This is a genomic window from Streptomyces sp. NPDC041205 (assembly GCF_055591765.1).
Map to the genome: position 1 here is coordinate 284,533 of NZ_JBVIZH010000006.1, position 57,066 is coordinate 341,598.

A 57,066-nucleotide genomic window follows, 5' to 3' on the forward strand; every position below is an offset into this window, starting at 1 on the left:
GAAGTGCCTCACATGCGTTCGAAGGAGCGGCGGAGCTCCCAGTCGGTCACCGCGGCGTCGAAGGCGTCCAGCTCGACCCGGGCCATGTTGCGGTAGTGCGCGACGACCTCGTCACCGAAGGCGGCCTTGGCGATGGGGCTGTTCTCCCACAGCTCGGCGGCCTCGCGCAGCGTCGTCGGGACGTGTTCGTAGTCGGCGGTGTAGGCGTTGCCGGTGCAGGCCTCGGGCAGTTCGAGCTTCTGCTCGATGCCGTACAGGCCCGCGGCGACCAGGCCCGCGACGGCCAGGTAGGGGTTGACGTCGCCGCCGGGCAGCCGGTTCTCGAAGCGCAGGGACCGGCCGTGGCCGACGACGCGCAGCGCGCAGGTGCGGTTGTCGTAGCCCCAGGCGGCGGCCGTCGGCGCGAAGGAGCCGGGCTGGAAGCGCTTGAAGGAGTTGATGTTGGGCGCGTACAGCAGGGAGAAGTCGCGCAGGGCGAGGAGCTGTCCGGCGAGGAAGTGCCGCATCACGTCGGACATCCCCCCTGGTCCGTCACCGGCCATGGCGTTGTTGCCGTCGGCGTCCTGGAGCGAGAGGTGGATGTGACAGGAGTTGCCTTCGCGCTCGTTGTACTTCGCCATGAAGGTGAGCGAGACGCCCTCCTGCGCGGCGATCTCCTTGGCGCCCGTCTTGTAGATGGAGTGCTGGTCGCAGGTGACGAGGGCCTCGTCGTAGCGGAACACGATCTCGTGCTGGCCGGGGTTGCACTCGCCCTTGGCGGACTCCACGGTCAGGCCCGCGGCGGCCATGTCGTTGCGGATGCGGCGGAGCAGCGGCTCGATGCGTCCGGTGCCGAGGACGGAGTAGTCGATGTTGTACTGATTGGCCGGGGTGAGGCCCTTGTAGCCCGCGTCCCAGGCCTGTTCGTAGGTGTCCTTGAAGACGATGAACTCCAGCTCCGTGCCGACGTGGGCGCTGTAGCCGAGCTCGGCGAGGCGGTCCAGCTGGCGGCGCAGTATCTGGCGCGGGGCGGCCACGACGGGCTCGCCGTCGGTCCATGCGAGGTCGGCCATCAGGAGGGCCGTGCCCTCGTTCCAGGGGACGCGGCGCAGGGTGGAGACGTCGGCGTGCATGGCGAAGTCGCCGTAGCCGCGGTCCCAGGAGGACATCGCGTATCCGTCGACCGTGTTCATCTCCGTGTCGACGGCGAGAAGGTAGTTGCAGCCCTCCGTGCCGTGCTCGAGGACTTCGTCGAGGAAGAACCGGGCGGCGAACCGCTTGCCCTGGAGCCGCCCTTGCATATCGGGGAAGGCCAGGACGACAGTGTCGATCTCGCCGCTCGCCACGAGAGCACGCAGCTCCTCGATGCCGAGCGGGGGTGTGCGGTCTGCCACGGGAAAAGCCTCCTTGGGTCAGCCGAGTGGCCATAAGGTATTGCCGAGAACCATTGCTTGGGAAGGGGGTACGGGCAGATGTCGCACGCGGAGACGGACGACTCGCACCTGCGGGGTGACGACCGGCTGACGCAGGTCCTGCGTCCGGTCCGGGCGGGCAACGGCTTCGAGGAGGCCCTGGAGCAGATCCTCCAGGTGGTCCGCCTCGGCCTGGTGCCGGGCGGCGAACGCCTGCCGGCCGAGCGGGAGCTGGCCGACCGGCTCGGGATCAGCCGGGTCACGCTGCGCGAGGTCCTGAAGGTGCTCCAGGACCAGGGGCTCGTGGAGTCGCGCCGGGGGCGCTACGGCGGCACGTTCGTGCGCCCGCGCCCGGAGGCGGCGGGCGAGGACGAGCTGCGCCGGCGCATCGCGGATGTGGACGTGGAGGACGCGCTGCGCTTCCGGGAGGTCCTGGAGGTGGGCGCGGCGGGCCTGTGCGCCGCGCACGGGCTCGACGACGGCCAGGCCGGGCGGCTGCGGGAGGCGCTCGCCCGCACCCATGACGCGCCGCTCGCCGAATACCGCCGCCAGGACACCCTGCTGCACCTCACCCTGGCCGAGCTGTCCGGCTCCCCGTCGCTCACCGCCCAGTACGCCGCGGTCCGCGCCACGGTCAACGACCTCCTGGACTGCATCCCCCTTTTGGTACGGAACCTGGAGCACTCCCAGCGCCAGCACACCGCGCTCGTGGAGGCGGTGCTCGACGGCGACGCGGACGGCGCGCGGGAGATGATGCGCGAGCACTGCGCGGGGACGGCGGCGCTGCTGCGGGGGTTCCTGACCTGAGGAGTGATTAACCGCGGCGTAACGCAAGGGTCTTGCTTTCTCACCCCCACCACCGCAAAGGTATGGCTCCATTCCATTGGATGCCGCCGCAGGGAGCCGTGCCATGAGCCTGGAGTCCACCGAGCCATCGAAGGTCCGCGCCGCCGGAGAACCGGACGACTATCTGGAACGGCGGGCCCTGCGCCGCGGCAACGCGGGCTGGGTCCTGCTCACCGGCCTCGGCGTCGCCTACGTCGTCTCCGGCGACTTCTCCGGCTGGAACTCGGGCCTCAAGGAGGGCGGCTTCGGCGGCCTCGGCATCGCCATGGCGCTCATGGGCGTCATGTACGCGTGCATGGTCTTCTCGCTCGCCGAGCTGTCGTCCGTACTGCCCACGGCGGGCGGCGGCTACGGCTTCGCGCGCCGGGCGCTCGGCCCCTGGGGCGGCTTCCTCACCGGCACGGCGATCCTCATCGAGTACATCCTCGCGCCCGCCGCCATCGCCATCTTCATCGGCGACTACGTCGAGTCGCTGAACCTCTTCGGCCTGGAGTCCGGCTGGCCGGTCTACCTGGCCTGCTTCGTCATCTTCATCGGCATCCACCTGTGGGGCGTGGGCGAGGCGCTGCGCTTCAGCTTCGTCGTCACCGGCATCGCGGTGGCCGCGCTGCTCGTCTTCGCCGTCGGCGCCTTCATGGACTTCGACTCCTCCCACCTGAACGACATCGCCGTCGACCACGACGCGTTCGGCTCCAACTCCTGGCTGCCGCTCGGGCTCCTCGGCATCTGGGCGGCGTTCCCGTTCGGCATGTGGTTCTTCCTGGGCGTGGAGGGCGTGCCGCTGGCCGCCGAGGAGACCAAGGATCCCGCGCGCACCCTGCCGCGTGCCATCCGCTGGTCCCTGTGCATCCTGGTCGCCCTCGCCCTGCTCACCTTCTTCGCCTCCGCCGGGGCCCGCGGCTCGGCGGCGATCCAGGACACCGGCAACCCGCTCGTGGACGCGCTCCAGCCGGACGGCGAGGCGACGGCCCTCAGCCGGGTCATCAACTACGCGGGCCTCGCGGGCCTGGTCGCGTCGTTCTTCTCGCTGATCTACGCGGGCTCGCGCCAGTTGTTCGCCCTGTCCCGCGCGGGCTACCTGCCCCGCTTCCTGTCCCTGACCAGCAGCCGCAAGGCGCCCTACCTGGGCCTCATCGTCCCCGGCGCGATCGGCTTCGGCCTGGCGGCGGCCACCGGCGACGGCGCCCGCATGCTGAACGTGGCGGTGTTCGGCGCCACCATCTCGTACGCCCTGATGTCCCTCTCCCACATCGTCCTGCGCCGCCGCGAACCGAACCTCCCCCGCCCCTACCGCACCCCCGGCGGCATCCTCACCTCCTCGATCGCCCTCACCCTCGCCTGCGCGGCCCTGGTCGCCACGTTCCTCGTGGACGTCACGGCCGCGTTCATCGCCCTCGGCGTGTACGTCGTGGCGATCGCCTACTTCGGCCTCTACAGCCGCAAGCATCTGGTGGCACGGGCCCCGGAGGAGGAGTTCGCGGCGCTCGCGGAGGCGGAGGCGGAGCTGGAACGGAAGTAGCGTCGACCGTTTCCAGGACGACGGCAGGACGGCGCGTCGGCGCACCGACGCGACATCACAACGGCACATCGGCACATCGGCACGACGGCACACCGTACGGCGACACGGAGAACATGTTGAGCACGTTGCACAGCACGGATGCGGCTCGCAGGCCGCTGATCGGCATCAGCACCTACCTGGAGACGAAGGCGAGCTGGGGCGTCTGGGAGCTCCCGGCCGCCCTTTTGCCGGCCGGATACCCGCGCATGGTCCAGGCCGCGGGCGGCCTCGCGTCGATGGTGCCGCCCGACGAGCCGCGGTACGCCGCCGACGTCGTCGCCCGCCTCGACGGCGTCGTCATCGCGGGCGGCCCCGACGTGGACCCGTCCCACTACGGCGCGCCGCGCGAGGACCGCACGGGCCCGCCCGCGCGCGAACGGGACGCCTGGGAACTCGCCCTCATCCGGGCGGCGCTGGACTCCGGCACACCCCTGCTCGGCATCTGCCGGGGCATGCAGCTCCTCAACGTCGCCCTGGGCGGCACTCTGGTCCAGCACCTGGACGGCCATGTCGCGGCGCCCGGCGTCTTCAGCGCCCACACGGTGAAGCACGTCCCCGGCACGCGGTACGCCGAGCTCGTGCCCGACCCCACGACCGACGTCCCCACCTACCACCACCAGGCCGTGGACCGCCTGGGCACCGGCCTGATCCCCTCCGCCCACGCGGACGACGGCACCATCGAGGCCATCGAGCTGCCCTCGCCGGGCTGGGTGTTGGGGGTGCAGTGGCATCCAGAGGCGGGGGTGGATGTACGGGTGATGAGGGGGTTGGTGGAGGCGGCGACGCCCACGACCTGACGCAGTTCCCCACCCCCCGCCCCACTCCTGCTCCCCCTCGCGCCTGCAGCCCCCGCAGTTGCTCCCTCTCCTTTCCCGCACCCGCACCCGGCCTGCTTCCCACCCACCCCGCCCACCCAGGCCGCAGGCCGAGGGCGCGACGCGGCCGACAGGGGGCGCGGGCGGGCGTGGGGCGAAGCGCCCGCCCTGCGTCCAAGGGTGAACGGGTGGGCGGGTGGGAGAAAACCTGGGCGCAGGCCCAGGGGAAGACGCGGTCGGCCGGGGGCGCGGGCACGGCGAAGGCGAGACGCCGGCCCACGCAGAGGGCCTAGCCGACCGCCCGGGTCAAGCTCAAGAGCTCCCGCACCGGCCCAGCCGGAACATGCCCCACCGGCCACACGGCCCGAAGCTCCCGCCGCAACCGCGCCCCGTCCACGGGAATCCCGACGAGCCGCCGAGCGGCCAACTCCTCCCCCACGGCCAGCTCACTGAGCACCGCGGGCCCGGCCCCGCTGACGGCGGCGGACTTCACGGCGGTGGTCGAGGACAGTTCGAGCAGGGGCCGCGCGAGCCCACCGAGCGCGGCCTCCAGGACGGCCCGCGTGCCGGACCCCTCCTCCCGCAGGATCAACGGCGCGGCCGCAAGCTCCGCCGCCCCGATCGGCGCCCGCCGCCGCGCCCAGGCGTGCCCCGGCGCGACGACCACGACGAGCCGGTCGTGCGCGACGACGACCCCGTCGAGCCCGGCCGGCACCCCGATCCCCTCGACGAACCCGACGTCGGCCTCCCCGGCGAGCAGCCGCCCGGCGACCACGGCCGAGTTCCCGGCGAGCAGCGACACCGCCGTGTCCGGCCGCCGCGCGCGCAGCGCGATGAGCCAGCCGGGCAGCAGATACTCGGCGATGGTCATGCTCGCGGCGACCCGAAGGCGCGAGTCCCGCCGGTCCCGCAGCGCCTGCGCCCCCGCGTCGAAGGCCTCGGCCGCCTCGACGATCCGCCGCGCCCAGTCCGTGACGAGCGCGCCCGCCTCGGTGAGCCGGGACCCGCGGGGTGAGCGGTCCACGAGGGCGACGCCGAGCAGCCGTTCCATGGACCGGATCCGCCCGCTGGCGGCGGGCTGGGTGATGCCGAGTTCCCGAGCGGCCCTGCCGAGACTGCCGAGGCGCGCCACCGCCAGGAGCAGTTCGAGGGCGGCCAGGTCGGGCACTCGATGGGCCAGGGGCGCCGCACCCGTCGTACAAGAAGCACCGCCCGACGCGTCGGCGGCACCCGGCACACCGCCCGCACCGGCACCGGACCTCGTCGGCTTCCCGTCACCCTGCCCCTCGCCCGCACCCGAACCACTCATAAGTCCAGGTTATGCCCTCATAGCCAGGACATCTCTGGTGGGCCGGGCCGGACGGGCGCACCGTGGAGGCATGGTCACAGTCGCGCCCCTTCCCGCCTCGGCATCGCCCACCCCGGCCCACCCGGCCGCGGAGCCCCGTTCCGGCGCCGTCCGCCACCTCGGACCGAACTGGTACGCCTCCGTGATGGGCACCGCCATCATCGCCAACGCCGGGGCCACCCTGCCCGTGGACGTCCCGGGCCTGCGCTCGGCCGTGACCGCGATATGGGCCCTCTCGCTCGTGATGCTGGTGACGCTGCTCGGCGCGCGCGCCGTCCACCACGTGCGCCACCGCGACCAGGCCCGCGCCCACCTCGCCGACCCGGGCATGGCCCCGTTCTACGGCTGCCTGGCCATGGCGCTGCTCGCCGTGGGCGCGGGCGCGATGCTCGTCGGCTCCGACTGGATCGGCACCACGGCGGCGGTCGCCCTCGACACGGTCCTGTTCACCGCCGGTACGGCCATCGGCCTCGCCGCGGCCGTCACCATCCCGTACCTGATGGTGGTCCGCCACCGCGTGCAGCCCGACAGCGCGTCGCCCGTGTGGCTGCTGCCCGTCGTGGCGCCCATGGTGTCGGCGGCCGTCGGCCCGCTGCTCGTCCCGCACCTGCCCGCGGGGCAGGCCCAGCAGACCCTGCTCTACGGCTGTTTCGCGATGTTCGGCCTGAGCCTGCTCGCCACCCTGGTGATGCTGCCCCTGATCTTCGCCCGGCTGGTGCACGGCGGCCCGCTGCCGCTGGCGCTCACCCCCACGCTGTTCCTGGTCCTCGGCCCCCTCGGCCAGTCGACCACGGCCGCCAACAAGTTCGCCGACGTCGCCCGCGGCGTCCTGCCCGCCCCCTACGACCAGGGCTTCGCCGTCTTCGCCGTGCTGTTCGGGGTGCCCGTGATGGGCTTCGCGCTGATGTGGCTCGCGCTCGCGACCGCGCTGGTGCTGCGGGCCCGGCGGCGCGGCATGGGCTTCGCCATGACCTGGTGGGCCTTCACCTTCCCGGTCGGTACGTGTGTGACGGGCGCCGAGGGCCTGGGCGCGCACACCGGCCTCGCGGTGTACGACTGGCTCGCCGTGGCGCTGTTCGTGGTGCTCGTGTCGGCGTGGCTGGTGGCGCTGGTGCAGACGCTACGGGGCGTGGCCAGCGGCAAGCTGCTCGCGGCGCCGCGCTGAACTCCGGGCGGGGGCCGCGCCCGCAGCCCCCGCTACGAGAACGTCAGCGGCGGGCCGTCCGCAGCGCCTCCCCAAGCACGGCCGGGGCTTCGACCAGCGACGGCCCGTACCAAGTGAGATGGCGCCCGCTGAGCAGCGCGGCGGGCGTCCCCGGGAACGCCTCGGGACCGTCGTCCGGCGTGAAGCGGTACGGCTCGTCAGGCAGGACCACCAAGTCCAGCTCCGCGTCCCGCAGTTCGTCGAGGGGGACGCGTGGATAGCGCTCGGCGTGCCCCGCGTACGCGTTGTCGACGCCGAGGCGGGCCAGCAGGTCCCCGGCGAAGGTGTCCCGGCCGAGGACCATCCAGGGCCTGCGCCAGATCGGCACGGCGGCCCGCGGCCGCCCACCCTCCCGGGCCACTCCGTCGCGACTCGCCCCGGCCGACAGGCCCACACCCCGCCACGCGGCCTCCGCGTCCACCAGCCACCCCGGCCGCCGCCCGGCGCCGCACGCGGCAAGCACCCGCTCCAGCTCACGGAACGCCTGGTCGAGCCCCCGCACCTCGGTGACGAGGACCTCGACGCCCGCCGCCCGCAGCGCCGCGATGTCCGGCGCGCGGTTCTCCTCCTCGTTGGCGATCACGAGGTCGGGGGCGAGCGCCACGATCGCCGGGACGTCGGGGTTCTTGGTGCCGCCGATCCGGACGGCGTCGAGGTCCGCCGGGTGCGTGCACCAGTCGGTCGCGCCGACCAGGGCGCCCGGCGCGGTCACCGCGACCGCCTCGGTCAGCGACGGCACCAGGGACACCACCCGCACGGAGCGCATCGGTCAGCGCCGCTCGCCGTCCACGGCCTCGATGTGGTCGCCGACCGCGACGACGAGGACGCGGGCGTCGGCGGCCGTGGCCCGCCAGCGGTGCCGCACGCCGCCCGTCAGGTACAGGCTGTCGCCGGGGCCGAGGCGGTAGGCCCGCCCCTCGGCCTCGACCTCGACGGCGCCGCCGATGACGTACATCAGCTCGTCGTTGCGGTGCTGGAACTCGCGGCCCTCGTCGTGGTCGCCGACGTACTCGAAGACGTGCAGCTGGTGGTGGCCGCGGACCAGGTCCCGCACATGTGTCTCCGGGGTGCCGCCCGCGAGGCTCACGTCGTCGTCGGCGCGCACCACGTCGACCGTGCAGGCAGGGTCGGCGGCGGCGAGCAGTTCCACGGCGGTCGTGCCGAGGGCGTCGGCGACCCGCTCCAGGGAGCGCATGCTGGGCCGGGCCCGCTCGTTCTCGACCTGGCTGAGGAAGGGCACCGAAAGGCCGCTGCGTCCGGCGACGACGGCGAGAGTCAGCTCGAGGCGGCGCCGACGACGCCGTACGGCCGCGCCCACCCGGAGGGTCTCCTTGTGCTCGTCCATGGCCCCGGCTCCCTTCTGCCGCTCCCGGCCCCGCTGGCGCGCGCACCGGCCGTCCTGCCCTTGTCGTCACCCCGGCGGGGCGACGCTGTCACCCTGAAGGGTTTTCTGCACCCTACGCATGTTCGCCAAACGGTTTTACCCAGTTGGGCGCTTCGGGCGCCGGTTACGGCCGCCGCGGGCCCCCGCGCGCCCCGTACGGACCGTGTACGTCCGGTGACAGCGCACTCCAGTAGATCACCTGTCCGGATTCCCGCGGCACGGGACCCGCGCCCGGCGCCCGGCGCCCGGCCGCGGTCGTGCGCCGGCGCGTCCGCCGGAACGCCCCGAGGGGTGGGTCCCACCGTCCGGCGGGACCCACCCCTCGGTGGACGGTGCAGGCTGCGGCCTACTGCACGGCCGTCATCTTCTCCTCGAAGCCCGGGTTCTTCTTCAACCAGGCGTCGACGGCCTTGGGCTCGTTGTTCTTGCCCGCCTTGTTGATCTCGTTCTCCAGTCCTGCCAGCTGCTCCTCGCTCATCTTGAAGTTCTTGAGCCACTTCGTGAGCTGCGGGTACTGGTCGGGGAAGTCCTTGCTGGAGAGCGTGCGGATCGTGTTGCCCTTGCCGAAGCCGCCCTTGGGGTCCTTCAGCTTGGTGAGGCCGTACTCGCTGTAGGCCCAGTGCGGCGACCAGAGCAGAACCGCGATCGGCTCCTTCTTGGCGTACGCGGACTTCAGCTCGGAGAGCATCGCTGGGGTCGAGCCCGCGGCGATCTCGTACTCGTCCTCCAGGCCGTACCCGGGCAGGACCTTGTCCTTGAGCGCCTGCATCACGCCGGTGCCCGGCTCGATGCCGATGATCTTGCCGTTGAACTTGTCGCCCTTGCCCTTGAGGTCCTCCAGGGACTTCACGTCCTTGACGTAGGACGGGACGGCGACCTCCAGGGACGTCGGGCTGTACCAGGAGCCGAGGTCCTTGAGGCCCGCCTTGTTCTTGTCCCAGTACTGCTTCTGGGCCGTCGGCAGCCAGGCGTCGAGGTTGAGGTCGAGGTCGCCCTGCGCGAGACCCGTGTAGGCGGGGCCGACGTCGGCCGGGGTCAGCTCCATCTTGTAGCCGCGCTTCTCCAGAACGCGCTTCCACAGCTGGGTGACGGCGATGTTCTCGTCCCAGGCGAAGTACGCGGCCTTCAGCGGACGCTTGTTCTCGTCGCCCCCCGAGTTCTTCGGCAGCGGCGCGATCTTGTCGAGCACGCCCGGGTTCTTCTTCAGCCAGGTGCGCACGGCTTCCTGCTGCTTGCCCTTGCCCGCCTTGTTGATCTCGGCCTCAAGGCTGGTGAGCTGCTTCTCGCTCATCTTGAAGTTCTTGAGCCACTTGCCGACCTGGGGGTTCTCCTTCGAGAAGCCCTTGCGCGCCAGCGTGTGCACACCGTCGCCCTTGCCCCAGGCGCCCTTCGGGTCCTTGAGCTTCTTCAGCTTGAAGTCGCTGTACGCCCAGTGCGGCGACCACAGCGTGGTGACGATCGGCTCCTTCTTGGCGTACGCGGCCTTCAGCTCGGCGAGCATCGCGGGCGTCGAGCCGTCGACGACCTTGTACTCCTTCTTGAGGCCGTACGCGTCGAGGACCTTGTCCTTGAGCAGACCCATCATTCCGGCACTCGTCTCGATGCCGGTGATCTTCCCGTCGAAGGTGCCGGCCTTGCCCTTGAGGTCCTCGAGGGAGTTGATGTCCTTCATGTACGCGGGGACGGTCAGCTCCAGGGACGTGGGGCCGAACCAGGCGCCCAGGTCCTCCAGGTCCTTGCCGTACTTCTTCCAGTACGAGGCGTGCGTCGTCGGCAGCCAGGAGTCGGTCTGGAAGTCGATGTCGCCCTGCGCCAGGGAGGTGTACAGCGGGCCGGCCTCCAGCTGGCTGGTGGTCACCTTGAAGCCGCGCTGCTCCAGGGCCTCCTTCCAGAGGAAGGTGGAGGCGACGCCCTCGTCCCAGGGGATGTAGCCGATCTTGACTTCCTTGCCCTGGCCCACGTTCTTGGAGTCGGCCACGGTCTCGTCGTCGTTGTCGCCGAAGATGCCCATGCCGCCCGCGACGAGCGCGAGTGCGACCACGCCCGCCATCGCGACGACGGGCCGGGGGCGGTAGTTCCACACGTTGAGGCCCTGCGCGGCCCGCAGCTTGGCGAGCGCGCGGCGGCCGAGCGGGGAGACCTGGCCGCCCAGGCCGCTGGTGACGCGGTCCAGGTAGATGGCGAGGACCACGATGGAGATGCCCGCCTCCGCGCCGAGGCCGACGTCGAGCTGGCCGATGGCGGCGTTGACGTCGGCGCCGAGCCCCGGGGTGCCGACCATGCCGGTCAGGGCCGCCATGGAGAGGCCGAGCATGATGACCTGGTTGACACCGGCCATGATCGTCGGCAGCGCGAGCGGGAGCTGGACCCGGAAGAGGGTGTTGCGGGGCGTGGTACCGAACGCGTCGGCCGCCTCGACCAGGTCCTTGTCGACCTGGCGGATGCCGAGCTCCGTCATGCGCACGCCGGGGGCGAGCGCGAAGACGATCGTGGCGACGATGCCCGCGGGGGCGCCCATGCGGAAGAACAGCAGCGCCGGGATGAGGTAGATCATCGCGGGCAGCGTCTGCATCAGGTCTAGGACCGGCCTGACGATGCCGCTGACCGTCTTGGAGCGGGCCGCCCAGATGCCCACGGGCACGGCTATGACCAGCGCCACGAAGGTTGAGACGAGCACCAGGGACAGCGTCATCATCGCGTTGTCCCACAGCTCCAGGGACACGATGAACGCGAAGCCCGCGAAGGCGAGCACACCGCCGAGCAGGCCGCGCAGCCAGAACGCGATGACGGCGAGGATGCCCGCCATCAAGAGCGGCTCGGGCCCGGAGAGGACGTCGTAGACGCCGTCCCACATGTTCTGGAAGAGCGTCTTGATGAAGTCGAACAGCCAGTCCATATGGGTTCTGGACCATTCGACCGCGTCATTGACCCAGTCGCCGAAGGGAATCCTAGGCACCGCTGCTCACCTTGCCCACGCTCTTGCCGCCGTTGTCCTTGGCCTGCTCCACGGGAACGACCGCGTCCCGCGGCTCCGACGGGGCGGGTTCGCCGAGCACGGCGAGCAGCCGCGCCCGCGGTACGACGCCGACGAGCTTGTCCTCAGCGTCGACCACGGCGACCGCCACACCGCTGCTTGAGCAGGGCGTGAACAGCTCGATGATGGGCGTGTCCTCGGTGACCGTCGCGGGGGCGTCGGCCCGCACGAAGTCCTTGTCGGGGTCAGCCATGATCGCGCCCGCGGTGAGCACCCGGGAGCGGTCGACGTCCTGCGTGAACGAGGCCACGTAGTCGTTGGCCGGGGTGACGAGGATGTCCTCGGACGTGCCGATCTGGACGATGCGGCCGTCGCGCATGACGGCGATCTGGTCGCCCAGGCGCATGGCCTCGTTCAGGTCGTGGGTGATGAAGACGATGGTCTTCTTCAGCCGCTTCTGCAGCTCCAGGAGCTGGTCCTGCATGTCGCGGCGGATCAGCGGGTCGAGCGCGCTGAACGACTCGTCCATCAGGAGCAGGTCGGCGTCCGTGGCGAGCGCGCGGGCCAGGCCCACGCGCTGCTGCATACCGCCGGACAGCTCGTCGGGCCAGGACTTCTCCCAGCCCTTGAGCCCGGCGAGCTCAAGCGCCTCCAGGGCCCGCTTCTCGCGCTCGGCGCGCGGAAGACCCTGCACCTCAAGGCCGTACGCGGCGTTCTCGAGGACGCTGCGGTGCGGGAACAGGGCGAAGTGCTGGAAGACCATGCTGATCTTCTTCGAGCGCACCTCGCGCAGTTCGCGCGCGCTCAGCTTGGTCAGGTCCTGCCCGTCGAAGAGCACCTGCCCGGCCGTCGGCTCCGAAAGCCCGTTGAGCATGCGCAGCAACGTGGACTTGCCGGAACCGGAGAGACCCATGACAACGAAGATCTGGCCCGGTTCGACGGTGAAGGACGCGTCGATCACCGCGGCGGTGGTTCCCTCGGCGCGCAGTTCTTCACGGTCGGCTCCGTGGCGGAGTTTCTCCACCGCGCCATCGGGTCGTCTGCCGAACACCTTGTACAGGTGCTCGGCTTGCAGCCTGGACACATACACCTCTCGGGTTGAACCAAGACGGCCCGCCTCCCCCGCCGGCGGGCCGTGGAGCGACGCGGGTCTGCCCGCTTGCCCGTCAAGAAGTTGAAAACTCGACCGGGTTCGCTCCGCGTGCGCGCCTGCCCACGCTTACACGAGCCAAACCCAAGAGTGCCCCAGGTCACATTCCCCACTGTCCTTCGACTGCCCTTGTCAGTGCCGTGCGGCATGATGCGAGCGTGACTCAAGCAACGCGGCGGCTGATGCTGCTCGACACGGCGTCCTTGTACTTCCGGGCCTACTTCGGGGTCCCCGAGTCCGTGCGGGCGCCGGACGGCACTCCGGTGAACGCGGTGCGCGGCCTGCTCGAATTCATCACCCGCCTCGTCCAGGACCACCACCCCGACGACCTGGTCGCCTGCATGGACGCCGACTGGCGCCCGCACTGGCGCGTCGAGCTCATCCCCTCGTACAAGGCGCACCGCGTGGCCGAGGAGGCCCCCGCGGGCTCCCCGGACCCGGACGCCGAGGAGATCCCCGACACCCTCTCCCCCCAGGTCCCCGTCATCGAGGACGTCCTGGACGCCCTCGGCATCGCCCGCGTGGGCGTGGCGGCGTACGAGGCCGACGACGTGATCGGCACGTACGCGGCGCGGGCCACGGGCCCGGTCGACATCATCACGGGCGACCGCGACCTGTACCAGCTCGTGGACGACGCCCGCGGCATCCGCGTCCTCTACCCCTTGAAGGGAGTGGGCACCCTTCAGGTGACCGACGAGGCGTGGCTGCGCGAGAAGTACGGCGTGGACGGCCCCGGCTATGTGGATCTCGCCCTGCTGCGCGGCGACCCGAGCGACGGCCTGCCCGGGGTGCCCGGCATCGGCGAGAAGACCGCGGCCAAGCTGCTCGACGCCTTCGGCGACCTGGCCGGGATCATGGCGGCGGTCGACGACCCGCGGTCCAAGCTCACGCCGTCGCAGCGCAAGCGCCTGGACGAGTCCCGCGCCTATGTGGCCGTGGCCCCGAAGGTGGTCCGGGTCGCCGGTGACGTGCCGCTGCCGGAGGTAGACGTCGCGCTGCCGCGCGAGCCGCGCGATCCGGCCGCCCTGGAGGAGCTGGCGACCCGGTGGGGGCTCGGCGGGGCCGTGCACCGGCTTCTGTCGGTGCTGGCCCGGTGAGCGCTCCGCACTGCCCCGCCGGGTGCTCCCTGCTGCCCCGGCGGGTTCCCCATGCCTCCCCTGCGCCCTTTCCGTGCTTCCCCGACGAAATGCTAGGTTAGGTTTACCTAACCAATAGCGTTTCAGGGGAAGGCCCACCGCCATGGCAGAGCGACCCGCACGCAGGACTCCCAAGCCCCACATCGCGCAGGTCGTGCGCACCGAACAGCTGACACCACACATGCGGCGCGTGGTCGTCGGCGGTGAGGGCCTGGCGGAGTTCACGGCCGGGGACTGCACGGACCACTACGTGAAGCTGCTCTTCGCGCCCGCCGGCGTGACCTATCCGGAGCCTTTCGACATCCAGCGGATCCGCGAGGAACTTCCGCGCGAGCAGTGGCCGGTGACGCGTACGTACACGGTGCGCTGGTGGGACCCCAAGACCCGCGAGCTCGCCCTCGACTTCGTCATCCACGGCGACGAGGGCCTCGCCGGGCCGTGGGCACGCAGCGTCCAGCCGGGCGAGACGGTCCGCATGCTCGGCCCCGGCGGCGCGTACGCCCCCGACCCCACCGCCGACTGGCACCTGATCGCCGGTGACGAGAGCGCGCTGCCCGCCATCGCCGCCGCCCTGGAGGCCCTGCCCGAAGGCGCCGACGTGCGCGCGTTCGTGGAGGTCGCGGGCCCCGAGGAGGAGCAGCAGATCGACACGCACGCCCAGGTCGTCTGGCTGCACCGGGGCGGACGCCCCGTCGGCCAGGCCCTGGTCGAGGCGGTCCGCGCACTCGACTTCCCCGCCGGTGACGTGCAGGCCTTCGTGCACGGCGAGGCGGGCTTCGTGAAGGAGCTGCGCCGCCTCCTGCGCGTCGACCACCAGGTCCCGCGCGAGCGCCTCTCCGTCTCCGGCTACTGGCGCCTCGGCCACAACGAGGACGGCTGGCAGGCGTCGAAGCCGGAGTGGAACGCGCAGGTGGAGGCGGAGCAGGAGCAGACGGCGGCGTAGGGATTGCGCGGGCACGCGGCGCACGTTCGACCGGCACGCGGCGCACGTTCCCGGTACGTGATGCCGGTGCACGGTGCCAGTAGACGGAGCCGTTGCGCGACGCGCTGGTGAGGGCGGCCACTCCCGAAGCGGGGTGGCCGCCCTCAGGCATACCCCGCTGCGGGGTGGCGGCCTTCACGCATACCCCGCTGCGGGGTGGCCGCCCTCACACACCCCGCTTCGGGGTGCCCGCCCTCACACGCGCGGCACCACGCGCACGAGCCCCCGACCCGCCCTAAGCGCCGCCGTCACCCAGCCGCCGCCCCGCCCCGTCCCCCCTGATCCGCGCGTGCAGATGCATGTCGTGCCAGCCGTCCTCATGCAGCACCGCGCTCCGCTTGGTGCCCTCCAGGGCGAAGCCGGTCTTCAGGGCCACGCGACACGACGCCTCGTTGGCTGTGGCGTGGGTGAGTTCCAGGCGGTGCAGGCCGACCACGTTCAGGGCCCAGTCGGCGAGGGCGGTCACCGCGCGGGGCGCGACGCCGCGGCCGCGGGCGCGGGGCAGCGTCCAGTACGCCATCTCCGCCTGGCCGTCGGAGAAGATGATCTCGCGCAGGGCGACCCGGCCCGCCACCTCGTCGGTGTCCGCGTCCACGACCGCCCAGGTCGCGGTCCGCTCCTTCGGCCACGCCGCGCGCCAGCCCTCGATCCACTCGCGGGCCTCGTCCTCGGAGTCGGCCACGCGCGCGTGCCACTGCTGCAGCACCGGGTCCTGGAACGCCTCGTACACGGCGGGCGCGTCCTTGGGCGTCCAGGGGCGCAGCAGCAGGCCCCCGGCGGCGAGAAGGGTCGGTTGCTCCTGGCCCGCGAAGGTGCCGGGCTCCACCACGTTCGGGATCTTGTAAGGCATGCCGTCATCGTGCAGCGCGGCCGCCGCGCAGGACAGCGATTTCCCGGGCCGGGCGCGCGGCCGCCCGGGCGTCACCGCGCCCCGTACGCTTGCGCGGTGTGACCCGCAGACGCCGCACTCCGCCCGCTCCCCTGCCGCAGCGCGACGGCGTCGACCCCGTACGGGTCCGGCTGCCGGACGACATGGCGTGGACGACCGTACGGGACCATCTCGTCGACCGGCTCTCGGCGCCGCCCGGCGTGGTCGACGCGATGCTGCGCGAGGGCCGGGTCGTCGGCGCCGACGGCGGGCCGGTGGCTCCGGACGCGCCCTACGCCCCGGGCGTGTACCTGTGGTTCCACCGGGACCTGCCGGACGAGCCCCGGGTGCCGGACACCATCGACGTCGTGTACCGCGACGAGCACATCGTCGTCGCCGACAAGCCGCACTTCCTCGCCACCATGCCGCGCGGCGGCCACATCGCGGAGACCGCCCTCGCCCGGCTCCGCGCCCAGCTCGGCATCCCGGCGCTCGGCGCCGCCCACCGCCTGGACCGGCTCACCGCCGGGCTGCTCCTGTTCACGGTGCGCCCCGGGGAACGCGGCGCCTACCAGACCCTGTTCAGCGACCGCCGCGTGCACAAGGAGTACGAGGCCGTGGCCGCGTACGACCCCGCGGTGGCCCTGCCCCGCACCGTGCGCAGCCACCTCGTCAAGGAGCGGGGCGTCCTCGCGGCCTACGAGGTCCCCGGCGCCGAGCCGAACAGCGAGAGCCGTGTCGAACTCGTCGAGCACGACGGCCGCCTGGGGCGCTACCGGCTGCTCCCGCACACCGGCCGCACCCACCAGCTCCGCGTCCACATGAACGCCCTCGGCCTGCCCATCCTGGGCGACCCGCTCTACCCCGAGGTGCGCCCGCCGGTGGCGCCGGACGACTTCCGGCGCCCCCTGCAACTCCTCGCCCGCGTCCTGGAGTTCACCGACCCCGTGACGGGCGCCGCACGCCGCTTCGAGAGCGGGCGCTCCCTGGGAGCCTGGTCCGCGTACGACACGTGGGCCGGGCAGGCGCAGGACCGGTGAGCCGCGGGCTCAGTAGCCCCGCCACCACTCCAGGAAGCGGCGCCACGCGCCCTTGCGCCGGACCGGCGTGGCCGCAGGCTCCGCGGCCGGGGCGACAGGAGCGACCGGCTGCGGCGGGGCGGCCGGTGCTTCGGCCGGCCGCGGCGCCGGGGACGTCACCTCCCAGTGCTTGCGCGGCGTCGGCACGTGCGACATCGGCCGGGCCGTGACGTCCTGCGGCGGCCGCTTGCCGAACTGCACCGGCAACGCCACCAGATGCCGCGACAGGATCGACGAGCGCCAGCTCAGCTCCCGCTCGTCCACGGAGAGTTCGACGTCGGGCAGCCGCATGAGCAGCGCGTCCACGCCGGTGTCGGCGATGGCGCGCCCGATGTCCTGGCCGGGGCACTCGTGCGGCCCGCCGCTGAATGCGAGGTGGGAGCGGTTGCCCTGCATGTTCGCGGACAGGTCGGGGCGCACGACGGGGTCGACGTTGCCCGGCTGGATGCCGAGCAGCAGTCCGTCGCCCGCCCGGATCTGCTGGTCGCCGAGCTGGGTGTCCTGCTTGGCGAAGTAGCCGACCATGGCGCTGAACGGCGGCTCGTCCCACAGCGACTGCTCGACCGCCTCGGGCACGGTCATCTGGCCGCCGCTGAGCTGGGCGCGGAAGCGCGGGTCGGTGAGGACCATGCGCAGGACGTTCGCAATGAGGTTCGCCGTGGCCTCGTACGCCGCGATGAGCACCAGGCGCAGATGCGCGGCGACCTCGTCGTCGGTGAGCTGCGCGGGCTGGGCGATGAGGGCGCTGGTGAAGTCCTCCTCCGGCTGGGCGCGGCGGCGCACGACGTGCCGGGTGAGGGCCTCCATCACGTACTCGTTGCTGGCGATGGCTGTTTCGGTGCCCTTGATCATGTCGCGGGCGGCCTGCACCATGCGTTCGCTGTAGTCCTCGGGCATGCCGAGGACGTGCAGCATCACCATCATCGGCAGATGCTCGGCGAACTGGCTGACCAGGTCGGCCTTGCCGATCTCGCAGATGTCGTTGAGGAGTTTGTTGCTGTAGCGGTTGATGTGGCGGCGGATGCCGCGGTGGTCGAGGCCCGCCATGGCGCCGGTGACCGCCCCGCGCAGCCGCTGGTGCTCGGCGCCCTCGACGAAGGAGGCCATCGGCTGCCAGGTGAACACGGGCGCCAGCGGGTGGTCGGGGCCCGCCGTGCCGTCCCGGACCGCGCTCCACACACGGGAGTCACGGGTGTACTGGGACGGCGTGCGGACCATGTGCAGGTTCTCGCTGTGGCCGAGCACCGCCCAGACGCGGACGTCGTTGTGGATCAGCGCCGGGGCCACCGGGCCGTGTTCGGCGCGCAGCTTCTCGTAGACGCCCGCGAGGTCCTGGTCCGCCTCGGGACCGTACAGGCGGCGCAGTCCGTCGCGGCCGATGCCGGAGGACTGGTGGGCGGGGCAGCCGCGGGGCGGGTCGGCGGCGGGGTCGGCGCCGGGGTTCGACGCGGAGTAGGGGGAATGCCGGGAGGGAGTCGTCACGGTGGTGGCTCCGGGGTGGTGAAGGTTCCGGGGTGGTGGGGGTTCCGGGCGGATGACGGGTGGTGGGCTCAGGCCCTGGCCACGGCGAGGGAATGCAGATAGCGCATGAGCGTCATCAGCGTGTCCCTGCTGGAGACCCGGTGCCGGGCGTCGCAGTGCACGATCGGCACGCCCTGCTCCAGGTCGAGCGCCCTGCGCAGGGCGTCCATCGGGTGCCGTGGCGCGTCCGGGAAGTCGTTGACGGCGATGATGAACGGCACGCCCTTCTCCTCCAGGCGTCCGATCACGTCGAAGCTGACCTGCAGGCGACGGGTGTCGATCAGGACGACGGCGCCGAGCGCGCCTTCGAAGAGGCCGTTCCACAGGAACCAGAACCGCTCCTGGCCCGGGGTGCCGAACAGGTAGAGCACCAGCTCTTCGGAGATGCTGATCCGGCCGAAGTCCATCGCGACGGTCGTGGCGGTCTTGGTCTCGGAGCCGTAGTTGTCGTCGACGCCGATGCCGGCCTGCGTCATGGTCTCTTCTGTGGTCAGCGGACGGATCTCGCTGACCGAGCCCACCATCGTCGTCTTGCCGACTCCGAACCCGCCGACGATGACGACCTTCACGGCGGCCGTGGCCGTGGCGGGCAGGACGTCCTGCGCGCGGGGGCCGGTGATCGCGCCGGAGGTGAGCGTGTCAGAGCTTTTGAAGTCCATGCATCACCGCTTCGAGAAGGGAACGGTCGGGGAGCGCCGAGCGCACGATGGGAGCGCGCGCCAGCACTAAGTCCGCCGCGAGCATGTCCGTCAGGACCACGGTCACCACGCTGAACGGCAGGGCCATATAGGCCGACAACTCCGCGACGGACAACGGCGTCCGGCACAGCCGCACCACGGCGGACTGTTCGGGCTGTGCCGTCGGGGAGGGATCGCCCTTGGCGACGATCAGCGTGACCAGGTCGAGCGGTGCCCGTTCGGAGTCCTCGCCGGTGAGGATGTACAGCCGCTCGGGGTTCTCGGGGCTGCGGCGTTCACGTCGGACTGGCACCTCCGCCTGGAAACGGGCATCGGGTTCATCGCCTTGCGGGGGGTGTAGCGGATGAGTCATACGGCCTGCCCATCTCGCCGCGGCGGACTCGTGAGGTGCGCGCCGATCCGGACGACCAGGTCCCGCATGCGGTTGCCGATGAGTCCGGCGTCGACGGTCTCCTCGGCGAGCACGGCGAGGTAGGCCCCGGCGCCCGCGGCCATCATGTAGAAGTAGCCGCCGTTGACCTCGATGATGACCATCCGCATCTTGCCGTCGCTCTCCGGGATCTCGGTGGCCACGGCGGCGGCGAGGCTCTGCAGGCCCGCGCAGGCGGCCGCGAGCCGGTCGGCGGCGTCCGGGTCGCCGCCGTGGCGCGCGATGCGCAGCCCGTCGGCGGAGAGCACCACGATCTGCCGGGTGCCGTGGACGCCGTCGGCGAGTTCCTTGAGCATCCAGTCGAAGTTGGCCCGCTGCTGGATCACTTCCAGCCCCCCTCATCGGCGTTGTCGGTGCTGCCGTGGTCGTTCCGGTCGCGGACCTGTCGCTGGGCCGCCGGGTCGCCGGGGCGGTCGCCCGCGGTCGGGTCCTCGCCGTTGACGCCCTTCATGAAGGCCTCGATCCACAGACCGGGTTCCTTCTCCTCCTTCGGGGCGGGCGGTGGAGGAGGAGGCGGGGCGGCGGCCATGGCCGCCTCGGCGCGGCGCTGGGCCTCGGCCTCCTGCGCGTAGCGCTCACTGAGCGACATCTTGACGCGGCTCCTGCGCTGAGGAAGGCCGTTGGCCGTCCACTCGGTGACTTCTGGGACCTCCTCCTCCATGGACACCGAGAGCGGCATGGAGGGGTGGGGCACCGTGGTGACCTTGCGCGGCTTCTTGCGGCGGATGTCGCGGGCCTCTTCGATGATCGTGCCGTCGGCGTTCACACGCGGCACGGCGGAGGCGCCGATGCCGTGCGCGAGCCCCGGCGCGGCCCCGGTGGTGATCATCTCGCGCGGCACGATGAGGACGGCGCGCACGCCGCCGTACGCGGACTGCCTGAGCGACACCTGGAGGTTGTACATCTGCGAGAGCCGGCCGACGACCGCCATGCCGAGGCGTGGCGTCTCACCGAGGTCGTTCAGGTCCATGCCCTGCTGGGCCTTCTCCAGCATCCGCTCGGCCCGGGAGCGGGCCTCCTCGCTGAGGCTGACGCCGCCGTCCTCGATCTCCACGGCGATGCCCGTCTGCACCTCGACCGCGGTGACGTGCACCCGGGTCTGCGGCGGCGAGTAGCGCGTGGCGTTGTCGAGCAGTTCGGCGCAGGCGTGGATCAGCGGCTCCACCTTGGTGCCGTGGATGGCGACCTTGGCGATGGAGTGCAGGTCGACGCGCTGGTACTCCAGGATCCGGGACATGGCGCCGCGCAACACGCTGAACAGCGGTACGGGCTTGGGCCACTGGCGTCCCGGGCGGGCGCCGCCGAGCACGGTGATCGAGTCGGCGAGGCGGCCGATGAGGGCCGTGCCGTGGTCGATGCGCAGCAGGTCGTCGAAGACCTCGGGGTTGCGCCCGTGGAACTCCTCCATGTCGCGCAGTTCCGCGGCCTGCTGGTGGACGATGGACTGCACGCGGCGCGCGATGTTGACGAAGGCGCGCTGTGAGTTCTCCCGCATGGCCTCCTCGCGGTCGAGGATGTCCAGGATGGAGCGCAGCAGGATGCGCTGGGCCTGCGGCAGCCGGCGGTTGGTCTCGTCGCCGTCGATGACGTGGCGGATGACCTCCGAGGGCGCCTCGCCCTGCCGGACCCGGTAGAGGGTCTCCGGCAGCAGGTCGCGGCCCAGCCGGACGGTGTCCTCGTCGTGGGTCTCGATGCGGCGCTGGAGGTGGGCGGTCTGCTTCGCGTGGCTCCGGTGCAGGTCCCGGATGACGCGGCCGCGGCGCGCGGCCTCGGCGCCGACGGCGACGACCACGAGCGTGGCGACGGCACCGCACAAGCCGACCGCGATCCTGGCCGGTTCGGTCACCGCGGCGACGGCGGCTCCCGTCGCCGCCGCCATGACCATGGCGGGCAGCAACAGCACGCGTGCGTAAGGGACTTCTCGGCCACCGGGAGGCGATTGAACACTCACCATGTATGCCCTCTGAACACTCGTCTTGGGGGAGGAAGTTGGGGATCGGTACGGGGGTGACTCTGGTAACGCGTGTGGTGCATGTGATCGATGTGGGGGTATGGGGGTGTGATGCGTTGCGCGTCTTCCGCTGGGTTCAGCCCCGCGCGAGAAAACGAATTTTCGAATATCTGGGAACAAGCGCGCGAATCCGTCGCAACTCGTTCAACTCGCCGCGCTTCGGGCGAGCTTAGTCCGCTCGCATCACGCTGGAGTCATATTCGACAACCCTCTGCGAGCGCCCGCCGACAGGCATACACTCAGCCCCATTTGCACGCATGGCGACCGCAACGCCGCATGCAGTGACGATCCGGAGGCGCGGCCGTGAACGGCACCGGCGGAGGCACGAAGAAGGCCCCCGCCGGTTTCACCCGGCAGGGGCCGCACCAGAGCTGATGTGCGTCAGCCGGTGTACGTCAGCCGACGGAGCTGTACGCCACCACACCGCGCAGCAACTGCTCCACCGCCTTGCGCGCGTTCTTCCCGACCGTGCTGTCCTCGCGCGGCGCCGCCGCCGAGATCTGCCCGAGCACATCGATGACCTGCTTGCACCAGCGCACGAAGTCACCGGCCGGCATCTCCGCCTCGCGCAGCACCTCGTCGAGGCCCTTGCCGCTCGCCCACATGTACGCCGCCCAGGCGAAGCCGAGGTCGGGCTCGCGCTGCCCCACGCCCTCCGCCTGGCTGATCTTGAACTCCTCCTCCAGGGCGTCGAGCCGGCCCCAGATGCGCACCATCTCGCCGAGCGCGGCCTTGGCCCCGCCGGAGGGCAGCTTGGGCGCCAGCGCGTCGTCGCCGACCCGGGCCTCGTACACCAACGCCGAGACGCACGCGGCCAGTTCGGCGGGGCCGAGGCCCTCCCAGACCCGGGCGCGCAGGCATTCGCTGGCCAGCAGGTCCAGTTCGCCGTACAGCCGGGCGAGGCGCTTGCCGTGTTCGGTGACCTCGTCGCCGCGCAGATAGTCCAGCTCGGTGAGCAGGGCGACGATGCGGTCGAAGGTGCGGGCGATGGTGTTGGTCCGGCCCTCGATGCGCCGCTCCAGCTGCTGGGTGTCGCGCCGCAGGCGGTAGTACCGCTCGGCCCAGCGGGCGTGGTCCTCGCGCTCGTCGCAGCCGTGGCACGGGTGCGCGCGCAGTTCGGCGCGCAGCCGGGAGATCTCGCGGTCGTCGGCGGCGGCCGCGCGGCCCTTGCGATGGCGCTCGGGCACCAGGTGCCCGGCCTTGGTGCGCAGCGCGGAGGCGAGGTCGCGGCGCGACTGCGGGGAGCGCGCGTTGAACGACTTCGGGATGCGCATCCGCTCCACGGCCTCGACGGGCACCGGGAAGTCCATCGACGCGAGCCGCTTGACCTGCCGCTCGGCGGTGAGCACCAGCGGGCGCGGCCCGTCCTGGTGCTCGAAGCCGCGGTGTCCGTTGGCCCGGCCCGCGGGCAGCCCCGGGTCGAGCACGAGCGCGAGGCCCGCGTACTTCCCGGTCGGCACATGGATCACGTCGCCCGGCTTGAGCTTCTCCAGGGCGGCCGCGGCGGCGGCCCTGCGCTGGTTGGCGCCCTGCTTGGCCAGTTCGTTCTCGCGGTCCTTGAGCTCGCGGCGCAGTCGCGCGTACTCCTCGAAGTCCCCGAGGTGGCAGGTCATCGAGGCGTGATAGCCCTCGAGCCCCTCTTCGTTCTTCTGCACCTGCCGGGAGATCCCGACGACCGACTTGTCGGCCTGGAACTGCGCGAAGGACGTCTCGAGGAGCTCACGCGAGCGGTGCCGCCCGAACTGCTCCACCAGGTTCACCGCCATGTTGTACGACGGCTTGAAGCTGGAGCGCAGCGGATAGGTGCGGGTGCCCGCGAGGCCCGCCAGGTGCTCGGGGCTCATGGCGCGCTGCCACAGCACGACCGCGTGGCCCTCGACGTCGATGCCGCGGCGGCCCGCGCGGCCGGTCAGCTGGGTGTACTCGCCCGGGGTGATGTCGGCGTGCTGTTCGCCGTTCCACTTCACGAGCTTTTCCAGGACCACGCTGCGCGCGGGCATGTTGATGCCGAGCGCGAGGGTCTCGGTGGCGAACACGGCCTTCACCAGGCCGCGTACGAACAGCTCCTCCACGACCTCCTTGAAGGTCGGGAGCATGCCCGCGTGGTGGGCGGCGATGCCGCGCTCCAGGCCCTCCAGCCATTCGTAGTAGCCAAGGACGTGCAGGTCCTCGTTCGGGATGGACTCGGTGCGCTCCTCGACGAGTTCACGCACCCGCAGCCGCGCGTCGTCGTCGTTCAGCCGCAGTCCCGCGTACAGACACTGCTGCACGGCGGCCTCGCAGCCCGCGCGGCTGAAGATGAACGTGATGGCGGGAAGCAGGTCTTCGGCGTCCAGGCGCTCGATGACCTCGGGACGGGCCGGTGTCCAGATCCGCGACCGCGATCTGCGCTCCCGCTCGCGGTCGGCCTCGCGGATCATCTTGCCCTTGCGGCGATCACGCGGGTTGTACGACCGGCTGGCCTCCAGGCGGGCCATCCGGGTCAGGTCCGGGTTGACCGCCTTGCGCTGGCCCTCGCCCTCCTCGAAGAGGTCGTACATCCGGCGGCCCGCGAGCACGTGCTGGAACAGCGGCACGGGGCGGTGCTCGGAAACGATCACTTCGGTGTCACCGCGGACCGTGTCGAGCCAGTCCCCGAACTCCTCCGCGTTCGACACCGTGGCCGAGAGCGACACCAGCGTGACCGACTCCGGGAGGTGAATGATCACTTCCTCCCAGACGGCGCCGCGGAAGCGGTCGGAGAGGTAGTGCACCTCGTCCATCACCACATACCCGAGGCCGCGCAGCGACTGGGAGCCCGCGTACAGCATGTTCCGCAGGACCTCGGTGGTCATCACGACCACCGGTGCCTCGGAGTTGACGCTGTTGTCGCCCGTGAGCAGGCCCACCCGGTCGGCGCCGTACCGCTTGGCGAGGTCCGCGTACTTCTGGTTGGAGAGCGCCTTGATCGGCGTGGTGTAGAAACACTTCTTGCCCTGCTGGAGGGCGAGGTGCACGGCGAACTCGCCGACGATCGTCTTGCCCGAGCCCGTGGGGGCGGCCACGAGCACACCCTTGCCGGCCTCGAGCGCCTGGCACGCCTCGATCTGGAAGGGGTCGAGGCCGAATTCGTACATCTCGCGGAAGGACGCGAGTGCGGTGGCCTGCTCGGCGGCACGCTGACGCGCCGCCGCATACCGCTCGGCCGGTGAGAGGTCCTCTGTCATCGTGCTTTCGAGCCTACCGGCCACCACTGACAACGGACGATCAATATCGGGACCGGGGCGAATCCACAGGTGGCGGGCGTAGGGCGGGTGGAGCGCGGGCGCCCGGCCCGGCTCACGGACCGAGGACGCGCACCGCCCCCGGCACACAGGTGGCGGTCAGCGGCAGCTCGCCGAGGCGCTCCCCGTCCGCGTACCCGGTGGTGCCCGCCGCCTCGATCCGCACCCGCGCGGCCCGGTGCACGGTGACCTTCGGATGGTCCAGGTGCGTGCCCTTGTAGACCCGCGGAAAGACCTTCAGGAGCGTGCCGCGGCCGCAGTCGCCGACGATGGTGACGTCGAAGAGCCCGTCGCTCATGTCGGCCCCGGCGCAGATCCGCATGCCACCGCCGTACGACGTGCCGTTGCCGATCGCCACGAGCGTCGCGTCGACCTCGTGCACGTCGCCGTCGTCCAGCGTCACGCGGTACGGAACGGGCTTGAACGCGGCCAGTTCGGCGAGCATCGCGAGGTCGTACTTGAACCGTCCGGTGGGCCAGCGCATGCGGTTGCCGCGGTCGTTGACCCGCGAGTCGAACCCGGAGGCGAGCACCGTCCCGAACCAGGTCGCGCCGACCCGCCCGAGGTCGATGTCCCGGATCCGCTCCTCCTTCAGGGCCGCGGCGACGAGGGCACCCGCGGCGGCGGGTTCCCGCACGGGCAGCCCGAGGGCGCGCGCGAAGTCGTTGCCGGTGCCCACGGCGATCACCCCGAGCGGGGTGCGGGTCCCGGCGACGGCCTGGAGGGCGAGGCTCGCCATGCCGTCGCCGCCGACGGCTATCAGGGCCCCCGTGCCCCCGTCGACGGCGGTCCTGGCCCGGCGCAGCGCGTCCCCGGCGTCCTCACCGATGACGGTCCGTACGGAGAATCCGGCGGCGCGCAGGGCGGCGGCGGCCGGCTGCGCGGCGTGCGCGCCCCGGCCGCGGCCCGCGGTGGGATTGACGAAGAGGGTGATCTCGCTGGTCACGGGCGGACCCTACACAGCGGTCCGCCGCCGCAACCAGTCGTGGGGCTCAGCGCCCCTGGGCCCGTGTGGCTTCGCCCTGCCTGTCAGGTGACGTCGTCGTAGCCGTTGTACCGGGAGGCGCGGCCGTCGGCGCCGCTGCTGTCGGCCTGCTCGGGGAGCGCCTTGGCGGCGGGGACGGGTTCGTTCCCGTTGATCGGTTCGGGGGTGAGATCGAGGTCGGAGGCCTCGTCGTCGTCGAGCTCCGCGTCCGGGTCGGCGCGTCGGCGGCGTTTGTCGTTGAGGACGGAGAAGCCGACGGCGAGGAAGTACAGGACCACGATGGGGCCGGCGAGCGCGAGCATGCCGACGGGGTCGGTCGTGGGGGTCGCCACCGCACCGAAGACGAAGACGCCCATGACGACACCGCGCCACCAGCCGAGCATGCGGCGCCCGGTGACCATGCCGGTCATGTTCAGCATGACGAGCAGCAGCGGCAGCTCGAAGGAAGCGCCGAAGACCAGGACCATCCTGACGCTGAAGTCGAGGATCTTGTCCATCGGCAGGATGTTCTCGGAGCCCTCGGGCGTGATGCCGAGGAGCACCCGGATGCTGACGGGCATGATCACGTACGCGAGCCAGGCGCCGCCGAAGAACAGCGGCACGGCCGCGGACACGAAGGCGTAGGTGTACTTGCGCTCGCTCTTGTGCAGTCCGGGCGCGACGAAGGCCCAGAGCTGATAGAGCCAGATCGGGCTGGCTCCGATGATGCCTGCCATGAGGGACACCTTCACCGTCGTGGTGAAGGGCGAGAGGAGATCCGTGTACGCGACGGTGGCGCACTCACCGCCGGTCGTCGACATGCCCTCCTTGCAGCGGGGCACGGGGTCGGCGAGGAACTCCATGAGTTGCTCGCTGTAGAACGCGGCGACGATCGCGACGATCGTGATCGCCAGCATCCCCTTCGCGAGCCGGTTGCGGAGCTCGCGCAGATGGTCCGCGAGAGGCATCCGCCCCTCGGGGTCCCTCTCCTTCTTGCGGGCAGACTTGAGCAACCCACGTCCTCATCTCGTGCGGCAGGCCGGCGGTGGCAGCCGGCCTTGGATCAGCGCTGCGTCGTGTGGTCGGTCGGCTCGGCGACCGGACGGGAGCTGGTCACGTCGCCCGGGGCCGCCTGGATGGTGCGGGGCTGCTGCTGCGGGGCGCTCTGGTCGGCGGGCGCGGGCGGGTCGGCCGGGGCCTTCTCGTCCTGCTTGCCGTCCGACTTCATGGCCTTGGCCTCGCTCTTGAGGATGCGCGCCGACTTGCCGAGGGACCGGGCCATGTCCGGGAGCTTCTTCGCACCGAAGAGCAGGACCAGGATGACGAGGATCAGGATGATCTCGGTGGGGCCGAGCCTACCCATAGCTGTCTACCTTCTTCACCGAGGCGTCAGATTTCGGGACCGGGTGTCGGACAGTCGTCCGACCACCGGGCTTGGCAGCGATCGTAACCCCCTGGAGTAAACGCAGGGCAATCCCCGTGCATACTCCCAGTTGCGGCCCGCGCCTCACATTTCGGGCCACTTCAGCAGCGTACCTGCCGGGTATGGGGAGTTGACAGGCCGCACCGGGCCACGCTCCGACGACCGGCCGGAGCGAGCGCTCAGGGGAGGTCCCGGCCCGCGTGGGCCACGCCGGTCGCGGCCTTCTCCAGATCCTCGGCGGCGCGGTTGATCCGCCGCGTGGTCTCCGACACCTGGCGGCCGAGCCGCTGCGCCTCGATGAAGACCTTGATCGCGAACACACTCAGGACGGCGAGGCCGCAGAACCCCGTACCCACCGCCAGCATCGCCCAGAACATGTGCCGAGCCTAGACGGTCGAGTGCAGCCGCAGCGTCCGCACCCCGCCCCCGGTGAGCAGCTCGACGATGCGCTCCCCTGCGGGCTTGCGCACGGCGGTGCCGCACTCGGGGCACGTGAAGGAGTAGAAGGTCGTACGGCGGCTGGCGCCGATGGCCAACCGCAGGGCCCCCGCGGACAGTTCGAAGCGGGCGCGGCAGTCCGGGCAGGCGGCCTTGAAGAGAACCGCGGCCACCGACTGGGGCGAAAGGGGCATCAGCGACATATTGCGCAACTCTCCTCGGTTCCGTTCTCCACGCCGGGCACGGTCACGCTCCCGCGACGTCGGCCCCGCCCACGCGCTCGCGCTCTCCCACGAGGCCCTCGGTCCCACCGGTCTCCCCTTCATAGGCCGCGAGCGCCTCCTGGGCCGCGCGGCGGGCGCTGTCCGTCAGGTCCTGCGGCGAGACGATGCGACCGTCCCGGCCGAGGCGCAGGGCGAGGCGGCGCAGCGAGGCGGGGTCGGGGGTGCGCAAGGTGATGCGCAGGCCGCCGTCGGGCAGTTCCTCCGCGCTGTCGTGCGGGTAGTACTCGGCGACCCAGCGGCCGCCGGGGCCGACCTCCACCACGACCTCGGGGTCCTCGGCGGCGGGCTGCACCAGGCCGGCGGAGAGGTCCCGCAGCTCGACCTCGGGCGGCGCGGACGGCTCGTCCAGGACCTTGATCTCGGCGACTCGGTCGAGCCGGAAGGTGCGGCGCGCCTCGGAACGGCGGCACCACGCCTCCACATAGGTGTGGCCGACGCTGACGAGTCGGATCGGGTCGATCTCGCGCTCGCTGAGCCGGTCGCGGGCCGGGGAGTAGTAGCGGATCCAGAGTCTGCGCCGCTCGGAGATGGCGCGGTCCACGTCGGCGAAGACGCCGCCCTCGGACTCGAAGGTGACCGAGAGCCGTGAGCTGGCCCCGGCCGCCTCGCCCGCGGCCTCCTCCAGCTTCGCCGTGGCGCGAAGCAGCGCGAGCCGGTCGCCCTCGCGCAGGCCGGGCAGCGTGGCGACCGCGCGGGCGGCCACGAGCAGCGCCGTGGCCTCGTCGGCGGCGAGCCGCAGCGGCTCTGCCGTGTCCGCGCCGAGGGCGCCCGGGTTGCGCCACCAGATGCGGTCGCCGTCGGTGTCGATGTCGAGCAGGTCCCCGCCGCGGAAGCTGGTCCCGCACAGCGGAAGCACGTCCAGGTCGGAGATCAGCTCGTCGGGGGTGATGCCGAAGGCGCGGGCGACGTCGGCGACGCGGGCGCCGGGGCGCTCGCGCAGATAGGTCACCAGGGACAGCATCCGCCTGGTCTGGTCGATGGCGTTCGTGGCCATTGCTCGCTTTCGTTCCCCTCAGCCCTTGGCCACGGCGCGCAGCCGGTCCACGACGTCCGCCCGCAGCTCGGCGGGTTCGAGGACCACCACGTCGGGTCCGAACTCCACCAGCCAGGCGTCGAGCCCGTGCCCGTACGGAATCTCCAACTCGTCCCAGCCCTCGCCGAGTTCCCGGGCGGCGACGGCCTTGGCGCGCAGCGGGTAGCCGGCGCCCTTGCGCAGCCGGATCAGCGCGGTGCCGTCCGCCCGCTCCCCCGCCCAGCTCGCCACGGTCTCCCGCACGGTCACCACGTCGGGCACCTCGGCGCGGAACTTCCCGGCGCGCGAGCGGACCTTGCCGGTGATGCGGGAGAGCCGGAACACGCGCTCGGCCTCCCGGTCACGGTCCCAGCCCGCCAGGTACCAGTGGCCGCGCCAGCATTCGAGGGCCCAGGGCTCGACCTGGCGCTGCTCGGGGCGCGCGGCGGTGGCCTTGCGGTAGTCGAACACGACGGGGCGCCGGTCGCGGCAGGCCAGCATCAGCGGCTCGAAGGCCGCCTCGTGCACGGGAATGTGCGGCTCCAGGGCGCCGTGCGACTCGTACGGGTCCACGTCCTCGGGCAGGCCCGCGGCGCGCAGCTTCTGCAGTGCGCCGCTCGCCGCGCCCGCGAGCCGGGCCTGCTGCCAGACCTTCGCGGCGAGGCCGAGGGCGGCGGCCTCCTCGGCGTCGAGCGTGATGGGCGGCAGCCGGTTGCTGTCGCGGCGGGCGAGATAGCCGACCTCGCCGTCCAGGTTCTCCACCGTCTCGATGACCAGGCCGAGTTCGCGGAGGTCGTCCTTGTCGCGCTCGAACATGCGGTTGAAGGAGTCCTCGGACCCGGCGGACGGCCCGGAGAGCGCGCTCCGGCCCGGTCCGAAGGCCGCGCCCGGCCCCGGCCCGAAGGCCTCGACGTAGGCCTCGATGGACTCCCGCAGCTCACGCTTGCTGAGCGGACGCCTCGTCCCGAGCAGACACAGCGCCAGATTCATCAGCCGCTCGGCCTTGGCAATGGCCATCGACGCCCTTTCTCTCTCCCGGTCGACGACCGTACCGCCCCGGGGTGTGGTGGCAAAAGCCGAGGGCCCCTGCCGGGGTTGGCAGGGGCCCTCGACGGACACTTCCGGTCGGACGTGGACACGTCCGGGAGCGGCTCAGGGGTGGCTCAGACGGAGACCAGGTCGCAGACGAAGATCAGCGTCTCGCCCGGGGCGATGCGGCCGCCGCCGGCGCCGCGGTCGCCGTACGCCAGGTGCGCCGGGATGGTCAGCTCGCGACGGCCGCCGACCTTCATGCCCTGCACGCCCTGGTCCCAGCCGGCGATGACCTGTCCGGCGCCGAGCTGGAACTCCAGCGGGTTGCCGCGGTTCCAGGAGGCGTCGAACTCCTCACCGGTGGAGAAGGACACGCCCACGTAGTGGACCTTGACGAAGTCGCCCGCCTTGGCCTCGGCGCCGTCGCCCTCCCAGATGTCCTTGATCTGCAGCTCGGCGGGGGGCTCACCGACGGGGAAGTCGACCTCGGGCTTGTCGATGCTCACGAAAAACTCCTGCTCATGTGCGTTATGGGCAACCGGGACAGTCTGCCATCCGTCCCAGGGGTGATCACATCTTGGCGAGGATGTCCACGGAGAAGACCAGCGTGGAGTCCTTCTTGATGGAGCTGCCCTGCGGCGGCTTGTCGCCGTAGCCCTCCTTGGGGGGCACGACCACCAGGACGCGGCTGCCGACCTTCTTGCCCTTCAGGCCCTCACGCCAGCCGGGGATGACCTGCGCGAGCGAGAACTGCGCGAGCTGACCGCTCTTGTACGAGGAGTCGAACTGCTTGCCGTCCGCCCACAGCACGCCCTTGTACTGGCACAGGAGCGTGTCGCTCTCCTTGACCTCGTCGCCGTCGCCCTCGATGACATAGGCCGATGCGACCTTCTTCGGGGCGGCCGTCTTCGGTACGTCGATGGAGGGGGCCTTGCCGTCGGTGTTCGTCCCGACCTTCGGCAGGTCCTTGTTGTCCTGGGCGACTTCCTTGCCCTTGGCGGAGCTCTTCGTGCTGAACGTGTTCACGATGTCGACGACGAACACCAGGGTGTCCGTGCCCTTGATGCCCGCCTGCTTGTTGCCCTGCTTGCCGTACCCCAGCTCCGGGGGGATGGCGAGCTCGACGCGGCTGTCGATCTTCTTGCCGACCAGGGCCTGGTCCCAGCCCGGGATGACCTGGCCGACACCGATCGGGAAGATCGTCGGGGCCTTGCGGTCGTAGGAGTTGTCGAAGACCTTGGCCGTGTCCCAGATCTGGCCCAGGTAGTGAGCCTGGAGGTAGTCGCCCTTGGCGACCGTGGCGCCCTTGCCCGCGATGAGCGTCTTCACCGCGAGGTCGGACGACGGCTTGCCGGAGCCCTTGGCGATGGTGGGCTTCTCGCCGAACTTCGTGCCCTTGCTCACGGCGGGCACGGGGCCGTCGACGATCTTCGCCTTCGGCGGCGTGGAATTCGACGGGGACGGGCTGTCCTTGGACTTGGCCTTGTCGGACTTGTCGTCGTCGCCGCATCCGGCCAGGGTCAGCAGGCCGGCCGGAACGGCCAGGAGAAGTGAGCGTCGGCGCACGGTGGGGGCCTCGTATCAATCGATCTTGTGGGTTGGCGTGCGCGCAACTCTACGCAGTGAGAAGGGCGCCGTACGAGGAACGTACGGCGCCCCGCGTTGCGTTCCCACAACACCCTGGCGTCTCGTGGGCCACAATCCGGCCACCCACCGACCGCGGGCCTGTCACCCGGCGGTCATGCCCGGCTCACATTCCGGCGATCAGCTTCTCCACCCGGTCGTCGACGGAACGGAACGGGTCCTTGCACAACACGGTGCGCTGCGCCTGGTCGTTGAGCTTGAGGTGCACCCAGTCCACCGTGAAGTCCCTGCGCTGCTCCTGGGCACGGCGGATGAAGTCGCCGCGCAGCCGCGCCCGGGTGGTCTGCGGCGGCACCGACTTGCCCTCGAAGATCTTCAAGTCGTTGCAGATCCGGGCGGCTTGGCCCTTCCGCTCCAGGAGGTAGTACAGGCCCCGGCGGCGGTGGATGTCGTGGTAGGCGAGGTCTATCTGCGCGACCCTCGGGTGCGACATCGTCATGTTGTTCTTGGCGCGGTACCGCTCGATGAGCTTGTACTTCATCACCCAGTCGATCTCGGTGGCGATGCGGTCCAGGTCCTCGCTCTCGATCGAGTCGAGCGTGCGGCCCCAGAGCTCGAGGACCTGCTCGACCGTGCCGGTGCGGATGCCGCGGCGCTCGACGAAGTCGACCGCCTTCTCGTAGTACTCGCGCTGCACCTCCAGAGCGGAGGCCTCCCGGCCGCTGGCCAGGCGGACCTTGCGGCGGCCCGTGATGTCGTGGCTGACCTCACGGATGGCCCGGATCGGGTTCTCCAGCGTCAGATCCCGCATCACCGTGCCCGCTTCGATCATCCGGAGCACGAGATCGGTCGCGCCGACCTTCAGGAGCATGGTCGTCTCGGACATGTTCGAGTCGCCGACGATCACATGCAGTCGGCGGTAGCGCTCGGCGTCCGCGTGCGGCTCGTCACGCGTATTGATGATCGGCCGCGAGCGTGTCGTCGCCGACGACACACCCTCCCAGATGTGCTCCGCGCGCTGGCTCACGCAGTACACCGCGCCGCGCGGGGTCTGCAGCACCTTGCCCGCGCCGCACAGCAACTGCCGGGTGACGAGGAACGGAATCAGGATGTCCGCGAGACGCGAGAACTCCCCGTGCCGTGCCACGAGATAGTTCTCATGACAACCATAGGAGTTTCCCGCCGAGTCGGTGTTGTTCTTGAAGAGATAGACGTCGCCCGCGATTCCCTCCTCGTGCAGGCGGCGTTCGGCGTCGACGAGCAGGCCTTCCAGAATGCGCTCGCCTGCCTTGTCGTGGGTGACCAGCTCGGTCACGTTGTCACACTCGGGTGTGGCGTATTCCGGGTGTGAACCCACGTCGAGATACAGGCGGGCGCCGTTCCGCAGAAAGACGTTGCTGCTGCGGCCCCATGACACAACACGGCGGAAGAGGTAGCGCGCCACTTCGTCAGGCGACAGACGGCGCTGTCCCCTGAACGTGCACGTGACGCCGTACTCGTTCTCCAGCCCGAAAATGCGGCGGTCCATGACTGAACATTACGCCCGATGCCCCGCACTGAAACCGGGTTCGGCGGCACCGTTTCGATCATTTTCCGATGAACCCGCAACCACCGGGCCCACACCTGCGGATGCGAACGCCCGCCCTGTGCACACGAGCACCAGCAGTGCCGCCCCACCCGCGAGTCCCGGAACGGCGAACCCCCACCGTGTCCCTGCCCACTCGACCACGGGACCGCCCGCCGCGGTGCCGACCGACGTGCCCACCGTGAACGTCGTCACCAGCCACGAGAACGCCTCCGTGACCGTGCCCCGGGGCGCGTGCCGGTCCACGACGATGAACGCGCACGCGAGCGCCGGCGCGAGGAACACCCCGGCGAGCGCGGTCAGCGCCACCATCCCCGCCGCGCCCGGCACCAGGACCAACGGCACGTAGCAGACCGCGAGCAGCGCCACGAGCAGCACCAGGCGCCGCTCCGGCGCGCCGCTCCACTGCCGCGCCCCGTAGACCGCCCCGCCCGCGAGCGCACCGAGGCCGAGGCCCGCCATCATCCAGCCGTACACCGCGTCCCCGCCATGCCCGTCCGCGTACGACACCCCCGCCACCGTGATCGCGCCGAGCGCCGTGCCGACGAACAGGAACGCGCCGAGGAGCGCGAGCAGTCCCGGGGAGCGCAGCGCGCCGAGCCAGTGCGCCTCACGCGGCGCCGACCGCCACGCGCGCGAAGGGCGCGACACCACCACCGACAGCGCGCCGAGCACACCGATCACGTTCACGACGAGCAGCGCGGCGCTCGCCGACCACAGCGACACGAGCCCGGTCACCAGGAGCGGCCCGACGGTGAACATGACCTCCTGTGCCACGGCGTCCATCGCGTACGCCGTGTGGACCTGCCCCTCCTTGTGCAGCACGTCCGGCCACAGCGCCCGCAGGCCGCCCTCCAGCGGCGGCGTGAACAGTCCGGCGACCACCATCGCGGTGTACGCGGCGACCAGCATGTCGGGGCCGGTGAACGCGAAGGCCGCCATGCCGAGGCCCGAGACGACGGCCGCCGGCAGCATCACGCGCGGCTGGCCGTGGAGGTCCACCAGGCGCCCGAGCAGCGGCTGCCCCACCGCCGTCGCCACTCCGTAGACCGCGGCCAGCGCGCCGGCCAGGCTGTACGAGCCGCCCTCCGCGCGGACGAACAGCACGATGCCGATCGCCGCCGTCGCGTTCGGCAGTCGGCCCACGAGCGTGCCCGCGAGGAGTCGTGTCGCGTACCGCGCGCGCAGGATCTCGCCGTAACCGGAAGCCATCAGTGAGCCTCTCCTCGCCCGCCCGCGCGCCGATGCGCCCTTAGTTGTACGTATAACGTCGCGGGGTCATACGTACCATGTGCGCTGTTCACCAGTCCACTGTCCGTGCGCGCCCGCCGTGCGCAGGGCGCCCCGACCGCCGGCGCGGGACCGCGTCCCGGTGCCGACCGCACCCCCGCACCCGCCCCGCCACCCGGGGCCCCACCGCCCCACCACGCCGGGGCCCACAGCGACCAGGAGACGTCCGTGGCCGGACCCCAGCACGACACCGCGGCCCCCCGCCCCACCAGCCGCGACGTCGCCCGCGCCGCCGGGGTCTCGCAGGCCACCGTCTCCCTCGTCCTGGGCGACAAGTGGCAGGGCCGCGTCGCCGAGCGCACCGCCGAGCGCGTCCGCGCCGCCGCCCGCGAACTCGGCTACCGGCCCAACCTCGCCGCCCGCAACCTCCGCCTCGGCCGCACCCGCACCGCCCTCCTCGTCGTCCCCGCCCTCACCAACGAGTTCTTCGCCCGCGTGCACACCGGAGCCGCCCGCGTCGCCGCCCGGCACGGCTTCGGCGTGGTCCTCTACCCCACCCCGGACCTCACCGCCCCGGCGCGCGACCCCTTCGACTCCGCCCGCGCCTCACTCGACGGCGTGCTCGCCTCCTCCATGGCCTCCGAGGCCCTCGGCGCGATCCGCGGCGACGAACTCCCCCTCGTCATGCTCGACAGCGACCCCGCGGGCAGCCTCGGCGCCAGCACCGTCAACCTCGACATCGCCGACGGCATGCGCCAGGCCACCGAGCATCTGCTCGCCCTCGGCCACCGCGACCTCCTGCACCTGGCCGCCGACATCGACTCCTGGACCTTCCACGTGCGCCGCGACGCCCTCGTCGCCGCCGTCCAGGGCACCGGTGCGACCGTCCGCACCGCCAAGGCGCTGCTCACCGTCGACGACGCCCGCATCGCCGCCGAGACCGCGCTCAGCGGACCAGGACCCCGCCCCACCGCCGTGGTCTGCGACGACGACATCCTCGCCGCGGGTGTCTGCAAGGCCGCCCGCCGCCTCGGCCTGCACGTCCCCGAAGACCTCAGCGTCACCGGGTTCGACGATCTGACCCTCGCCACCGCCGTCGAGCCCGAACTCACCACCGTCGCCCTGCCCGCCGAACGCTTCGGCGAGCAGGGCATGGCCACTCTCATCGCCGTCCTCGACGGCCGCGCCCCCGAGCCCGCGGCCCTGCCCGCCCACCTCGTCGTCCGCGGCTCCACGGCACAAAGCCCCGTGCCCCGACGCTGAACGCCGGGGCACGGGGCCAATTCGCCTGCTTCAGGCCGCGGAACTACTCCTCGGACGCGCCCGAACCGGAATCCGACGCGGCGTCCGACTCCGCGTCGTCCCCCGCGTCCGCCGCCGTGCCGTCCTCGCCGAGCAGCCGCTCCAGTTGCCGGCCGACGATCCGCTTGAACTTCCGCTGCTGCGGCCGCGTACGGTCGAGGACCGCCACCTCGAGGCGCTCCGCGGGGATCTCCCGCTCGCTGCCGTTGGTGTCACGCGACAGCGACTGCACCGCGAGCTTCAGCGCCTCGGCGAGCGTCATCCCGTCCTGGTGGCGCTGATCGAGATACGTACTGATCTGTTCCGCGTTGCCGCCCACCGCGACCGAGCCGTGCTCGTCGACGATCGAGCCGTCGTGCGGCAGCCGATAGATCTGGTCGCCGTCCGGCGTCGTGCCGACCTCGGCCACGACCAGCTCGACCTCGTAAGGCTTCTCCGCGTTGCTGGAGAAAATCGTGCCCAGCGTCTGTGCGTACACATTCGCCAGACCGCGGGCCGTCACATCGTCACGGTCATAGGTGTAACCCCGCAGATCGGCGTAGCGGACGCCGCCGATGCGGAGGTTCTCGTACTCGTTGTACTTACCGGCCGCGGCGAAACCGATCCGGTCATAGATCTCGCTGAACTTGTGCAGCGCACGGGACGGGTTCTCACCGACGAACACAATGCCATCGGCGTACTGCAGCACGACCAGACTGCGACCACGGGCGATGCCCTTGCGGGCGTATTCCGCCCGGTCGGCCATGGCCTGCTGGGGTGAGACATAGAACGGCGTCGACACCGGCTATCCGTCCCTTTCTGTCAAAAATTCACACAACAACAACGGGGCACTCAGAGCAGCGCGGCGCGCGGTCCGTCCGGCTGCTCGAGACGACGAGCCAGAATCGAGCGCGCGATCTCGGAGGTCTCCGCCTCCGCCAGCCTCCGGAAGCCCTCTTCGGAGATCACCGTCACAATCGGATAGATCCGCCGGGCGACATCCGGACCGCCCGTCGCCGAGTCGTCGTCCGCGGCGTCGTACAACGCCTGCACGACGAGTGTCGTCGCCTGCTCCTCCGTCAGGTCGTCGCGGTAGAGCTTCTTCATCGCCCCACGCGCGAAGACCGAGCCCGAGCCCGTCGCCGCGAATCCGTGCTCCTCGCTGCGGCCGCCCGTCACGTCGTACGAGAAGATGCGGCCCTTGGCGCGGTCCACGTCGAACCCCGCGAAGAGCGGGACGACCGCGAGGCCCTGCATCGCCATGCCCAGGTTGGACCGGATCATCGTCGAAAGCCGATTGGCCTTGCCCTCCAGGGAGAGCGTCGCGCCCTCGACCTTCTCGAAGTGCTCCAGCTCCAGCTGGAACAGCTTCACCATCTCCACGGCGAGACCGGCCGTGCCCGCGATGCCGACCGCCGAGTACTCATCGGCCGGGAAGACCTTCTCGATGTCGCGCTGCGCGATGACATTGCCCATCGTGGCGCGACGGTCACCGGCGAGCACCACGCCACCGGGGAACGTCGTCGCCACGATGGTCGTGCCGTGCGGAGCCTCGAGCACCCCTTGCGTCGGCGGCAACTGCCGCTTGCCGGGGAGCATTTCCGGCTGGTGCTCGGAGAGAAAGTCCATGAAGGACGAGGAACCAGGGGTCAGGAAGGCAGCCGGTAGACGCCCGGGCTTTCGAGTGTTGGCTTCCACGGGTTTCCTTCCAGGTAACTGATGGCCCGGCGCAAGGTGCCGGGAGCATCTCCCAACTTGCCGATCGCCGAATTGCAGTTGAAGCACAGTACGCCACGGACCCTACCCGTCTCGGGGCAGTGATCCACATGGGCCGCCGCGCTTTCGCAGCGCACTCGACAGCCCGCACCCGCCCTTGGAAACCAAGGGATAGGTGGCCTACTGGCCACCCTTTTGCACGAAGGAGCGCACGAAGTCCTCCGCGTTCTCCTCAAGGACGTCGTCGATCTCGTCCAGGACGGAGTCCACGTCGTCGCTCAGCTTCTCCTGGCGCTCCTTGAGGTCCTCGGAAGCCTGCGCGTCCTGCGCCTGCTCCTCGACCTCCTCGGTGGAACGCGTCGCCTTCTGCTGTCCGCCGCCGGTGTCCTTGGTCGCCATCTACCTCACCCCGCTCGGTTAGACGTTTCTTGATCAGACCCTACAAGCCGGGTCTGACATCGGCCCCGCACTTCGTACAACGTGCGGGGCCCACCTCTGTGATTCCCCCGCCGCCGGCCTTTCAGCCGCCTTTCAGCCTCCGGAGAGCACCCGGACCAGATCCTCCGCCGTGCGGCACCGGTCGAGGAGCTCCTTGACGTGATTACGCGTTCCGCGAAGCGGCTCCAGGGTGGGCACACGCTGGAGCGAGTCGCGTCCGGGCAGGTCGAAGATGACCGAATCCCATGAGGCCGCGGCGACGTCGTCGGCGTACTGCTCCAGACAGCGGCCCCGGAAGTAGGCGCGGGTGTCCTCGGGCGGCTTGGTGCGGGCCCGCTCGACGTCGCCCTCGTCCAGGAGGCGCTTCATCTTGCCGCGGGCCGCGAGGCGGTTGTACAGGCCCTTCTCGGGGCGTACGTCCGCGTACTGGAGGTCCACCAGGTGCAGGCGCGCGGCGTCCCAGTCGAGGCCGTCACGGCGGCGGTAGCCCTCCATGAGTTCCCGCTTGGCGACCCAGTCGAGCTCTCCGGAGAGGCTCATCGGGTTGTTCTCCAGGCGGTTCAGGACGTCTTCCCAGCGGCTGAGGACGTCCTTGGTCTGGCCGTCCGCATCGGCGCCGTACCGCTCCTCGACGTACTTGCGGGCCAGCTCGAAGTACTCCATCTGGAGCTGCACCGCCGTGAGCGTGCGCCCGCTACGGAGCGTGACCAGGTGCTGGAGAGTCGGGTCGTGGGAGATCTGGTGGAGGGTGCGCACGGGCTGGTCGACGGCGAGGTCCACCGCGATGAAGCCGTCCTCGATCATGGCGAGGACCAGCGAGGTGGTGCCGAGCTTGAGGTAGGTGGAGATCTCCGAGAGGTTCGCGTCGCCGATGATCACATGCAGGCGGCGGTACTTCTCGGCGTCGGCGTGCGGCTCGTCGCGGGTGTTGATGATGGGCCGCTTGAGGGTGGTCTCCAGGCCGACCTCGACCTCGAAGTAGTCCGCGCGCTGGCTGAGCTGGAAGCCGTGCTCGTGGCCGTCCTGGCCGATGCCGACGCGGCCCGCCCCGGCGAAGACCTGCCGGGAGATGAAGAAGGGCGTGAGGTGGCGCACGATGTCCGAGAACGGGGTCTCCCGCTTCATCAGGTAGTTCTCGTGCGTGCCGTAGGAGGCGCCCTTGTTGTCGGTGTTGTTCTTGTAGAGGTGGATCGGCTGGGCGCCGGGGAGCGCGGCGGCCCGCTCGGCGGCCTCGGCCATGATGCGTTCGCCGGCCTTGTCCCAGAGGACGGCGTCGCGGGGGTTGGTGACCTCCGGGGCGCTGTACTCGGGGTGCGCGTGGTCGACGTAGAGGCGGGCCCCGTTGGTGAGGATCACGTTGGCGAGGCCGATGTCCTCGTCGGTGAGCTGGCTGGCGTCGGCGGATTCGCGGGCGAGGTCGAAGCCCCGCGCGTCCCGCAGCGGGTTCTCCTCCTCGAAGTCCCAGCGGGCGCGTCGCGCCCGGTGCATCGCCGCGGCGTAGGCGTTGACGATCTGGGACGAGGTGAGCATGGCATTGGCGTTGGGGTGGCCGGGGACGGAGATGCCGTACTCCGTCTCGATGCCCATTACTCGCCGTACGGTCATGCGGCCCTCCTTGCCCGGCGGCGCCCTCGGTCGGGGGCGCCGCTCAAGTACCGCTGGTTCTCCGGTGCGTGTGCGGTGCCCGTCCCCGCACTGCGCGACTCGGCGGTACGGAAGAGCCTAGAACGCCTCTGCGCTGGTGGGGAGATCATTTCCTGCTTTGCTCTCGCTGGGTTGGTGACGCGGCTGCGAGGCGCCCGCGACCGGCGGAAAACAGTCGGCTGCGGGTACCCGTGGAGGGCACCCGCAGCCGCCCTGTCATCTACAGGTACTGACCGGTGTTGGCCACCGTGTCGATGGAGCGTCCGGTGTCGGCGCCCTGCTTGCCGGTGACGAGCGTGCGGATGTACACGATCCGCTCGCCCTTCTTGCCGGAGATGCGGGCCCAGTCGTCCGGGTTGGTGGTGTTGGGCAGGTCCTCGTTCTCCTTGAACTCGTCGATGCAAGCCTGGAGGAGGTGAGAGACCCTGAGGCCCTTCTGGTTCTGCTCGAGGAAGGCCTTGATGGCCATCTTCTTGGCGCGGCCGACGATGTTCTCGATCATGGCGCCGGAGTTGAAGTCCTTGAAGTAGAGGACTTCCTTGTCGCCGTTCGCGTACGTGACCTCGAGGAAGCGGTTCTCCTCGGACTCGGCGTACATCTGCTCCACGACGGACTGGATCATGCCGTGCACGGTGGCGGCCTTGTCGCTGCTGTGCTCGGCGAGGTCGTCGGAGTGCAGCGGCAGTCGTTCGGTGAGGTACTTGGCGAAGATGTCCTTGGCCGCCTCGGCGTCCGGGCGCTCGATCTTGATCTTCACATCGAGGCGTCCGGGCCGCAGAATGGCCGGGTCGATCATGTCCTCGCGGTTGGAGGCGCCGATGACGATGACGTTCTCCAGGCCTTCCACACCGTCGATCTCGGCGAGCAGCTGGGGGACGATGGTGTTCTCTACGTCCGAGCTGACGCCGCTGCCGCGAGTGCGGAAGAGGGATTCCATCTCGTCGAAGAAGACGATGACGGGGGTGCCCTCGCTCGCCTTCTCGCGTGCGCGCTGGAAGACCAGGCGGATGTGCCGCTCGGTCTCGCCGACGTACTTGTTGAGGAGCTCGGGGCCCTTGATGTTGAGGAAGAAGCTCTTCCCCGCGGGCTGCCCGGTGACCTCGGCGACCTTCTTGGCAAGGGAGTTGGCGACGGCCTTGGCGATCAGTGTCTTGCCGCAGCCGGGCGGGCCGTAGAGCAGGACGCCCTTGGGCGGCCGCAGTTCGTGCTCCTTGAAGAGGTCGGGGTAGAGGTACGGGAGCTCGACGGCGTCACGGATCATCTCGATCTGACCGCCGAGGCCGCCGATCTTCTCGTAGCTGATGTCCGGGACCTCTTCGAGGACCAGTTCCTCTACTTCGCTCTTCGGTACGACCTCGTAGACGTAGCCGGAGCGGGGCTCGAGCAGGAGGGCGTCTCCGGGGCGGATGGTGACGTCCAGGAGCGGCTCGGCGAGCCTCACCACCCGTTCCTCGTCGGTGTGACCGAGCACCAGGGCTCGTTCGCCGTCCTCCAGGATCTCCTTGAGGGTGACGATGTCTCCGACGCTCTCGTACTCCATGGCCTCGACCACGTTGAGCGCTTCGTTGAGCATGACTTCCTGGCCGCGCCTGAGATCGTCGAGTTCGACGCTCGGGCTGACGTTCACGCGGAGCTTGCGGCCGCCGGTGAAGATGTCGGCGGTGCCGTCCTCGTTCGCCGTGAGGAAGACTCCGAAGCCTGCCGGCGGCTGTGCGAGCCGGTCGACTTCTTCCTTAAGGGCCACGATCTGGTCGCGGGCCTCGCGGAGCGTGTTGGCGAGCCGTTCGTTCTGCGCGGACACGCCTGCCAGGTTGGTCTGCAGCTCGACGATCCGCTCTTCGAGAATCCTCGTATGACGCGGAGAGTCGGCGAGCTTGCGTCGCAGGACGGCGATTTCCTGCTCGAGATAGGCAACCTGACCGGCTGGGTCCTCAGACCCTCGCCCCGGCCGGATGCCGCGGTTGATGTCGTCGTCGTGGGCTGCCACGGTCCTCACCTCCTCCAAGGGGAGCTGGACGCTTCCTGACCCTACCTGGGTGGGTGCTGATTGAAACCCCTAGATCACAAAGACGGTGGGGGTGTGTCCGATCTTCACCCTTGCGCTCTCCCTCACGCCAGGGGAATACCCACCCAACAACATCGGAAAGCCGCCGGTTGTAGGGTCGAACTGTTCAACACCCGTCAGGGCTGGCCGGACTTGCAGCAAAGTCGGCCCTGCTCGACGCAGTTTCGGCAGGAGAGATGACCGTGCAGCACGAGGCGGAGACCGTCGGCGAGAGCCATGATCTGCTCGAGGTCTGGATCGATCAGGACCTGTGTACCGGCGACGGCATCTGTGCCCAGTACGCGCCGGAGGTCTTCGAGCTGGACATCGATGGCCTGGCCTATGTGAAGGGCGGCGACGACGAGCTGTTGCAGACGCCGGGGGCGACAACACCCGTGCCCCTGCCGCTGCTGCGGGACGTCACCGACTCCGCGAAGGAGTGCCCGGGTGACTGTATTCATGTACGTCGGGTTTCGGACAAGGTCGAGGTCCACGGCCCCGACGCAGAGTGACTGAATTGTTTCGCTGCGTGAGCGAAATGTGGCCCGTGATTACCGTCCGACGGTAACCACGGGCCCTCCTCGTGTCCGCCGGGTGTCCCCGGAGTCCACACGCCGTCCACAGCGGCGGCGTGTGGGGCGGCGGGTGCGTCACACCCCGCGCGTCGCGCCGGGTGTCGAGCGGGTGAACGCGCCGTTCTTCCACTGCCACTTGGTCTCGTCGCGGAGATCGGGGCGGTAGCGGGGCACGTCGATCGAGGAGTAGCCGAGGAGCGTCGCGGTCACGGCGCCCTGGCGCACCGCGAGCGCGCTGACGGTGCGGCCCTCCTTGGCCTCGAGGAGGGTGGCGACGACGCGCGGCTTGCCCTCCCGGGGCCGGGTGATGACGTACAGGGCGTGCGGCGGGGTGCCGGAGCCGGCTTGGCAGCGCACGGCGGCGACGGTCTCGGGTCGGCCGTCGCCGTCGAGGTCGCCGGTGGCCTTCTTGGCGACGACGGACTTGGCGGGGCAGTCCAGGGGGTAGGCGACGGCGGCCGGGTCGGGTGCGGGCGCCGGGGCGCTCCTCGACTCCGGTTCGCGTTCGGGCGGGGCGGCGGTGGCCGGGTCGGGCTGGAGGAAGCCCGAGGCCGCGACGACGGCGGCGAGCGCGGCGGCGGTGGCCACCCAGTGGATGGGTCGGGTGGCCCACGGCCGGTCCACCGTGTGGGCCAGTTCCGGGACGGCGGGGTGCTGCACGAGGAGTGTCTCCTGTGAGGGCTGTGCCGGTGGGGGTGGGTGGCCAGCATGCTGCCACACCTCACAGCGCCGGGGAACACCGGGGGCCGGTGCGCTGACACACGCCCAACGCGGCGGCGCCGCCGTCGAGTTCCCTGGGTCCGGTGGGAACTCGACGGCGGCGTCGGTGCGTTGTGTGCAGTACGCCGGGCGCGTGGAGTGCGCGTCCGGGCGGGGCGGTCAGCGGGGGCTGCCGCCGTCGGCGTTCGGGCCGGTGTAGTCCTCGCCGTAGGCGCCCTTGGCGGGGCGGCGGCGCCGCATGGGCGGCTCGACGCCGTCCGCGAGGCGGCGGGCGGTGAGGAGGAAGCCGGTGTGGCCGATCATGCGGTGGTCCGGGCGGACGGCCAGGCCCTCGATGTGCCAGTTGCGGATCATCGATTCCCAGGCGGTCGGCTCGTTGAAGCCGCCGATCTCGCGGATCGACTCGACGGTGCGGGCCAGCTGCGTGGTGGTGGCGACGTACGCGCACAGGATGCCGCCGGGCACCAGGGCCTTGGAGACGGCCTCCAGGCACTCCCAGGGGGCCAGCATGTCGAGGATGACGCGGTCGACCTCGGTGTCGGACAGGTTGTCCTGGAGGTCGCCGACGGTGAGCTGCCAGGCGGGGTGGGGGCCGCCGAAGTAGCGCTCCACGTTCTGCTGGGCGATCTCGGCGAAGTCCTCGCGGCGCTCGTAGGAGTGCAGCATGCCGTGGTCGCCGATGGCGCGCAGCAGGAAGGCGCTGAGCGAGCCGGAGCCCACGCCCGCCTCCACGACGCGCGCGCCGGGGAAGATGTCGGCGAAGGCCAGGATCTGCCCCGCGTCCTTGGGGTAGACCACGGCGGCGCCGCGGGGCATGGACAGGACGTAGTCGGGGAGCAGGGGACGCAGCGCGAGGTAGGCGACGTTCCCCGTGGTGCGGACAACACTGCCCTCGGGAGCGCCGATCAGCTCGTCGTGCGGGAAGGAACCCTTGTGGGTGTGGAAATTCTTCCCGGCCTCGAGCGTGAACGTGTAGTGGCGTCCCTTGGGGTCGGTGAGCTGGACCTGGTCCCCGACCTTGAAGGGCCCGCGTCGGCGGGCGGCACCGGTCGGTTCGGACATGTGACCAGCCTACCGGCCGTGGCGGGGGCCGCCGACCACCGCGCTCGCGCGGGCCCCGCCGGGCGCGGTCAGCTGGGCCGGGCCATGGCGTTGACGAAGGCGCGCTCGACGTCGGCGGCGGACAGGACGCCGTAGATCTCGCCGGAGGCCTCGACGACCAGGTACTCGGTGGCCGGGGTGGCCCGCAGCCGGTCGAGGAGTTCCTCCCCCGCGAGGTCGACGGGGACGCGCATGCCTTCAGTGATGTCCTGGGCGAGGCCGCTGACGGTGACCCAGGGACGGCGGTGTTCCGGAACGCCGACGATGGCGGCCTCCCGGACCACGGACAGGGGGTCGCCGTCGGCGTCCACCACGACCAGGGCGCGGGCGCCCGCGGCGTTGGCTCGGCGCAGGGCCTCCGACAGCGGGGTGTCGGTCTCCACGGGGACGGCGCGGCGGGTGAGCGCGCGGGCGCGCAGTTCGGGCAGGTGCTCGCGCAGCCGGGCCATGCGCAGGCTGTTGCCCGCCCCGGTCCAGATGATGGCGGCGAGGATCGCGGCGAGCAGGGCGTCGGTGACGGTGTCCATGCCGCCGATGTCCTGGGTCTCGCCGCCGAGGGCGCCGGACTGGTTGAGGATCGGCAGGCCGATGAGGACGGAGATGGCGAGCGCGCGGCCGACCCAGGCGGCGGCGATGGTGCCGCTCATGGGCTTGCCGGTGATCTTCCAGACGACGGCGCGGAGCATCCGGCCGCCGTCGAGCGGGAGGCCGGGCAGGAGGTTGAACGCGGCGACGATGAGGTTGGAGATCATCAGTCCGGCGAGCAGGACGCCGGGGACGGTGCCGGGTTCCACGGCGCGCATGCCCACGTAGAACACGCCCGCGAGGACCAGGGACAGCAGAGGGCCGACGAAGGCGAGGACGAACTCGCGGCCGGGGGTCTCGCTCTCCTTCTCGATCTCGCTGACGCCGCCGAAGAACTGGAGCTGGATGCGGCGCACGGGGAGCTTGAAGCGGAGTGCGGCGACGGTGTGGGCCAGCTCGTGCACGAGCACGGAGGCGTAGAAGGCGACGGCGAAGAACAGGGACACGAGATAGCGGGCGTTCCCGAGCTCGGGCAGGACCCGGTCGAGCTGGCCGCCGAACACCCAGGTGATCAGCGCGGCGACGAGGAACCAGCTGGGCGCGACGTAGACGGGCACGCCGAAGGGGCGCCCCATGAGGAGCCCGCCACCGGGGTTCTTCGGCTCGTCCTTGTCCCCACTGTTCCCCCTGTTCCCCTTGGCCCCCTTGAGCGGCTCACCGGTGTGGTGGGCGTGGGCCCGTTCGGGGGTCGGCGCGGGGGCCTTGGGCGGGGTGGGCCGGTCGGCGGGGTCGGGCTTGCGCGTGGATACGGAGGTGGTGGAAGGCCGGGGTGCGGACTCCCCGTCGACCGTGGGGCGCGCCGCGCTCGGCGCCCCTTCGGGCTCGCCGGTCGCGTCGTCGGGTCGGTCCGGGGCACCGTGGCCTTCGGGCCGGATCCGGGCCCGCCCCTCCCCCGCGTCACCCGCGTGGGCGTCCCCCTCGGCGCCAGGGCGCCCGGCCGGGGGCCGGGGCGCGCTGGACGGCGCGCTCTCCGCCTGACCGGACGCGCTCGCCGTCAGGCCGGGCGAGGTCTCCGCCTGGTCGGAGGCGTGCTCCGCCTGGTCGGGCGCGTGCTCGTCGGACTGCGGCCTGCCGCTGCCGCCGCTTTCGTCCACGATGTCCCCTCGTTCGAAGCGTCCCCCGCTCCTGCTGTGGCGCGGTACACACACGATCATGCAGGGCGGGAGGGTCTGTCGTCGATGGTATGCGGCCGTTGTCAGTGGCGGGTCGTAGGGTCTGTCGTCATGGAAACCAGGACCGAAGACGTCGGGGTGGCCGCGCGCCCGGCGTCCCTGTCACCCTCGCGCGCGAGCGACTTCATGCAGTGTCCGCTGCTGTATCGCTTCCGGGTGATCGACAAGCTGCCGGAGAAGCCGAGCCCGGCGGCGACGCGGGGCACCCTGGTCCACGCGGTCCTGGAGAGACTCTTCGACGCGCCGTCGGCGGAGCGCACCGCGCCGCGGGCCAAGGAGCTGATCCCGGGCCAGTGGGACCGGCTGCGCGCGGCCAAGCCGGAGCTGGCGGAGCTGTTCGCCCAGGACGGCGAGGGCGGCACGGACAGCGGCGACGGCGCGGCCGAGCGCATGGCCCAGTGGCTCGCGGACGCGGAGAAGCTGGTCGAACGCTGGTTCACGCTGGAGGACCCCACCCGACTGGAGCCCGCCGAGCGGGAGCTGTTCGTGGAGGCCGAGCTGGCCTCGGGCCTGAAGCTGCGGGGCATCATCGACCGCGTCGACGTAGCCCCCACCGGCGAGGTCCGCATCGTCGACTACAAGACCGGCAAGGCCCCCCGCCCCGAGTACGCGGAGGGCGCGCTGTTCCAGATGAAGTTCTACGCCCTCGTGGTGTGGCGCCTGAAGGGCCTGATCCCGCGCCGTCTCCAGCTCGTCTATCTCGGCAGCGGCGACGTCATCACGTACGACCCGGTGGCGGCCGACCTGGAGCGGGTCGAGCGCAAGCTGCTCGCCCTGTGGGACGCCATCGTGCTCGCGACGGAGACGGGGAACTGGCGGCCGAGGCCGACGAAGCTGTGCGGCTGGTGCGACCACCAGGCGGTCTGCCCTGAATTCGGCGGCACGCCGCCGCCGTATCCGCTTCCGGTGAGGCCGCCGGAGTCGCCGGACGCGGAGCAGGGCAGAATGGGCCCGGGCTAGGCGAAGGAGAGTTACGTGGCCATCCGCGTCCTACTGGTCGATGACCAGCCGCTGCTGCGCACGGGTTTCCGGATGATCCTGGAGGCCGAGCAGGACATCGCGGTCGTCGGCGAGGCCGGAGACGGTCTGCAGGCGCTGGATCAGGTCCGGGCGTTGCAGCCCGATGTCGTGCTGATGGACATCCGCATGCCGCGGATGGACGGGGTCGAGGCGACCCGGCAGATCACAGGACCCGGCCGGGACGGACCGGCGAAGGTCCTCGTCCTGACCACCTTCGACCTCGACGAGTACGTGGTCGAGGCGCTGCGCGCCGGTGCCAGCGGCTTCCTCCTGAAGGACGCGCCGGCGAACGAGCTGGTGCAGGCGATCCGGGTGGTCGCCGCGGGTGAGGCGATGCTCGCGCCGAGCATCACGCGCCGCCTACTCGACAAGTACGCCGGACACCTCCCGTCCGGCGACGAGCCGGTCCCGGACACGCTGCACACCCTCACCGACCGTGAGGTCGAGGTGCTGAAGCTGGTGGCGCGCGGTCTTTCCAACGCGGAGATCGCCGCGGACCTGTTCGTCAGCGAGACCACGGTGAAGACGCATGTGGGGCACGTCCTGACGAAGCTGGGCCTGCGCGACCGCGTACAGGCGGCGGTGTACGCCTACGAGAGCGGCCTCGTCCGGCCGGGCGCGCAGTAGCCCGAGTGCAGAGCACGACTGAGGGGGCGCCCGGCCGGGCGCCCCCTCAGTCGTGCTCGCCTCACCTCGGGCGTCAGTCCTTGCTGAGCTCCCAGAAGCGGAAGACGGTCGACGCGTCCAGGCAGGACTCCACGCCGTAGACGTTCTCCTGGACGACCGCGTACTGCTTGGCCTGCCAGACCGGCAGGATGGGCAGCTCGGTGGCGACGATGTCCTGGAGTTTGCCGTAGGCCTTGTCGGTGTTGGTGCGGTCGCTCTGCGCGGCCGTGTCGGGGATGATCTTCCCGGTGATGTCGCCGTTCTCGTAGTGGTTCGACAGGACGTTGCCCTTGCCGAAGAACGGCTGCGTGAAGTTGTCCGGGTCCGGGTAGTCCGGCACCCAGCCCTTGACGTAGACGCCGTACTTCCCGGCCTCGATGTCCTTCTCGTACTGCTCGAACTCGACGGACTTCACATCCGCCTCGAACAGGCCGCTGGCGTTGAGCTGCTTGGCTATCGCGCGCAGCTCCTCGTCGGTGGCCGGGCCGTAGCGCGACGGGGTGGACCACAGCGTCAGCTTGGCCTTGCCCTCGACACCGGCCCCGCGCAGGGCCGCGGCGGCCTTGTCGCGCTGCGGGCGGGCGCCGTAGGTGTCGAAGAAGGCGGTGTTGTGGCCGCCGATGCCGGCCGGGACGATCGAGTACAGCGGGGTCGCCGTGCCCTGGTACACCTCCTCGACCAGCGCTTCGCGGTCGAGGAGGTAGGCGACGGCCTTGCGCACGCCGGGCTTGCCGGCGATCGGGTCCTTCATGTTGAACACCAGGTGCTGCACTTCGGCGCTGGTGCCCTCGACGACCTCCATCTTGCTGTCGGAGGTGCCCTTCTCGAGGTCGGCTATGTCCCCGGCGGCGAGGCCTCGGTAGGCGACGTCGATGTCGTGGTCGGTGATCGCCTGCTTCAGGCCCTTGCGGTCGCCGTGGAAGAAGCGCAGGGTGACGCCGTCGTTGCGGGTCTTGGCGGTGCCCTCGTAGCCGGAGTTGACGGAGAAGACCGCCTCGTCCTTGTCGAACGAGTCGAGCTTGTACGGGCCGGAGCCCACCGCATCGCCGTCGGCGCGCAGCTTGTCCTTGGGGTACTCGCGGTGGTCGACGATCGAACCGGCACCCGAGGCGATCTTGCTCGGGAAGGTCGCGTCGGGGAACTTCAGCTTGAAGACGACCGTCTTGGCGTCCGGCGTCTCGACCTCGTCGAGCATCGGGAACATGATCGCCGGGCCGGTCTTGTCGTTGATCTCCCGGACGCGGTCGAAGGAGTACTTGACGTCCTTCGAGGTCAGGTCGTTGCCGTTGCTGAACTTCAGGCCGTCGCGCAGCGTGCAGGTGAAGACCTTGGTCTGCTGGTCGGTGAAGGCGCACTTGCGCGCGGCCTCCGGCTCCGGCTCGGTCGCGCCGTTGGGGAAGCTCAGCAGCGACTGGAAGACGTTGTTGAACAGCAGCCACGAGCCCGGGTCGTAACCGGAGGCCGGGTCGGTGGCGAGGACGTCGTCGGACATCCCCACCACCACGGAGTCGCTGTCCGCGGCGGAGCCGCCGGACTCCGATCCGCAGCCCGTCAGCAGGGTGGCGGCCAGCCCGGAGGTGAGGGGCAGGGCCAGCCACTGGTTGCGCATTTTCACTTGCGTGCCTTGTCGTTGTTTCCGTACTCGGTGAAGCGCCGGTCAGTCGCTCACACCGCGGGCGAGCTCCCACAGCTGCAGATTCGAGGAGGAGTTGAGAGCCCATTCGACGCCCGTGATGTCGTCACGTGCGGCGATGTACTGCTTGCCCTGCCACAGCGGCAGCACCGGGACGTCTTCGGCCACGATGTCCTGGATCTTCTCGATGCTCTTGCTGGCGCTGAGGCGGTCGGCCTCGCGCCGGGAGGTGGGGATCAGTTCGTCGTTGATGGTGCTGTTGCGGTACGGCGAACCGAGGAAGTTGTCCTTGTCGAGGAACGGCGCGAGGAAGTTGTCGGCGTCCGGGAAGTCGGGGAACCAGCCCATGCCGTAGACGTCGTACTTGCCCTCGCGCTCCGCCGGGCGGAAGGTGTTCCAGATCTCGCCCTTGATCTTCACGTCGAAGAGGCCGGTGGAGTTCAGCTGCTGCTGCAGCGTCTCGAACTCCTTCTTCGTGGCCGGGCCGTAGTGGTCCGTGGTGTAGTGCATGGTCAGCTTGACGGGCGTGTCGATGCCCGCGTCGGTGAGCAGCGCCTTGGCCTTCTTCGGGTCCGGCTGTTCGTACTTGTTGAAGAACGAGTTGGAGTGGCCGGTGATGGTGGTCGGCACCAGCGAGTACAGCGGGTCGGCCATGGAGCCGTACACGTCGCTCGCGAGCGCGCCTCGGTCGACGATCTGGGCCATGGCCTGGCGGACGGCCTTGTTCTTGACGGTCGACGCGTTGGTGTTGAAGGCGAGGTAGCGGATCTCGAGGCCGGGCATCTCGACGAGGTCGATGTCCTTGCCGGGGTTCCCGTCCAGCTTCTTCACCTGCTGCGGCGACATGGTGCGGGTCATCAGGTCGATGTCGCCGCTGTCGAGGGCCTTGCCCATCCCGGCCGCGTTCACGAAGGTGCGCAGCTCGACCTTCTCGTTCTGCTGGCCGAAGGAGCCCTTGTAGTGCGGGTTCTTCGTGAAGACCGACTTGACGAGCTGGTCGCCCTTGACCTCCTGCTTGACGGTGTACGGTCCAGAGCCGTCCACCTCGAAGCCGTTCCGCAGCTTCGTCTTGCTGTAGTGATCGGGGCTGACGATGCCCGCGATCGGTGTGGCGAGCTTGTACGGGAACGTCGCGTCCGGGCTCTTGAGGTGGAAGACGACACCGCGGTCGCCCTGGACCTCGATGGTCTCGACGTTCGACACGAGGCCGTCGACACCGCTGGAGTTGGCGACCTTCATGTCCCGCACCCGCTCGATGGAGAACTTCACATCGGAGGCGGTCAGGGGCTTGCCGTCGGCGAACTTGAGGTCCTTGCGCAGCGTGCACGCGTACCGCTCGTTGCCGGTGTCGGTGAAGCCGCACTTCTGTGCCGCCTCGGGCTCCGGCTCGCCGCCCCCGCGCGGCATGGCCATCAGCGTCTGCAGGGTCTGCCGCAGAATGTTCCAGGTGCCGGCGTCGTAGGAGTACGCAGGGTCGAAGGGAGCCGGGACTTCCTTCGAGACGGCGAACCGGTCCGTGGTGCCCACCGCGATGGGGTCGTCGCTGTCCCCGCTGCCCGAACCGCCACACGCGGCGAGCGTGGGGGCGAGCAGACCTATCAGGGCCGGCAGCACCAAAGTCTTGCGGTTCATGCTGGACGTTCTCCAGAACTCTTGAATACCCGTGTTTTCCGGCAACGGCGGGGTGGGGTCGATGGGGCACGGGGGGGGTGGGGCGATGTTCTCGCGACGAGATTAGTCCGCACCAGCAGAGGCGTTGGAGGAGACCGGAGTTGAGCTGCCATCACGCAGTGATACGGGGCGTGGACACACCGATAACCCGACACCGGAAGGTTTCGTGCACGGGCGGCCCAATCAGGACACAAGGTCACGCCCCGCCCAGGGGGTAAGGGCTCTCCGGCATAGGATCGAAGACCTGTCGACCCTCTTTGAAGTGGGAAACGTCACACTTTCAACTGGCCGTGCGCCCCGGGCATTTCGGCCACCCGAGGCTGGTTCACCGGCTGTCATGCCCGTTCGGGCACTCTCCTCAGAGGCTCATCAGGCCGTGCAGGAACCGCAGGTCGACCTGTTCGAGGGACGGCACCACGGTGCGGCCCGCGGCCGGGGCGATCGGCGCGACGGACGGTACGGCCACGACTCGGCAGCCCGCGGCCTCGGCTGCGGCCACACCGGTCGCGGTGTCCTCGATGACGGCGCAGCGGCCCGGCTCGGCGCCGAGGCCCGCGGCGGCGATCAGATAGGGGTCGGGGTGCGGCTTGGTGCGCTCCACCTCGTCGCCGGCCACGGTCAGACGGAAGTGGTGGGTGCCGACGGAGCCGAGGATCCGGTCGATGATGCGTCGGTGCGAGGCCGAGACGAGGGCCGTCGGTACGTCGTGGGCGGCGAGTTCGGCAAGGAGTCTGGCGGCGCCCGGCATCAGCGGCAGGGCGCGGCCGATGCGGTCCTCGAAGCCGTCGTTGAGCAGCACGGTCAGCTCGGCGAGGGTGATGTCGGCGCCGGTGGCCTCGATGAGGAAGCCGGCGCTGCGGGTCATGGGGCCGCCGACGACGATGTCGCGCCAGGACTCGTCGAGGGTGTGCCCGAGCGCCGCGAAGACCTCCACCTCGGCGTCCCACCAGAAGCCCTCGGTGTCGACGAGGGTTCCGTCCATGTCGAGGAGAACGGCCTGCAGAGCGGATCCTTCGGCCGTTCGGGTACCGAGGGCGGGAACCGTGCTGGTCATCGGGCACACCTCCATGAGGGACGAGAAGGCCGGCCCCCCAAGGGGGACCGGCCTGAGCTGGACCGACCAGTGTACGTTCCTGGCGCGGAACGCGCGCTGCGATATCTCTCCTGGGTCGGGTGCCGTTGCGGGGGTCGCGCCCACGGACCCCCGCTGTCGGCGCTCCGCGCCTCGTCCTCAATCGCCGGACGGGCTCGGATCCACCGTCCGTCGGCCAGTTCGCTGCCGCCGGACGGGGTCAACTCCTCACCTCGCGTTGAAGTACTTCGCCTCCGGGTGGTGGATGACGATCGCGTCCGTCGACTGTTCGGGGTGGAGTTGGAACTCCTCCGAGAGTTCCACGCCGATCCGCTCCGGCTGGAGGAGTTCGGCGATCTTGGCGCGGTCCTCCAGGTCGGGGCAGGCGCCGTAGCCGAGGGAGAAGCGGGCGCCGCGGTACTTGAGGGCGAACATGTCCTCGACGTCGGCCGGGTCCTCGCCGCCGAAGCCGAGTTCGGAGCGGACACGGGCGTGCCAGTACTCGGCCAGGGCCTCGGCCAACTGGACGGACAGCCCGTGCAGTTCGAGGTAGTCGCGGTAGGCGTTGGCCTCGAAGAGCTTGGCGGTCTCCTCGCCGATCCGGGAGCCGACGGTGACGACCTGCAGGCCGACCACGTCCACCTCGCCGGACTCCTCGGGGCGGAAGAAGTCGGCGAGGCACAGGCGTCGGCCCCGGCGCTGGCGCGGGAAGGAGAAGCGGGTGCGCTCGTTGCCCTGCTCGTCCAGGATGATCAGGTCGTCGCCCTTGGACACACAGGGGAAGTAGCCGTAGACGACGGCGGCTTCGAGGAGGTTCTTGGTCTGGAGTTCGTCCAGGAGGCCGCGCAGCCGCGGGCGGCCCTCGGTCTCGACCAGTTCCTCGTACGTCGGTCCGTCGCCGACGCGGGCCTGCTTCAGGCCCCACTGGCCCTTGAACAGCGCGCCCTCGTCCAGCCAGGAGGCGTACTCCTTGAGCTGGATGCCCTTGATGACGCGGGTGCCGCGGAACGGGGGCGTGGGCACGGGGTTGTCGGTCGCGACGTCGGAGCGGGCGGGGCCCTCGGGCTCCTTGACCTCCAGGACGGGCGTGTCCCGCTTGGGGACGCGGCGCTGCTTGAGCTCGGGCAGGGTGGCGCCGGGCACGCCGCGCTTGACGGCGATGAGGGCGTCCATCAGGCGCAGGCCCTCGAACGCGTCGCGGGCGTAGCGGACTTCGCCCTCGTAGATCTCGTGCAGGTCCTGTTCGACGTAGGCCCGGGTGAGCGCGGCGCCGCCGAGGATGACCGGGTAGTCGGCGGCCATCTGGCGCTGGTTCAGCTCCTCCAGGTTCTCCTTCATGATCACCGTGGACTTGACCAGGAGCCCGGACATGCCGATGACGTCGGCGCGGTGTTCCTGCGCGGCGTCGAGGATCGCGGCGACGGGCTGCTTGATGCCCAGGTTGACCACGTTGTAGCCGTTGTTGGACAGGATGATGTCGACGAGGTTCTTGCCGATGTCGTGGACGTCGCCGCGCACGGTGGCGAGCACGATGGTGCCCTTGCCCTCCGCGTCGGACTTCTCCATGTGCGGCTCCAGGTGGGCCACCGCGGACTTCATCACCTCGGCGGACTGGAGCACGAACGGCAGCTGCATCTGGCCGGAGCCGAACAGCTCACCGACTACCTTCATGCCCTCGAGGAGCGTGTCGTTGACGATGTCCAGGGCGGGGCGCTCCTGGAGCGCCTCGTCCAGGTCGGCCTCCAGGCCGTTCTTCTCGCCGTCGATGATGCGGCGCTTGAGGCGCTCCTCCAGCGGCAGGGCGAGGAGTTCCTCGGCCTTGCCGGCCTTCATCGACTTCATGTTGACGCCCTCGAACAGCTCCATGAGCCGCTGCAAGGGGTCGTAGGCGGGCTCGTCGCCCTGCTGGGGGCGGCGGCGGTCGTAGATCAGGTCGAGGGCGACCTTGACCTGCTCCTCCTCCAGGCGGGCGATCGGCAGGATCTTCGAGGCGTGCACGATCGCGGAGTCCAGGCCCGCCTTGACGCACTCGTCGAGGAACACCGAGTTGAGCACCACGCGGGCGGCCGGGTTGAGGCCGAAGGAGATGTTGGAGAGGCCGAGGGTGGTCTGGACGTCGGGGTGGCGCTTCTTCAGCTCGCGGATGGCCTCGATGGTGGCGATGCCGTCGCCCCGGGACTCCTCCTGACCGGTGCAGATGGTGAAGGTCAGGGTGTCGATGAGGATGTCCGACTCGTGGATGCCCCAGTTGGTCGTCAGGTCCTCGATGAGGCGCTCGGCGATGGCGACCTTGTTCTCGACGGTGCGGGCCTGGCCCTCCTCGTCGATGGTGAGGGCGATCAGGGCGGCGCCGTGCTCCTGGGCGAGCGCGGTGACCTTCGCGAACCGGGACTCGGGGCCGTCGCCGTCCTCGTAGTTGACGGAGTTGATGACCGCGCGGCCGCCCAGCTTCTCCAGGCCCGCCTGGATGACGGGCACCTCGGTGGAGTCGAGGACGATGGGCAGCGTGGAGGCGGTGGCGAAGCGTCCGGCCAGCTCCTGCATGTCGGCGACGCCGTCCCGGCCGACGTAGTCGACGCACAGGTCGAGCATGTGGGCGCCCTCGCGGATCTGGTCGCGGGCCATCTCCACACAGTCGTCCCAGCGGGCGTCCAGCATGGCTTCGCGGAACTTCTTCGAGCCGTTGGCGTTCGTACGCTCGCCGATGGCCATGTACGAGGTGTCCTGGCGGAACGGCACGGTCTGGTAGAGCGAGGCGGCACCGGGCTCGGGGCGCGGGTCGCGCGCGGTCGGGGTCAGGCCGCGGACGCGCTCGACGACCTGGCGCAGGTGCTCGGGCGTGGTGCCGCAGCAGCCGCCGACCAGGGACAGGCCGTACTCGCGGACGAAGGTCTCCTGGGCGTCGGCCAGCTCGGGGGCGGTCAGCGGGTAGTGCGCGCCGTCCTTGCCGAGGACGGGCAGGCCGGCGTTGGGCATGCAGGCCAGCGGGACGCGGGAGTGCCGGGCCAGATAGCGCAGGTGCTCGCTCATCTCGGCCGGTCCGGTCGCGCAGTTCAGGCCGATCATGTCGATGCCCAGCGGCTCCAGGGCGGTCAGCGCGGCGCCGATCTCGGAGCCGAGCAGCATGGTGCCGGTGGTCTCGACGGTGACGGAGCAGATCAGCGGCACGGTGGCGCCGGTGGCGTCCAGGGCGCGGCGGGCGCCGAGGAGGGCGGCCTTGGTCTGCAGCAGGTCCTGGGTGGTCTCCACCAGGAGGGCGTCGGCGCCGCCCGCGATCATGCCTTCGGCGTTCTGCTGGTAGGCGTCGCGCAGCAGGGTGTACGGGGCGTGGCCGAGGGTGGGCAGCTTGGTGCCGGGGCCCATGGAGCCGAGGACCCAGCGCTGCTGGCCGGTGGAGAGGGTGAACTCGTCGGCGACCTCGCGGGCGATGCGGGCGCCGGACTCGGAGAGCTCGAAGACGCGCTCGGGGATGTCGTACTCGCCGAGGGCCGCGTGGTTCGCGCCGAAGGTGTTGGTCTCGACGCAGTCGACGCCCGCGGCGAAGTACTCGCGGTGGACGGAGGCGACGATGTCGGGGCGCGTGACGTTCAGGATCTCGTTGCAGCCCTCGAGGTTCTGGAAGTCCTCGAGGGTGGGGTCCTGTGCCTGCAGCATGGTGCCCATCGCGCCGTCGGCGACCACCACGCGGGTCGCCAGTGCTTCGCGGAGGGCGTCGGCCCGGTTCCCGGCGGAGGTGTCCACCGCGGAAGCGGATGAGGGGGTCGGCGACGAGGCCATGAATGAGCTCCCTGGAGTGCGACGGCTGTCGGCTTTGCGGGTTCCTTGGGGACCCGCACCCGGCCAGGGTAGCGGGGACCCCTGTCCCACCGTGAGAGCGTCCCAGCGGGCGGACCCCTTCCACCACGTGGCCGGAAGTAGTCGTACGGCCGTGTCTCCGGGGAAACGCCATGTGCGCACCCTTAGCCACAGGTCGGCAACGACCGATAGTGTTCAGCATTGTCGAACGGTGAATGCGTTCTTGAGTTCGCTGCGGACTGCGTGCGCGGCACGGGATGGAGGACAGGGCTGCGATGGCACGGAACATCCAGTCGCTCGAGCGGGCCGCCGCGATGCTGCGCCTGCTCGCGGGCGGCGAGCGCCGACTGGGCCTCTCGGACATCGCCTCCGCCCTCGGGCTCGCCAAGGGCACGGCCCACGGCATTCTGCGCACCCTCCAGCAGGAGGGCTTCGTCGAGCAGGACGCGGCATCGGGCCGCTATCAGCTGGGCGCGGAGCTGCTGCGGCTCGGCAACAGCTATCTGGACGTGCACGAGCTGCGCGCCCGTGCCCTGGTGTGGACCGACGACCTGGCCCGCTCCAGCGGCGAGAGCGTCTACCTGGGCGTCCTGCACCAGCAGGGCGTCCTGATCGTGCACCACGTCTTCCGGCCCGACGACAGCCGCCAGGTCCTCGAGGTGGGGGCCATGCAGCCGCTGCACTCCACGGCGCTCGGCAAGGTGCTCGCGGCGTACGACCCGGTGGCGCACAGCGAGGCCCTGGAGGCCGAGCGGGAGTCGTTCACGGCGCACACGGTGAGCGCGGCGGAGGCCTTCGAGGGCGTCCTCGACCTCACCCGCGCGCGGGGGTACGCGGCCGACGTGGAGGAGACCTGGGAGGGGATCGCGTCCGTGGCCGCACCCATCCACGACCGGCGGCGGATGCCGGTGGGGGCGGTGGGGATCACGGGGGCCGTGGAGCGGGTGTGCCCCTCGGGCGAGATGCGGCCCGAGCTGATCGCCGCCGTACGGGACTGTGCGCGGGCCGTCTCCCGGGATCTGGGCGCGAGCCGGTTCTGACCCTGCGCCCGCCGCTCCGACGCAGCTCCGACGCAGCTCCGACGCGGCCCTGACGCGGCTCCGACCTGGCACCCGCTCCGGGACGCGGCTCATCTGGTTGCGGCGGCGCCGATAACCCAGAACGATCAATAACGATCGTGTTTTCAATTACAGAACTCTTGACGCACTGGTAACCCCACGGTCAGACTCGCGTCCACCGGTCGGCATTGTCGAACACCTAACGGCATTACGCGTTACAGTGGGGCAAGCCAGGGCCGGCAACGCCCTCACCTGAGGGCGCGGACCACCGGAGGGACCCGGGGTTCGCCTTTCCCTGGACGAAGGACAAAGGAGTCGCGGGTGTCCAGCTCCGACATCTTCATCGGCGAGACCATCGGTACCGCCGTGCTCATCCTGCTCGGTGGTGGCGTGTGCGCCGCCGTCACGCTCAAGCGCTCGAAGGCCAAGGACGCGGGCTGGCTCGCGATCACGTTCGGCTGGGGCTTCGCCGTACTGACCGGCGCCTACCTCGCGGGCGGCGTCTCCGGCGCGCACCTCAACCCGGCGGTCACCATCGGCCTCGCCGTGGACGGTGGCACCAAGTGGAGCGACGTGCCGATCTACCTCGGCTCGCAGCTGCTCGGCGCCATGATCGGTGCGGTGCTCGTGTGGGCCACGTACTACGGCCAGTTCCAGGCCCACCT

50 protein-coding genes (1 of these 50 only partly in view) are annotated in these 57,066 nt (G+C 70.7%); 13 read left to right on the plus strand and 37 right to left on the minus strand.

Going from position 1 to position 57,066, the window contains the following annotated elements; genetic code table 11:
• Positions 1–8: 8 nt before the first annotated feature.
• The gene (locus ACZ6BG_RS26365) at positions 9–1,373 is read right to left on the minus strand and encodes a glutamine synthetase family protein (RefSeq protein WP_469005737.1); all 1,365 of its coding nucleotides are present in this window, start codon (positions 1,371–1,373) and stop codon (positions 9–11) included.
• A gap of 78 nt (positions 1,374–1,451) precedes the next feature.
• On the opposite strand from ACZ6BG_RS26365, the gene ACZ6BG_RS26370 reads away from it, so the two are divergent.
• The 3 genes from ACZ6BG_RS26370 (at position 1,452) to ACZ6BG_RS26380 (ending at position 4,592) form a co-directional block, all read left to right on the plus strand.
• On the plus strand, positions 1,452–2,198 hold the full coding sequence (locus ACZ6BG_RS26370) for a FadR/GntR family transcriptional regulator (RefSeq protein WP_469005740.1): 747 nt from the start codon (positions 1,452–1,454) through the stop codon (positions 2,196–2,198).
• Positions 2,199–2,301: 103 nt separating this feature from the next.
• A complete protein-coding gene (gene eat / locus ACZ6BG_RS26375; protein WP_469005744.1) occupies positions 2,302–3,756 on the plus strand; it encodes an ethanolamine permease in 1,455 nt (484 codons plus the stop codon).
• A 125-nt stretch (positions 3,757–3,881) separates the two neighbouring features.
• Complete coding sequence (locus ACZ6BG_RS26380; protein ID WP_469005748.1) at positions 3,882–4,592, plus strand: gamma-glutamyl-gamma-aminobutyrate hydrolase family protein; 711 nt, start codon at positions 3,882–3,884, stop codon at positions 4,590–4,592.
• Positions 4,593–4,899: 307 nt separating this feature from the next.
• Here the strand turns inward: ACZ6BG_RS26380 and ACZ6BG_RS26385 are convergent, their stop codons facing one another.
• Entirely contained in the window at positions 4,900–5,919 is a 1,020-nt protein-coding gene (locus tag ACZ6BG_RS26385) for a LysR family transcriptional regulator (RefSeq protein WP_469005750.1), read from the minus strand.
• Positions 5,920–5,989: 70 nt separating this feature from the next.
• On the opposite strand from ACZ6BG_RS26385, the gene ACZ6BG_RS26390 reads away from it, so the two are divergent.
• Positions 5,990–7,123, plus strand: a complete 1,134-nt coding sequence (locus ACZ6BG_RS26390) for a TDT family transporter (protein ID WP_469005754.1) — start codon at positions 5,990–5,992, stop codon at positions 7,121–7,123.
• Between the two features lie 43 nt (positions 7,124–7,166).
• Here the strand turns inward: ACZ6BG_RS26390 and ACZ6BG_RS26395 are convergent, their stop codons facing one another.
• The 4 genes from ACZ6BG_RS26395 to ACZ6BG_RS26410 all read right to left on the minus strand — a co-directional run bounded on the left by ACZ6BG_RS26395 (position 7,167) and on the right by ACZ6BG_RS26410 (position 12,604).
• Positions 7,167–7,928, minus strand: coding sequence for a helical backbone metal receptor (locus ACZ6BG_RS26395; protein WP_469005756.1), 762 nt, complete (start codon positions 7,926–7,928; stop codon positions 7,167–7,169).
• Between the two features lie 3 nt (positions 7,929–7,931).
• Positions 7,932–8,507 (minus strand): helix-turn-helix domain-containing protein, encoded by a 576-nt coding sequence (locus ACZ6BG_RS26400; RefSeq protein WP_469005758.1) that lies wholly within the window; start codon positions 8,505–8,507, stop codon positions 7,932–7,934.
• 385 nt (positions 8,508–8,892) lie between these two features.
• Entirely contained in the window at positions 8,893–11,502 is a 2,610-nt protein-coding gene (locus ACZ6BG_RS26405; protein ID WP_469005760.1) for an ABC transporter permease/substrate binding protein, read from the minus strand.
• Positions 11,495–12,604: a quaternary amine ABC transporter ATP-binding protein gene (locus ACZ6BG_RS26410; RefSeq protein ID WP_469005763.1), complete on the minus strand. Its 1,110-nt coding sequence runs from the start codon at positions 12,602–12,604 to the stop codon at positions 11,495–11,497. The genes ACZ6BG_RS26405 and ACZ6BG_RS26410 overlap by 8 nt, the downstream gene beginning before the upstream one ends.
• A gap of 248 nt (positions 12,605–12,852) precedes the next feature.
• Between ACZ6BG_RS26410 and ACZ6BG_RS26415 the strand changes: the two genes are divergently transcribed.
• Together ACZ6BG_RS26415 and ACZ6BG_RS26420 are read left to right on the plus strand one after the other, a co-directional pair.
• Entirely contained in the window at positions 12,853–13,767 is a 915-nt protein-coding gene (locus tag ACZ6BG_RS26415; protein WP_469006208.1) for a 5'-3' exonuclease, read from the plus strand.
• 142 nt (positions 13,768–13,909) lie between these two features.
• Positions 13,910–14,749 (plus strand): siderophore-interacting protein, encoded by an 840-nt coding sequence (locus ACZ6BG_RS26420; RefSeq protein ID WP_469005767.1) that lies wholly within the window; start codon positions 13,910–13,912, stop codon positions 14,747–14,749.
• Positions 14,750–15,023: 274 nt separating this feature from the next.
• On the opposite strand, the gene ACZ6BG_RS26425 is transcribed toward ACZ6BG_RS26420, so the two are convergent.
• A complete protein-coding gene (locus ACZ6BG_RS26425) occupies positions 15,024–15,638 on the minus strand; it encodes a GNAT family N-acetyltransferase (RefSeq protein ID WP_469005769.1) in 615 nt (204 codons plus the stop codon).
• A gap of 98 nt (positions 15,639–15,736) precedes the next feature.
• Between ACZ6BG_RS26425 and ACZ6BG_RS26430 the strand changes: the two genes are divergently transcribed.
• A complete protein-coding gene (locus ACZ6BG_RS26430; RefSeq protein ID WP_469005771.1) occupies positions 15,737–16,696 on the plus strand; it encodes an RluA family pseudouridine synthase in 960 nt (319 codons plus the stop codon).
• A 9-nt stretch (positions 16,697–16,705) separates the two neighbouring features.
• Here the strand turns inward: ACZ6BG_RS26430 and ACZ6BG_RS26435 are convergent, their stop codons facing one another.
• The 17 genes from ACZ6BG_RS26435 to ACZ6BG_RS26515 all read right to left on the minus strand — a co-directional run bounded on the left by ACZ6BG_RS26435 (position 16,706) and on the right by ACZ6BG_RS26515 (position 34,192).
• On the minus strand, positions 16,706–18,217 hold the full coding sequence (locus ACZ6BG_RS26435; protein ID WP_469005773.1) for a cytochrome P450: 1,512 nt from the start codon (positions 18,215–18,217) through the stop codon (positions 16,706–16,708).
• 68 nt (positions 18,218–18,285) lie between these two features.
• Complete coding sequence (locus ACZ6BG_RS26440) at positions 18,286–18,915, minus strand: GTP-binding protein (RefSeq protein WP_385724172.1); 630 nt, start codon at positions 18,913–18,915, stop codon at positions 18,286–18,288.
• Positions 18,896–19,306, minus strand: coding sequence for a DUF742 domain-containing protein (locus tag ACZ6BG_RS26445; RefSeq protein ID WP_385724175.1), 411 nt, complete (start codon positions 19,304–19,306; stop codon positions 18,896–18,898). Before ACZ6BG_RS26445 ends, ACZ6BG_RS26440 begins: the two co-directional genes overlap by 20 nt.
• Complete coding sequence (locus tag ACZ6BG_RS26450; protein ID WP_190118949.1) at positions 19,303–19,710, minus strand: roadblock/LC7 domain-containing protein; 408 nt, start codon at positions 19,708–19,710, stop codon at positions 19,303–19,305. Before ACZ6BG_RS26450 ends, ACZ6BG_RS26445 begins: the two co-directional genes overlap by 4 nt.
• Complete coding sequence (locus ACZ6BG_RS26455; RefSeq protein ID WP_469005776.1) at positions 19,707–21,338, minus strand: ATP-binding protein; 1,632 nt, start codon at positions 21,336–21,338, stop codon at positions 19,707–19,709. The genes ACZ6BG_RS26450 and ACZ6BG_RS26455 overlap by 4 nt, the downstream gene beginning before the upstream one ends.
• 452 nt (positions 21,339–21,790) lie before the next feature.
• Entirely contained in the window at positions 21,791–24,601 is a 2,811-nt protein-coding gene (locus ACZ6BG_RS26460) for a DEAD/DEAH box helicase (RefSeq protein WP_468453038.1), read from the minus strand.
• A gap of 112 nt (positions 24,602–24,713) precedes the next feature.
• Positions 24,714–25,604: a diacylglycerol kinase gene (locus ACZ6BG_RS26465; RefSeq protein WP_469005780.1), complete on the minus strand. Its 891-nt coding sequence runs from the start codon at positions 25,602–25,604 to the stop codon at positions 24,714–24,716.
• A gap of 83 nt (positions 25,605–25,687) precedes the next feature.
• Positions 25,688–26,590 carry a twin-arginine translocase subunit TatC gene (tatC, locus tag ACZ6BG_RS26470; RefSeq protein ID WP_469006211.1) on the minus strand — a complete coding sequence of 301 codons (903 nt, stop codon included), beginning with the start codon at positions 26,588–26,590 and terminating at the stop codon, positions 25,688–25,690.
• A 95-nt stretch (positions 26,591–26,685) separates the two neighbouring features.
• A complete protein-coding gene (tatA, locus tag ACZ6BG_RS26475) occupies positions 26,686–26,985 on the minus strand; it encodes a Sec-independent protein translocase subunit TatA (protein ID WP_030356254.1) in 300 nt (99 codons plus the stop codon).
• Positions 26,986–27,224: 239 nt separating this feature from the next.
• The gene (locus tag ACZ6BG_RS26480) at positions 27,225–27,422 is read right to left on the minus strand and encodes a hypothetical protein (RefSeq protein ID WP_469005782.1); all 198 of its coding nucleotides are present in this window, start codon (positions 27,420–27,422) and stop codon (positions 27,225–27,227) included.
• 9 nt (positions 27,423–27,431) lie between these two features.
• Positions 27,432–27,686, minus strand: a complete 255-nt coding sequence (locus ACZ6BG_RS26485) for a hypothetical protein (RefSeq protein ID WP_289953034.1) — start codon at positions 27,684–27,686, stop codon at positions 27,432–27,434.
• 43 nt (positions 27,687–27,729) lie between these two features.
• Complete coding sequence (locus ACZ6BG_RS26490) at positions 27,730–28,761, minus strand: helix-turn-helix transcriptional regulator (protein WP_469005785.1); 1,032 nt, start codon at positions 28,759–28,761, stop codon at positions 27,730–27,732.
• 18 nt (positions 28,762–28,779) lie between these two features.
• On the minus strand, positions 28,780–29,796 hold the full coding sequence (locus ACZ6BG_RS26495) for a helix-turn-helix transcriptional regulator (protein ID WP_469005787.1): 1,017 nt from the start codon (positions 29,794–29,796) through the stop codon (positions 28,780–28,782).
• A gap of 146 nt (positions 29,797–29,942) precedes the next feature.
• Positions 29,943–30,317, minus strand: coding sequence for an FKBP-type peptidyl-prolyl cis-trans isomerase (locus ACZ6BG_RS26500; protein WP_469005790.1), 375 nt, complete (start codon positions 30,315–30,317; stop codon positions 29,943–29,945).
• A gap of 64 nt (positions 30,318–30,381) precedes the next feature.
• Entirely contained in the window at positions 30,382–31,377 is a 996-nt protein-coding gene (locus tag ACZ6BG_RS26505; RefSeq protein ID WP_469005791.1) for an FKBP-type peptidyl-prolyl cis-trans isomerase, read from the minus strand.
• Between the two features lie 184 nt (positions 31,378–31,561).
• Complete coding sequence (gene pafA / locus ACZ6BG_RS26510) at positions 31,562–32,923, minus strand: Pup--protein ligase (protein ID WP_468453026.1); 1,362 nt, start codon at positions 32,921–32,923, stop codon at positions 31,562–31,564.
• 9 nt (positions 32,924–32,932) lie between these two features.
• The gene (locus ACZ6BG_RS26515; protein WP_469005794.1) at positions 32,933–34,192 is read right to left on the minus strand and encodes an MFS transporter; all 1,260 of its coding nucleotides are present in this window, start codon (positions 34,190–34,192) and stop codon (positions 32,933–32,935) included.
• Positions 34,193–34,438: 246 nt separating this feature from the next.
• Between ACZ6BG_RS26515 and ACZ6BG_RS26520 the strand changes: the two genes are divergently transcribed.
• Positions 34,439–35,473, plus strand: coding sequence for a LacI family DNA-binding transcriptional regulator (locus ACZ6BG_RS26520; RefSeq protein ID WP_469005796.1), 1,035 nt, complete (start codon positions 34,439–34,441; stop codon positions 35,471–35,473).
• 43 nt (positions 35,474–35,516) lie between these two features.
• Here the strand turns inward: ACZ6BG_RS26520 and prcA are convergent, their stop codons facing one another.
• The 6 genes from prcA to arc form a co-directional block, all read right to left on the minus strand.
• A complete protein-coding gene (prcA, locus tag ACZ6BG_RS26525) occupies positions 35,517–36,293 on the minus strand; it encodes a proteasome subunit alpha (RefSeq protein WP_469005800.1) in 777 nt (258 codons plus the stop codon).
• Between the two features lie 50 nt (positions 36,294–36,343).
• The gene (gene prcB / locus ACZ6BG_RS26530) at positions 36,344–37,189 is read right to left on the minus strand and encodes a proteasome subunit beta (protein ID WP_380852719.1); all 846 of its coding nucleotides are present in this window, start codon (positions 37,187–37,189) and stop codon (positions 36,344–36,346) included.
• The gene (locus ACZ6BG_RS26535; RefSeq protein ID WP_469005803.1) at positions 37,141–37,398 is read right to left on the minus strand and encodes an endonuclease domain-containing protein; all 258 of its coding nucleotides are present in this window, start codon (positions 37,396–37,398) and stop codon (positions 37,141–37,143) included. Before ACZ6BG_RS26535 ends, prcB begins: the two co-directional genes overlap by 49 nt.
• Positions 37,388–37,606: a ubiquitin-like protein Pup gene (locus tag ACZ6BG_RS26540; RefSeq protein ID WP_016325855.1), complete on the minus strand. Its 219-nt coding sequence runs from the start codon at positions 37,604–37,606 to the stop codon at positions 37,388–37,390. The genes ACZ6BG_RS26535 and ACZ6BG_RS26540 overlap by 11 nt, the downstream gene beginning before the upstream one ends.
• A 132-nt stretch (positions 37,607–37,738) precedes the next feature.
• Positions 37,739–39,250, minus strand: coding sequence for a depupylase/deamidase Dop (dop, locus tag ACZ6BG_RS26545; protein WP_469005806.1), 1,512 nt, complete (start codon positions 39,248–39,250; stop codon positions 37,739–37,741).
• Between the two features lie 259 nt (positions 39,251–39,509).
• Positions 39,510–41,276, minus strand: coding sequence for a proteasome ATPase (arc, locus tag ACZ6BG_RS26550; protein WP_385724220.1), 1,767 nt, complete (start codon positions 41,274–41,276; stop codon positions 39,510–39,512).
• A gap of 254 nt (positions 41,277–41,530) precedes the next feature.
• Here arc and ACZ6BG_RS26555 point away from each other — a divergent pair, with 254 nt between their 5' ends.
• Positions 41,531–41,845, plus strand: a complete 315-nt coding sequence (locus tag ACZ6BG_RS26555; protein WP_469005810.1) for a ferredoxin — start codon at positions 41,531–41,533, stop codon at positions 41,843–41,845.
• A gap of 138 nt (positions 41,846–41,983) precedes the next feature.
• Here ACZ6BG_RS26555 and ACZ6BG_RS26560 read toward each other — a convergent pair whose 3' ends face one another.
• The 3 genes from ACZ6BG_RS26560 to ACZ6BG_RS26570 form a co-directional block, all read right to left on the minus strand.
• Positions 41,984–42,568 carry a hypothetical protein gene (locus tag ACZ6BG_RS26560; protein WP_469005813.1) on the minus strand — a complete coding sequence of 195 codons (585 nt, stop codon included), beginning with the start codon at positions 42,566–42,568 and terminating at the stop codon, positions 41,984–41,986.
• Between the two features lie 219 nt (positions 42,569–42,787).
• A complete protein-coding gene (locus ACZ6BG_RS26565) occupies positions 42,788–43,690 on the minus strand; it encodes a tRNA (adenine-N1)-methyltransferase (protein WP_016639459.1) in 903 nt (300 codons plus the stop codon).
• Positions 43,691–43,758: 68 nt separating this feature from the next.
• Complete coding sequence (locus tag ACZ6BG_RS26570) at positions 43,759–45,408, minus strand: site-2 protease family protein (RefSeq protein ID WP_469005816.1); 1,650 nt, start codon at positions 45,406–45,408, stop codon at positions 43,759–43,761.
• A 129-nt stretch (positions 45,409–45,537) separates the two neighbouring features.
• Between ACZ6BG_RS26570 and ACZ6BG_RS26575 the strand changes: the two genes are divergently transcribed.
• Both ACZ6BG_RS26575 and ACZ6BG_RS26580 read left to right on the plus strand, forming a co-directional pair.
• Positions 45,538–46,446 (plus strand): RecB family exonuclease, encoded by a 909-nt coding sequence (locus ACZ6BG_RS26575; RefSeq protein ID WP_469005819.1) that lies wholly within the window; start codon positions 45,538–45,540, stop codon positions 46,444–46,446.
• Between the two features lie 15 nt (positions 46,447–46,461).
• Positions 46,462–47,133 (plus strand): response regulator, encoded by a 672-nt coding sequence (locus ACZ6BG_RS26580; RefSeq protein WP_030356234.1) that lies wholly within the window; start codon positions 46,462–46,464, stop codon positions 47,131–47,133.
• Positions 47,134–47,206: 73 nt separating this feature from the next.
• Here the strand turns inward: ACZ6BG_RS26580 and ACZ6BG_RS26585 are convergent, their stop codons facing one another.
• The 4 genes from ACZ6BG_RS26585 to metH all read right to left on the minus strand — a co-directional run bounded on the left by ACZ6BG_RS26585 (position 47,207) and on the right by metH (position 55,325).
• Positions 47,207–48,787: an ABC transporter substrate-binding protein gene (locus ACZ6BG_RS26585; RefSeq protein ID WP_469005821.1), complete on the minus strand. Its 1,581-nt coding sequence runs from the start codon at positions 48,785–48,787 to the stop codon at positions 47,207–47,209.
• Positions 48,788–48,829: 42 nt separating this feature from the next.
• Entirely contained in the window at positions 48,830–50,437 is a 1,608-nt protein-coding gene (locus ACZ6BG_RS26590; RefSeq protein ID WP_469005823.1) for an ABC transporter substrate-binding protein, read from the minus strand.
• Between the two features lie 397 nt (positions 50,438–50,834).
• Complete coding sequence (locus tag ACZ6BG_RS26595; RefSeq protein WP_469005825.1) at positions 50,835–51,530, minus strand: HAD family hydrolase; 696 nt, start codon at positions 51,528–51,530, stop codon at positions 50,835–50,837.
• 246 nt (positions 51,531–51,776) lie between these two features.
• Entirely contained in the window at positions 51,777–55,325 is a 3,549-nt protein-coding gene (gene metH, locus ACZ6BG_RS26600; RefSeq protein ID WP_469005829.1) for a methionine synthase, read from the minus strand.
• Between the two features lie 293 nt (positions 55,326–55,618).
• Between metH and ACZ6BG_RS26605 the strand changes: the two genes are divergently transcribed.
• Together ACZ6BG_RS26605 and ACZ6BG_RS26610 are read left to right on the plus strand one after the other, a co-directional pair.
• Positions 55,619–56,383 carry an IclR family transcriptional regulator gene (locus tag ACZ6BG_RS26605; RefSeq protein ID WP_469005831.1) on the plus strand — a complete coding sequence of 255 codons (765 nt, stop codon included), beginning with the start codon at positions 55,619–55,621 and terminating at the stop codon, positions 56,381–56,383.
• Between the two features lie 339 nt (positions 56,384–56,722).
• Positions 56,723–57,066, plus strand: the 5' portion of a protein-coding gene (locus tag ACZ6BG_RS26610; RefSeq protein ID WP_469005833.1) for an MIP/aquaporin family protein. Its footprint extends 442 nt past the window's final position; only the first 344 of its 786 coding nucleotides appear in the window; the start codon lies at positions 56,723–56,725; its stop codon lies off the right edge, out of view.

Excerpts from the sequence above, each read along its gene's own strand:
- ACZ6BG_RS26565 (WP_016639459.1), bottom strand. The coding sequence starts at position 43,690 with ATGTCCGAACCGACCGGTGCCGCCCGCCGACGCGGGCCCTTCAAGGTC.
- ACZ6BG_RS26495 (WP_469005787.1), bottom strand. The coding sequence starts at position 29,796 with ATGGCCATTGCCAAGGCCGAGCGGCTGATGAATCTGGCGCTGTGTCTG.
- ACZ6BG_RS26590 (WP_469005823.1), bottom strand. The coding sequence starts at position 50,437 with ATGAACCGCAAGACTTTGGTGCTGCCGGCCCTGATAGGTCTGCTCGCC.
- ACZ6BG_RS26460 (WP_468453038.1), bottom strand. The coding sequence starts at position 24,601 with ATGACAGAGGACCTCTCACCGGCCGAGCGGTATGCGGCGGCGCGTCAG.
- ACZ6BG_RS26385 (WP_469005750.1), bottom strand. The coding sequence starts at position 5,919 with ATGAGTGGTTCGGGTGCGGGCGAGGGGCAGGGTGACGGGAAGCCGACG.
- ACZ6BG_RS26555 (WP_469005810.1), top strand. The coding sequence starts at position 41,531 with ATGACCGTGCAGCACGAGGCGGAGACCGTCGGCGAGAGCCATGATCTG.
- ACZ6BG_RS26595 (WP_469005825.1), bottom strand. The coding sequence starts at position 51,530 with ATGACCAGCACGGTTCCCGCCCTCGGTACCCGAACGGCCGAAGGATCC.
- ACZ6BG_RS26575 (WP_469005819.1), top strand. The coding sequence starts at position 45,538 with ATGGAAACCAGGACCGAAGACGTCGGGGTGGCCGCGCGCCCGGCGTCC.
- ACZ6BG_RS26420 (WP_469005767.1), top strand. The coding sequence starts at position 13,910 with ATGGCAGAGCGACCCGCACGCAGGACTCCCAAGCCCCACATCGCGCAG.
- metH (WP_469005829.1), bottom strand. The coding sequence starts at position 55,325 with ATGGCCTCGTCGCCGACCCCCTCATCCGCTTCCGCGGTGGACACCTCC.
- tatA (WP_030356254.1), bottom strand. The coding sequence starts at position 26,985 with ATGGGTAGGCTCGGCCCCACCGAGATCATCCTGATCCTCGTCATCCTG.
- ACZ6BG_RS26390 (WP_469005754.1), top strand. The coding sequence starts at position 5,990 with ATGGTCACAGTCGCGCCCCTTCCCGCCTCGGCATCGCCCACCCCGGCC.
- ACZ6BG_RS26540 (WP_016325855.1), bottom strand. The coding sequence starts at position 37,606 with ATGGCGACCAAGGACACCGGCGGCGGACAGCAGAAGGCGACGCGTTCC.
- ACZ6BG_RS26425 (WP_469005769.1), bottom strand. The coding sequence starts at position 15,638 with ATGCCTTACAAGATCCCGAACGTGGTGGAGCCCGGCACCTTCGCGGGC.
- ACZ6BG_RS26605 (WP_469005831.1), top strand. The coding sequence starts at position 55,619 with ATGGCACGGAACATCCAGTCGCTCGAGCGGGCCGCCGCGATGCTGCGC.
- tatC (WP_469006211.1), bottom strand. The coding sequence starts at position 26,590 with ATGCCTCTCGCGGACCATCTGCGCGAGCTCCGCAACCGGCTCGCGAAG.
- eat (WP_469005744.1), top strand. The coding sequence starts at position 2,302 with ATGAGCCTGGAGTCCACCGAGCCATCGAAGGTCCGCGCCGCCGGAGAA.
- ACZ6BG_RS26480 (WP_469005782.1), bottom strand. The coding sequence starts at position 27,422 with ATGTTCTGGGCGATGCTGGCGGTGGGTACGGGGTTCTGCGGCCTCGCC.
- ACZ6BG_RS26415 (WP_469006208.1), top strand. The coding sequence starts at position 12,853 with ATGCTGCTCGACACGGCGTCCTTGTACTTCCGGGCCTACTTCGGGGTC.
- ACZ6BG_RS26485 (WP_289953034.1), bottom strand. The coding sequence starts at position 27,686 with ATGTCGCTGATGCCCCTTTCGCCCCAGTCGGTGGCCGCGGTTCTCTTC.
- ACZ6BG_RS26440 (WP_385724172.1), bottom strand. The coding sequence starts at position 18,915 with ATGGACTTCAAAAGCTCTGACACGCTCACCTCCGGCGCGATCACCGGC.
- ACZ6BG_RS26455 (WP_469005776.1), bottom strand. The coding sequence starts at position 21,338 with ATGGTGAGTGTTCAATCGCCTCCCGGTGGCCGAGAAGTCCCTTACGCA.
- dop (WP_469005806.1), bottom strand. The coding sequence starts at position 39,250 with ATGACCGTACGGCGAGTAATGGGCATCGAGACGGAGTACGGCATCTCC.
- ACZ6BG_RS26370 (WP_469005740.1), top strand. The coding sequence starts at position 1,452 with ATGTCGCACGCGGAGACGGACGACTCGCACCTGCGGGGTGACGACCGG.
- ACZ6BG_RS26445 (WP_385724175.1), bottom strand. The coding sequence starts at position 19,306 with ATGACTCATCCGCTACACCCCCCGCAAGGCGATGAACCCGATGCCCGT.
- ACZ6BG_RS26400 (WP_469005758.1), bottom strand. The coding sequence starts at position 8,507 with ATGGACGAGCACAAGGAGACCCTCCGGGTGGGCGCGGCCGTACGGCGT.
- ACZ6BG_RS26490 (WP_469005785.1), bottom strand. The coding sequence starts at position 28,761 with ATGGCCACGAACGCCATCGACCAGACCAGGCGGATGCTGTCCCTGGTG.
- ACZ6BG_RS26515 (WP_469005794.1), bottom strand. The coding sequence starts at position 34,192 with ATGGCTTCCGGTTACGGCGAGATCCTGCGCGCGCGGTACGCGACACGA.
- pafA (WP_468453026.1), bottom strand. The coding sequence starts at position 32,923 with ATGGACCGCCGCATTTTCGGGCTGGAGAACGAGTACGGCGTCACGTGC.
- ACZ6BG_RS26395 (WP_469005756.1), bottom strand. The coding sequence starts at position 7,928 with ATGCGCTCCGTGCGGGTGGTGTCCCTGGTGCCGTCGCTGACCGAGGCG.